The sequence below is a fragment of the Luteibacter sp. genome, from assembly GCF_036499525.1.
Taxonomy (GTDB): Bacteria; Pseudomonadota; Gammaproteobacteria; order Xanthomonadales; family Rhodanobacteraceae; genus Luteibacter.
This window is the reverse complement of the sequence record NZ_DASYDO010000021.1, coordinates 1-57,671: the sequence shown is the minus strand read 5'-3', so window position 1 is coordinate 57,671 and position 57,671 is coordinate 1. Positions and strand designations below refer to the sequence as shown.

Annotated in this window: 51 protein-coding genes and 1 tRNA gene (1 of these 52 running past the window's edge); 20 read left to right on the top strand and 32 right to left on the bottom strand. The window is 65.2% G+C overall.

Features of this window, described 5'->3' with window-relative positions; translation table 11 throughout:
• Positions 1-64, bottom strand: the 5' end (the start) of a protein-coding gene (locus VGM71_RS04310; RefSeq protein ID WP_331542584.1) for an adenine phosphoribosyltransferase. 455 nt of this gene lie to the left of the window's left edge; only the first 64 of its 519 coding nucleotides appear in the window; it begins with the start codon at positions 62-64; the stop codon falls past the left edge of the window.
• 27 nt (positions 65-91) lie between these two features.
• Positions 92-364: a DUF2007 domain-containing protein gene (locus VGM71_RS04305; RefSeq protein ID WP_331542583.1), complete on the bottom strand. Its 273-nt coding sequence runs from the start codon at positions 362-364 to the stop codon at positions 92-94.
• Between the two features lie 100 nt (positions 365-464).
• Between VGM71_RS04305 and VGM71_RS04300 the strand changes: the two genes are divergently transcribed.
• The 10 genes from VGM71_RS04300 (at position 465) to VGM71_RS04255 (ending at position 10,653) form a co-directional block, all read left to right on the top strand.
• Positions 465-2,192: a glutamine--tRNA ligase/YqeY domain fusion protein gene (locus VGM71_RS04300; RefSeq protein WP_331542582.1), complete on the top strand. Its 1,728-nt coding sequence runs from the start codon at positions 465-467 to the stop codon at positions 2,190-2,192.
• Positions 2,192-2,749 carry a nucleoside deaminase gene (locus tag VGM71_RS04295; RefSeq protein WP_331542581.1) on the top strand — a complete coding sequence of 186 codons (558 nt, stop codon included), beginning with the start codon at positions 2,192-2,194 and terminating at the stop codon, positions 2,747-2,749. The genes VGM71_RS04300 and VGM71_RS04295 overlap by 1 nt, the downstream gene beginning before the upstream one ends.
• A gap of 16 nt (positions 2,750-2,765) precedes the next feature.
• Positions 2,766-3,473 carry a TVP38/TMEM64 family protein gene (locus VGM71_RS04290; RefSeq protein WP_331542580.1) on the top strand — a complete coding sequence of 236 codons (708 nt, stop codon included), beginning with the start codon at positions 2,766-2,768 and terminating at the stop codon, positions 3,471-3,473.
• 77 nt (positions 3,474-3,550) lie between these two features.
• Entirely contained in the window at positions 3,551-5,464 is a 1,914-nt protein-coding gene (locus VGM71_RS04285) for a hybrid sensor histidine kinase/response regulator (protein ID WP_331542579.1), read from the top strand.
• Between the two features lie 88 nt (positions 5,465-5,552).
• Positions 5,553-6,242 (top strand): response regulator transcription factor, encoded by a 690-nt coding sequence (locus VGM71_RS04280; protein ID WP_331542578.1) that lies wholly within the window; start codon positions 5,553-5,555, stop codon positions 6,240-6,242.
• The gene (locus tag VGM71_RS04275; protein WP_331542577.1) at positions 6,181-6,723 is read left to right on the top strand and encodes a PhnD/SsuA/transferrin family substrate-binding protein; all 543 of its coding nucleotides are present in this window, start codon (positions 6,181-6,183) and stop codon (positions 6,721-6,723) included. Before VGM71_RS04280 ends, VGM71_RS04275 begins: the two co-directional genes overlap by 62 nt.
• Positions 6,724-6,877: 154 nt before the next feature.
• Complete coding sequence (locus VGM71_RS04270; protein WP_331542576.1) at positions 6,878-8,212, top strand: HAMP domain-containing sensor histidine kinase; 1,335 nt, start codon at positions 6,878-6,880, stop codon at positions 8,210-8,212.
• 76 nt (positions 8,213-8,288) lie between these two features.
• Entirely contained in the window at positions 8,289-9,233 is a 945-nt protein-coding gene (locus VGM71_RS04265) for a VTT domain-containing protein (protein WP_331542575.1), read from the top strand.
• 65 nt (positions 9,234-9,298) lie between these two features.
• Positions 9,299-9,374 (top strand) — tRNA-Lys (locus tag VGM71_RS04260).
• A 235-nt stretch (positions 9,375-9,609) separates the two neighbouring features.
• Positions 9,610-10,653 carry an RHS repeat-associated core domain-containing protein gene (locus tag VGM71_RS04255; RefSeq protein ID WP_331542574.1) on the top strand — a complete coding sequence of 348 codons (1,044 nt, stop codon included), beginning with the start codon at positions 9,610-9,612 and terminating at the stop codon, positions 10,651-10,653.
• Positions 10,654-10,659: 6 nt separating this feature from the next.
• On the opposite strand, the gene queC is transcribed toward VGM71_RS04255, so the two are convergent.
• The 19 genes from queC to clpB all read right to left on the bottom strand — a co-directional run bounded on the left by queC (position 10,660) and on the right by clpB (position 28,712).
• On the bottom strand, positions 10,660-11,343 hold the full coding sequence (gene queC, locus VGM71_RS04250) for a 7-cyano-7-deazaguanine synthase QueC (protein WP_331542573.1): 684 nt from the start codon (positions 11,341-11,343) through the stop codon (positions 10,660-10,662).
• A gap of 15 nt (positions 11,344-11,358) precedes the next feature.
• Positions 11,359-12,051 (bottom strand): 7-carboxy-7-deazaguanine synthase QueE, encoded by a 693-nt coding sequence (gene queE / locus VGM71_RS04245; protein ID WP_331542572.1) that lies wholly within the window; start codon positions 12,049-12,051, stop codon positions 11,359-11,361.
• A 4-nt stretch (positions 12,052-12,055) separates the two neighbouring features.
• Positions 12,056-12,913 (bottom strand): tol-pal system protein YbgF, encoded by an 858-nt coding sequence (gene ybgF / locus VGM71_RS04240; protein WP_331542571.1) that lies wholly within the window; start codon positions 12,911-12,913, stop codon positions 12,056-12,058.
• Between the two features lie 3 nt (positions 12,914-12,916).
• Complete coding sequence (gene pal, locus VGM71_RS04235) at positions 12,917-13,426, bottom strand: peptidoglycan-associated lipoprotein Pal (RefSeq protein WP_331542570.1); 510 nt, start codon at positions 13,424-13,426, stop codon at positions 12,917-12,919.
• 244 nt (positions 13,427-13,670) lie between these two features.
• Entirely contained in the window at positions 13,671-14,987 is a 1,317-nt protein-coding gene (tolB, locus tag VGM71_RS04230) for a Tol-Pal system beta propeller repeat protein TolB (protein ID WP_331542569.1), read from the bottom strand.
• Positions 14,988-15,109: 122 nt separating this feature from the next.
• Entirely contained in the window at positions 15,110-16,054 is a 945-nt protein-coding gene (locus VGM71_RS04225) for a cell envelope integrity protein TolA (protein ID WP_331542568.1), read from the bottom strand.
• Positions 16,041-16,484: a protein TolR gene (gene tolR / locus VGM71_RS04220; protein WP_331542567.1), complete on the bottom strand. Its 444-nt coding sequence runs from the start codon at positions 16,482-16,484 to the stop codon at positions 16,041-16,043. Before tolR ends, VGM71_RS04225 begins: the two co-directional genes overlap by 14 nt.
• Before the next feature lie 14 nt (positions 16,485-16,498).
• Positions 16,499-17,182 (bottom strand): protein TolQ, encoded by a 684-nt coding sequence (gene tolQ / locus VGM71_RS04215; protein ID WP_331542566.1) that lies wholly within the window; start codon positions 17,180-17,182, stop codon positions 16,499-16,501.
• A gap of 31 nt (positions 17,183-17,213) precedes the next feature.
• Positions 17,214-17,618, bottom strand: a complete 405-nt coding sequence (gene ybgC / locus VGM71_RS04210) for a tol-pal system-associated acyl-CoA thioesterase (RefSeq protein ID WP_331542565.1) — start codon at positions 17,616-17,618, stop codon at positions 17,214-17,216.
• A complete protein-coding gene (gene ruvB, locus VGM71_RS04205) occupies positions 17,615-18,655 on the bottom strand; it encodes a Holliday junction branch migration DNA helicase RuvB (RefSeq protein ID WP_331542564.1) in 1,041 nt (346 codons plus the stop codon). Before ruvB ends, ybgC begins: the two co-directional genes overlap by 4 nt.
• 32 nt (positions 18,656-18,687) lie before the next feature.
• A complete protein-coding gene (locus tag VGM71_RS04200) occupies positions 18,688-20,589 on the bottom strand; it encodes a potassium transporter Kup (RefSeq protein ID WP_331542563.1) in 1,902 nt (633 codons plus the stop codon).
• 2 nt (positions 20,590-20,591) lie between these two features.
• On the bottom strand, positions 20,592-21,188 hold the full coding sequence (gene ruvA / locus VGM71_RS04195; protein WP_331542592.1) for a Holliday junction branch migration protein RuvA: 597 nt from the start codon (positions 21,186-21,188) through the stop codon (positions 20,592-20,594).
• On the bottom strand, positions 21,185-21,706 hold the full coding sequence (ruvC, locus tag VGM71_RS04190) for a crossover junction endodeoxyribonuclease RuvC (RefSeq protein WP_331542562.1): 522 nt from the start codon (positions 21,704-21,706) through the stop codon (positions 21,185-21,187). The genes ruvA and ruvC overlap by 4 nt, the downstream gene beginning before the upstream one ends.
• Before the next feature lie 14 nt (positions 21,707-21,720).
• Complete coding sequence (locus VGM71_RS04185; RefSeq protein WP_331542561.1) at positions 21,721-22,464, bottom strand: YebC/PmpR family DNA-binding transcriptional regulator; 744 nt, start codon at positions 22,462-22,464, stop codon at positions 21,721-21,723.
• A gap of 148 nt (positions 22,465-22,612) precedes the next feature.
• A complete protein-coding gene (locus VGM71_RS04180) occupies positions 22,613-23,248 on the bottom strand; it encodes an alpha/beta hydrolase (RefSeq protein ID WP_331542560.1) in 636 nt (211 codons plus the stop codon).
• 13 nt (positions 23,249-23,261) lie between these two features.
• A complete protein-coding gene (gene aspS, locus VGM71_RS04175) occupies positions 23,262-25,034 on the bottom strand; it encodes an aspartate--tRNA ligase (protein WP_331542559.1) in 1,773 nt (590 codons plus the stop codon).
• A 74-nt stretch (positions 25,035-25,108) separates the two neighbouring features.
• Positions 25,109-25,642, bottom strand: coding sequence for a DUF3011 domain-containing protein (locus VGM71_RS04170; RefSeq protein ID WP_331542558.1), 534 nt, complete (start codon positions 25,640-25,642; stop codon positions 25,109-25,111).
• 106 nt (positions 25,643-25,748) lie between these two features.
• Entirely contained in the window at positions 25,749-26,057 is a 309-nt protein-coding gene (locus VGM71_RS04165) for a zinc ribbon domain-containing protein (protein WP_331542557.1), read from the bottom strand.
• Between the two features lie 72 nt (positions 26,058-26,129).
• Complete coding sequence (gene clpB / locus VGM71_RS04160; RefSeq protein ID WP_331542556.1) at positions 26,130-28,712, bottom strand: ATP-dependent chaperone ClpB; 2,583 nt, start codon at positions 28,710-28,712, stop codon at positions 26,130-26,132.
• 170 nt (positions 28,713-28,882) lie between these two features.
• Between clpB and otsB the strand changes: the two genes are divergently transcribed.
• Both otsB and otsA read left to right on the top strand, forming a co-directional pair.
• Positions 28,883-29,668: a trehalose-phosphatase gene (otsB, locus tag VGM71_RS04155; RefSeq protein ID WP_331542555.1), complete on the top strand. Its 786-nt coding sequence runs from the start codon at positions 28,883-28,885 to the stop codon at positions 29,666-29,668.
• Positions 29,665-31,077 (top strand): alpha,alpha-trehalose-phosphate synthase (UDP-forming), encoded by a 1,413-nt coding sequence (gene otsA / locus VGM71_RS04150; RefSeq protein ID WP_331542554.1) that lies wholly within the window; start codon positions 29,665-29,667, stop codon positions 31,075-31,077. The genes otsB and otsA overlap by 4 nt, the downstream gene beginning before the upstream one ends.
• Positions 31,078-31,197: 120 nt before the next feature.
• Here otsA and pgeF read toward each other — a convergent pair whose 3' ends face one another.
• Together pgeF and rluD are read right to left on the bottom strand one after the other, a co-directional pair.
• Entirely contained in the window at positions 31,198-31,944 is a 747-nt protein-coding gene (gene pgeF, locus VGM71_RS04145) for a peptidoglycan editing factor PgeF (protein ID WP_331542553.1), read from the bottom strand.
• 1 nt (position 31,945) lies between these two features.
• Complete coding sequence (rluD, locus tag VGM71_RS04140) at positions 31,946-32,920, bottom strand: 23S rRNA pseudouridine(1911/1915/1917) synthase RluD (RefSeq protein ID WP_331542552.1); 975 nt, start codon at positions 32,918-32,920, stop codon at positions 31,946-31,948.
• Positions 32,921-32,989: 69 nt separating this feature from the next.
• On the opposite strand from rluD, the gene VGM71_RS04135 reads away from it, so the two are divergent.
• Entirely contained in the window at positions 32,990-33,817 is an 828-nt protein-coding gene (locus VGM71_RS04135) for an outer membrane protein assembly factor BamD (RefSeq protein WP_331542551.1), read from the top strand.
• 116 nt (positions 33,818-33,933) lie between these two features.
• Here VGM71_RS04135 and VGM71_RS04130 read toward each other — a convergent pair whose 3' ends face one another.
• The 6 genes from VGM71_RS04130 to VGM71_RS04105 all read right to left on the bottom strand — a co-directional run bounded on the left by VGM71_RS04130 (position 33,934) and on the right by VGM71_RS04105 (position 44,591).
• Entirely contained in the window at positions 33,934-35,550 is a 1,617-nt protein-coding gene (locus VGM71_RS04130; RefSeq protein ID WP_331542550.1) for an NAD+ synthase, read from the bottom strand.
• Positions 35,551-35,598: 48 nt separating this feature from the next.
• Entirely contained in the window at positions 35,599-36,636 is a 1,038-nt protein-coding gene (locus VGM71_RS04125) for a serine hydrolase domain-containing protein (RefSeq protein ID WP_331542549.1), read from the bottom strand.
• A 2-nt stretch (positions 36,637-36,638) separates the two neighbouring features.
• Positions 36,639-37,238 (bottom strand): M15 family metallopeptidase, encoded by a 600-nt coding sequence (locus tag VGM71_RS04120; protein WP_331542548.1) that lies wholly within the window; start codon positions 37,236-37,238, stop codon positions 36,639-36,641.
• 61 nt (positions 37,239-37,299) lie between these two features.
• Positions 37,300-39,939: a membrane dipeptidase gene (locus VGM71_RS04115; protein WP_331542547.1), complete on the bottom strand. Its 2,640-nt coding sequence runs from the start codon at positions 39,937-39,939 to the stop codon at positions 37,300-37,302.
• 116 nt (positions 39,940-40,055) lie between these two features.
• Positions 40,056-43,001 (bottom strand): TonB-dependent receptor, encoded by a 2,946-nt coding sequence (locus tag VGM71_RS04110; protein WP_331542546.1) that lies wholly within the window; start codon positions 42,999-43,001, stop codon positions 40,056-40,058.
• Between the two features lie 96 nt (positions 43,002-43,097).
• Complete coding sequence (locus VGM71_RS04105) at positions 43,098-44,591, bottom strand: transglutaminase-like domain-containing protein (protein ID WP_414675086.1); 1,494 nt, start codon at positions 44,589-44,591, stop codon at positions 43,098-43,100.
• A 208-nt stretch (positions 44,592-44,799) separates the two neighbouring features.
• Here VGM71_RS04105 and VGM71_RS04100 point away from each other — a divergent pair, with 208 nt between their 5' ends.
• From VGM71_RS04100 to VGM71_RS04070, 7 genes are read left to right on the top strand one after another with little or no spacing between them, the layout of a single operon-like run.
• The gene (locus tag VGM71_RS04100; RefSeq protein ID WP_331542545.1) at positions 44,800-45,948 is read left to right on the top strand and encodes a DUF819 domain-containing protein; all 1,149 of its coding nucleotides are present in this window, start codon (positions 44,800-44,802) and stop codon (positions 45,946-45,948) included.
• Positions 45,949-45,962: 14 nt separating this feature from the next.
• Positions 45,963-47,357 carry an SH3 domain-containing protein gene (locus VGM71_RS04095; RefSeq protein ID WP_331542544.1) on the top strand — a complete coding sequence of 465 codons (1,395 nt, stop codon included), beginning with the start codon at positions 45,963-45,965 and terminating at the stop codon, positions 47,355-47,357.
• A 19-nt stretch (positions 47,358-47,376) separates the two neighbouring features.
• On the top strand, positions 47,377-48,468 hold the full coding sequence (locus VGM71_RS04090) for a dipeptide epimerase (RefSeq protein WP_331542543.1): 1,092 nt from the start codon (positions 47,377-47,379) through the stop codon (positions 48,466-48,468).
• Between the two features lie 10 nt (positions 48,469-48,478).
• A complete protein-coding gene (locus tag VGM71_RS04085) occupies positions 48,479-49,324 on the top strand; it encodes a MurR/RpiR family transcriptional regulator (protein ID WP_331542542.1) in 846 nt (281 codons plus the stop codon).
• Positions 49,325-49,337: 13 nt separating this feature from the next.
• A complete protein-coding gene (locus VGM71_RS04080; RefSeq protein WP_414675085.1) occupies positions 49,338-50,099 on the top strand; it encodes a L,D-transpeptidase family protein in 762 nt (253 codons plus the stop codon).
• Entirely contained in the window at positions 50,096-51,331 is a 1,236-nt protein-coding gene (locus VGM71_RS04075) for a dicarboxylate/amino acid:cation symporter (RefSeq protein ID WP_331542541.1), read from the top strand. Before VGM71_RS04080 ends, VGM71_RS04075 begins: the two co-directional genes overlap by 4 nt.
• Positions 51,328-52,452 carry an FAD-dependent oxidoreductase gene (locus tag VGM71_RS04070; RefSeq protein WP_331542540.1) on the top strand — a complete coding sequence of 375 codons (1,125 nt, stop codon included), beginning with the start codon at positions 51,328-51,330 and terminating at the stop codon, positions 52,450-52,452. Before VGM71_RS04075 ends, VGM71_RS04070 begins: the two co-directional genes overlap by 4 nt.
• A gap of 124 nt (positions 52,453-52,576) precedes the next feature.
• Here the strand turns inward: VGM71_RS04070 and VGM71_RS04065 are convergent, their stop codons facing one another.
• The 3 genes from VGM71_RS04065 to VGM71_RS17635 form a co-directional block, all read right to left on the bottom strand.
• Positions 52,577-55,585, bottom strand: coding sequence for a TonB-dependent receptor (locus VGM71_RS04065; RefSeq protein WP_331542539.1), 3,009 nt, complete (start codon positions 55,583-55,585; stop codon positions 52,577-52,579).
• A gap of 576 nt (positions 55,586-56,161) precedes the next feature.
• Entirely contained in the window at positions 56,162-56,734 is a 573-nt protein-coding gene (locus VGM71_RS04060; protein ID WP_331542538.1) for a hypothetical protein, read from the bottom strand.
• Positions 56,731-57,024, bottom strand: coding sequence for a DUF2778 domain-containing protein (locus VGM71_RS17635; protein ID WP_414675087.1), 294 nt, complete (start codon positions 57,022-57,024; stop codon positions 56,731-56,733). Before VGM71_RS17635 ends, VGM71_RS04060 begins: the two co-directional genes overlap by 4 nt.
• Between the last annotated feature and the right edge of the window lie 647 nt (positions 57,025-57,671).

The following is a 57,671-nucleotide window of genomic DNA, read 5'->3' as shown; positions in this document are numbered from 1 at the left end:
TGAACATGATGCCGGGGCGCGGAAAGTCCGGCACATCGCGGACGAGGTCGAGAATGGCCTGCATGAGGATCCTGGAAGGTGGAGCGGGCGATCAGGCCGGGATGGTAACCGCGCCGAAGTCGTCGTCGGAGGCCGCGGCCTCGCGAGCCTCGGCAAGCTGGGCGTCGACCTGGCGGACGATGCCCTCTGCTGCCTCGGCGGCGCCATCCGGAACCATCACGGCCAGGAAGTCGCGGGCGGGCAGCTGGCCCACCGCGCCGGTAAGGAACTCGCCGGCGATGAACGCCGGAATCTCCGCCTGCTCGAGCGCATCCTTCACAAGATGGGCGTCGATCAGGGATTCGGCGTGGTAGGCGATGCGCATCCGTGCACGCTACCCCGCCTGAGGGCGGCTCGGCAAGCGCCACGACGTCAAGGAAGGTAAACTCAGACGTTTGCCGCGCCCTACCTCCGAGTCTTTCGCGATGTCGACCGAAACGCCCCTCCTGCAGCAGCACTTCATCCGCCAGATCGTCCGCGACGACCTTGCTTCCGGAAAGCATGCGCAGATCCGCACCCGGTTCCCGCCGGAGCCGAACGGCTACCTGCACCTGGGTCATGCCAAGTCGATCTGCCTCAACTACGGCCTGGCCGTTGAATTCGGTGGCATCTGCAACCTGCGTTTCGACGACACCAACCCGTCGAAGGAAGATCTCGAGTTCGTCGAGGCCATCCAGCGCGACGTGAAGTGGCTGGGTTTCGAGTGGGCGGAACTGCGCCATGCCTCCGATTATTTCGAGGTGTTCTACCGGTCGGCCCTGAAGCTGATCCGCCTGGGCGTCGCTTATGTGGACGACCTCAGCCAGGACGAAGTCCGCGAGTACCGCGGCACGCTCACTGCGCCGGGCCGGAATTCGCCGTACCGCGACCGTTCGGTCGAGGAAAGCCTCGACCTGTTCCAGCGCATGCGCGCCGGCGAGTTCGCCGACGGCAGCAAGACGCTGCGCGCGAAGATCGACATGACCTCGGGCAACATGAACCTGCGCGACCCCGCGCTGTACCGGGTGCGCAAGGTGCATCACCAGAACACCGGCGACGCCTGGCCGATCTATCCGATGTACGACTTCGCGCATTCCCTGTCCGATGCACTGGAAGGCATCACGCATTCGTTGTGCACGCTGGAGTTCGAAGACCATCGTCCGCTGTACGACTGGATCGTGGACAAGGTCGACCTCGCCCACGATCCGGAGCTTTGGAAACCGCTGCTCGCGGCCGGCCTGCCCACGGCGCCGAGCAAGCCGCGCCAGATCGAGTTCTCGCGCGGGAACATCAACTACACGGTGATGAGCAAGCGCAAGCTGATCACGCTGGTGTCCGAGAACCTCGTGGACGGCTGGGACGATCCGCGCATGCCCACGCTCGCCGGTATGCGCCGCCGTGGTTTCACGCCCGCGGGCATCCGCCTGTTCTGGGAGCGCATCGGCGTCAGCAAGCAGAACAGCACGATCGACGTGGGCGTGCTCGAAGGTGCCGTGCGCGAGGACCTCGACGGCACGGCGCCGCGCCGCCTCGCCGTGATCGATCCGCTGAAACTGGTCATCACCAACCTCGACGAAACACACGCCGAATCGCTGACTTTCCCGAACCATCCCAAGGACGAATCGTTCGGTACGCGCACCGTGCCGTTCTCGCGCGAACTGTGGATCGAGCGCGAAGACTTCGCCGAAGTGCCGCCGAAGGGCTTCCATCGCCTGAAGCCCGAAGGCGAAGTGCGTCTGCGCGGCGTCGGCATCGTCCGTTGCGACACCGTGGTGAAGGATGCGGAAGGCCAGGTCGTCGAACTGCGCTGCACACTCGACCTCGACACACGCAGCGGCATGCCGGGAGCCGATCGCAAGGTGAAGGGCACCATCCATTGGGTGAGCGCGCGCGATGCCGTGCCGGCCGTGGTCCGTCTCTACGATCGCCTGTTCGACGTGACCGACCCGGACGACGAGACCGACGGCAAGACCTACAAGGACCACATCAATCCGCATTCGCGCCGTATCGTGAACGGTTTTGTGGAACCCGCGGCGGCGGGCGCGATGCGCGAGGACCGCGTGCAGTTCGAGCGCCTGGGCTACTTCGTGGCGGACATACACGACCACACGCTCGCCGCGCCCGTTTTCAACCGCGTGGTAACCCTGCGCGATTCGTGGGCGAAGCAGGCCTGATGCTCTACGCACAGGTCCATCTCACCCTCCCCGCCTGGGTGCACGAGGCGGTGAACACGTCGGTGGACTACGTCGGCGACGAGGCCAAGCTCGGCCTCGCCATCGAACTGTCGGGGCTCAACGTCGACCTTGCCACGGGCGGCCCGTTCGGTGCCGCGGTGTTCGACGGGAACGATCGCATCGTCGCCGTGGGCGTGAACCGCGTGGTACCGCACAACTGCTCGGTGGCGCATGCGGAAATGATGGCGTACATGACGGCGCAACAGCGCCTGCAGCGCTTTCGCCTCAACGAGGACGGTAGCCGCTTCGTCCTCGCGACCAGTTCACAGCCCTGCTGCCAGTGCTTCGGCGCGACGGTATGGGCCGGCATCGATGAGCTTCTGATCGGCGCCCGCTCCGAGGATGTAGAAGAACTCACATCGTTCGACGAAGGTCCGCTTCCCGCGGACTGGATCGGCGAGCTGGAGCGCCGTGGCATTGCCGTGCGCCGTGACATTCGCCGTGAGGAGGCACGTGCCGTGCTGCGCCGCTACGGCGAATCGGGCACGGCGTATTGAACCGGGATCGCACCGGGTGACCAGCCGCTGGCGCGCCCTGCTGCCGTTAGGCCTGCTGCTGGTCGGCGGCGCCGCGCTGTTCGCCAGCGGCGCGCTGGACCGCTTCGAACCGCACCGTTTGCTCGCCGAGGAGGGTCACCTCCGCGCCGGCATCGTCGAGCATCCCGTCACTTCACGGCTTGCCTTCGCTGGCCTGCTGACCCTGGCGATCGCCACCGGCGTGCCCGGTACGATCGTGCTCGTGCTCGCCGGAGGCCTGCTGTTCGGGGCGGTGGAAGGCACGGCGCTTTCGTCGGTAGCGCTGGTACTCGGCTCGCTGGCCCTCTACCTGGCCAGCCGCTATGCCTTTGGTGCGGGCCGCCGCGAACCGCCTGCCCTGGCGCAGCGTCTGCGCAAGGGCTTCGCGGCGCACCCCATCACTTACATGCTGGCCCTGCGCTTCGTGCCCATCGTCCCGCTAGGCGCCATGACGGTGGCGCTGGCCTGGTTACGCTGCCCTCTATGGCTTTTCGTCGGTACCACCTGGCTCGGCGGCACGGTGTCGCTGTTCGTGGAAACCTCGGTGGGCGCGGGCCTTGGCGAAACACTGGGCAGCGGTGGACAGGTGAACGCCACCAGCCTGCTCGATGGCCGGATCCTCGTCCCCCTGGCCGCCTTCGCGATCCTGACGATCCTTCCCCTGGCTGCGCGTACCCTGTTCACACGCGTGCGCCGCAGGCGCTGACGCCGCGTCCACTTCATTCTGCGTTAGGCTTACGCCCTCGCGCAGCCCTGGATAGGTAGCGCCGGGGGAATCGATGCATGCGTGACGTGTCCGCTCCATGGTTGGAAAAAGTCTGGCGACGCACCTCGCTCGTGCAGCGCCTGACCTGTGTCGCCCTCGTGCCCACCGCTATCAGCGCGATCCTGCTGGTCACCCTGCTTACCCGCAACCAGATGGACACCTTGCGCGAGATGGGGCGGTCCACCGCGGACGCCATCGCGCAACAGACCGCCACCGTGTCCGGAGACGCCCTGCGCAACGGAGAACGCCGCGAGCTGGGCAGGATTGCGCAATCCATCGTGCAGCTTCCGCAGGTCTCGCGCGTGCGCATCAGCGACCGTGACGGCGAGATCGTAGCCGACCGCGTGAACGGCTCCATCGTCAGCGGCGACGACGACAGCCTCACAGTATCCCGGGAGATCCTCGATCCGTTGTCCCGCCGCGTGGTCGGATCGGTCACCGTGGACGTGAGCGTGGAGGATGCCGTGGCCGCGCAGCGCGCCAGCGTGCACAACGCGCTGGTCTGGCTGGCGCTGAGCCTGCTGATCGCGGCGATGATCGGCTGGTCCACGGCACGCTGGCTGAGCGCGCCGTTGCGCAACCTCGCCATCGCGGTGCGCCAGCTGGGTCTGGGCGACCGCACAGTGGTGGTGCCGGTCACCGACGATACGGAGATAGGCGACCTTCAACGCGGCTTCAATGGCGCAGCCTCCAAGCTGCTTCACGCACAGATCGGCATGGAACGCGAGATTGCCACGGCGACCGACGAACTGGCCCGCAAGAACGCGGCACTGGAAGCGGCCAGCGTCGCCAAGGCGCGCTTCCTTGCCGCCGCTTCCCACGACCTGCGCCAGCCGCTCTACGCGCTCACGCTGTTCTCCTCCGGCCTCGCGGTGGACGAATTCGATCCCGTTCGGCTGAACCGCATCGCGCATATCCAGGAATGCGTCGAATCGCTGGACCACCTCTTCGGCGAACTGCTCGACCTTTCCCGCCTGGAGACCGGCGCGATGCCCGCGGTAATCCGCGACGTGCCGCTGGACGAGGTGTTCGAGGACGTCAGCGTGAACTTCCGCATGGTGGCCGAGCAGCACGACCTCCGCCTGGTGGTGCGCACCACCCGCCTGTGGGTGAGGTCCGACCGCACGATGCTGGCCCGCATCCTGAATAACCTGGTGAGCAATGCGCTGCGCTACACGCGCACCGGTGGCGTGCTCGTGGGCGCGCGGCGCCGGCTGGACGGCACGGTCCGCGTGGACGTCTGGGATACCGGCCTGGGCATCGGCAAGGAACACCTGCAGCACATCTTCGACGAGTTCTACCGGGTGGAAGGCGGCCCTGAAACCGGCCGGCCGGAAGGCACGCGGCGTGGCCTCGGGCTTGGCCTGTCGACGGTGCAGAAGCTCGCCGGCCTGCTGGGTACGCGCGCCTCGGTCCGTTCCCGCCCGGGCAAGGGCACCTTGTTCTCCATCGTTCTGCCCGAGGTGCAGCCGGGCATGATGGAGGCCCCGCCCGCGCCGGCCGTCGACCCGGGCATTCCCCGCGACATCGTGGGCATGCGCGTGCTCGTGATCGACGACGAGCCGACCATCCTCGCCGGCATCAGCTACCTTCTCGGCAGCTGGGGCTGCGAGGTGATGACGGCAGAGGACGCCCAGCAGGCCATGGAGGCTGTTCACCAGTGGATGCAGCCGCCAGATATCGTCATCTCCGACCTCCGCCTGCGCGAGGGCACGGGCATGGACGTGATCGCCCTGCTCGACCGCTACTACCGCCGACGGCCCGGCGACCCCCCGCCGTTCGCTCGCGTGCTGATCACGGGAGAGACCCGCGGCGAGTTCCTGCACCACATAGACCAGACGGCCACGCAGGTGCTGTTCAAGCCGGTGTCGCCAGAGCGTCTCCATGAGGTAATGGTTTCGGCGTGGACTGTCCATCGTGCAGCCGTCTGAGCCGGATGGCCTGCTTGCCGACGGGGGCCCGTAGGACTATGGTCCGCTCAACGGGGTGGCTCGCAAGCCTGGCGGGCGGAGGAAAGGCATGCGTGTTCTGATCGCGGACGATCATCGGCTCATTATTGAAGCCGTGAAGCAGAAGCTTCACGAGTTGGGTGACGATATCCATTTCGTCGAAGCCGAGACCGTAAGCGCGCTTCGCGAGAGGCTGGGCGAGTCCCCCCTGCCGGACGTGGCACTCATCGACATGGCCATGCCGGGCTCGGAAGGTGGCGTCGAGCACATCAAGGAAGCCGTGAAGGCCCTTGGTGGCTCCGCCGACGACGGCGCCTCGCGAGGCCGCCCGGTCATCGTGCTGTCCGGTACGGAAGATCCCTCGTCGATTCGCCAGGTCCTCGACCTTGGCGTGCAGGGCTATATTCCCAAGTCCTCCCATCCCGACGTGATCCTCAATGCCGTCCGCCTCGTGGTGGGCGGCGGTATCTACGTGCCGCCGGAGGCCATGCGCTCCGCTGCCGCCACCGTGGCACCCGTGTTCGCGCTGTCCCATGGCAACGACGGGCTGACCACCAAGGAACGCCTGGCCACCGTCCTCACCGACCGCCAGATCGATGTGCTGAAACTTCTCGCGAAGGGCCGCCCGAACAAGCTGATCGCGCGCGAATTGCAGATCAGCGAGGGCACCGTGAAGATCCACCTGGCCGCGATCTTCCGTGCGCTGCACGTGCGCAATCGTCTCGAGGCCCTGGTCGCCGCCCAGCACCTGGGCGACTGACGATGCGGGGCTGGCTGGCCGCCTGGCTGGTCTGCCTGCTTGCCGCCCTGCCGGCCGGCGCCGCACCGTCTGGCGAGATCGATCCGCAGGCGCCGACCTCAAGCGCTTCCAGCAGCACTTCCCCGAGCAGTACGCGCGCCTGCGCATCCTGTGGAAGTCCTCGCTGATCCCGCACGCGGTCATCGTGATCCGAAACGACTTGCCTGCATCCCTGAGGGCACAGGTCGCGGCATTCATCACCGGCTACGGCAAGGGCAAGAATGCCGCGCGCGAGGAAGCTAACCTCAAGCGGATCCACGACATCAGCGGGTTCGCGCCCGCGGGCAACGCCGAACTCGTACCGTTCGCCGACATCGAGTACACGCTGGAGCAGCGCCGCGCGAATAGCGCGCAATGGATAAGCGACGGCGCGCGCGCAGCGAGGTTCCGCAAGATCCGCAGCGATCACGATGGGCTGGTCGCCCGCTTGCGCGGAAAGTGATAGGCCGGACGACATAGGCCGCCGGGTTAGCTCCCCTTGTCTATCGCGCTGTCCTTCCGCGTTTCATAGATTCGTCACGAGACTCCGCGCCATAAGGCCCCCCATGACCGTGTCGCCGCGATCGCCAGGAAGGCCTGCGTCCCTCAGAAGGCAGTTGATCCTCAAGGGTTTGCTGCCGATGACGGTGGTCGCCCTGCTGTTGGCTGCCACGCTCGGGGTGCTGCACATGCGCGCGGCGGATGCCGACGCACATGCAGTAGCGCGCATCCAGGCGATACGTATCGCCGCGTCGATCGCGGAAACGTCGAACGACGACGCCACGCGCGATGCGCTCACCCGTGCGCTCCTGCGCAGTGCGCCCACCCAGCAAGCCATTCTTCACCGTGACGATGCGAGCGACCTCGTCGTGGACAGCGGACGGCGGCTCGTCCCTGGACGACAGTTGCACACCTGGACGAACACCGAGGCGGGTGAGTTGGAAACCATCGCCGATGCCTCCGCGTTGCATGAACGCCATGTGGCAGGCTTACTGATGACGTTGCTTCTTTGCACCGGTGTGGTCTGGCTGTTCGCGATTGCTCGGCGCAACCTGGAACACGACGTCATGGCACCCGTGGAGCACATGCGCGCACGCATCGATCGCTTCCTGCATCCACGTCATGCGCAGGCACCAGGCGAAGACGCCGACTTGCATGCCATCGACGCGCTGCTCGACGAACTCCTGGAACTGCGTGCGCGCCACGACGCGGCCATGGCGGAAGCGCTGCGCCAGCGTCTGCAGGATATCGCCCGGCATACCCGCTTCGTGGAACAGGTGGGCGACCATTTCCGCCAGCCGCTGCAGGCACTGGCGCTCTTCGTCGCCGGCATGCAGCCTGGCGAAGACCTTCGCCAGCGCGCCGTGCTCGGACAGATGCGCAGCAGCCTCACCCGGCTCAACGAACTGCTCGACGGGTTGCTTGAGATGGCCCGCTTCGACGCGGGCGCCGTGGAACCCGCGGCGGTGGACATCATCGCCTCGGACCTGTTTGTGCGAGGTCGGGCGACGATCGAGGCGGACGCCGCGCGCCTGGGCGTCGATGTCCGCTGGCGCGGCGGGCGCGTGCCGCTGCACGTCGATCCCGCGCTGTTCGGCGAACTGCTGCACCGGCTCGTGTCCAACGCGGTGCTCAGCACGCCACACGGACGCGTGCTGGTCGCGATCCGCCGCCGCGGCGATGCCATCCGCCTTGAGGTACGCGACAACGGCATGGGCCTGGAACCCGGCATGCAGACCCACATCTTCGAGGAGTTCACCCGCCTGCCGGGACATCCGGGTTATGGACTCGCCCTGGCCGTGGCCCGCCGCATCGCGGACACGCTTGGGGGCCGAATCGGCGTGCGCTCCAGCCCAGGTCGCGGAAGCCTCTTCTGGGCGCAATTCGAGGGCGCCGCCGTGGGCCCGGCCTCGCACCCGGCCGCCGCACTGCACTGGCACTCCGCCTGGTAGCCCAGCCCCCTGTCGCACGTCCGGCGACCGGCGTATCGTTGCAGCGAGCACAGGACCCTCTTCGAGGAACACGGGCGTGGCAAGCATCAACTGGTCGGACACGGCGCCTATCGTGGCGTTCCTCGGCGTGTTCGCCGGTGCCATCGGATTGCCCGTTCCGGCGATGCCCACCCTCATCGTGGTCGGCAGCACGCTCGTGGCGGGGCACGATCCGCTGCTCATCATCGGCACCTTCCTCGCCGCGCTCACGGGCGCGTTTCTGGGCGATGCCGCCTGGTTCCTCACAGGCCGCCGTTTCGGTTACCGCGTGCTGGACGGACTCTGCCGTGTCTCGCTTTCGCCCGACACCTGCGTGCGCCGTGCGAGTGGTTTCTTCGAGAAGCGCGGCGTAAAGCTGCTGCTTGTCTCGCGCTTCGTTCCCGGGCTCTCCCTGGTGGCGATTCCCATCGCCGGTGCGGGCGATACACGCTTCTCGCGCTTCACCGTGTACGACCTGCTGGGCGCCGCCTTGTGGGTGGCCGTGGGACTATCCGCGGGCATGCTGTTCTACCGGCAGATCGACGCGGTGCTGGGCGTGCTTCGCGAGTTCGGCATCGGCATGGCCGCGGTCGCGGCGATCGGGCTGGTGCTGTGGATCGCCTTCCGCTACATGCGCCGCTCGCTGCTGATCGTGCGCCTGCGCAAGAGCCGGATCTCGGCCGACGAACTGTCTCTGCTCCTTTCCAGCGAGCCCGGCGCGCTGATTGTCGACGTGCGCTCGTCCATAAGCCGCCGCGACGATCCCTTCGTGATCCCCGGGTCGCGCCTGTTCGACCTTACGACTGCCGACCGGGAACTGGCTACCCTGCCCCGGCACAGCGTCCTGGTGATCTACTGCTCGTGCCCGAACGAGGTTTCGGCCGCCAAGGTCGCGGAGCGCCTGAGCAAACTCGGCTTCTCCAACGTCAGGCCGCTGACCGGCGGACTGGGCGCGTGGCGCGACGCGGGCGGCGACGTCGAAGCCATCATCCTCACCACCTGAACCGGAATGCCTCTTCGGGTTGTGTCGCCCGCCTCCGCCTCGTAAACTTGCCGGTTCTCGCGTGTGGGTCGTTAGCTCAGTTGGTAGAGCAGCGGACTTTTAATCCGTAGGTCGCCGGTTCGAATCCGGCACGACCCACCATTCGCTCTCGCCGGACGCGTCATTTCCTGATCGTAGCCGTACGTGTCGCCATTGTTGCGGGCAGCCGGCTGAACCAGGCAGGATGGGTGCGCCGATCGGCCACACCGGCCACTGCAAATCACCTTTCGACAGCGCCATTGCATCGCATCCACCGAAGATGCGTAGCGGTCATTCGTGACTGGAGGCGTTCGGAGCGTACACTGCAAGTCCCAGGACGGGATGGCTTCGAACGATTATGGACAAGATTTACGGCGCGTACGGCGCCCATCTGCAAGGTGGCCGCACTCATTCGAGTTACGCGGGCGAACGCATCGAAACAGCTACCCGCTGGTACCTGCTCGGCAAACGGCCCTACAGCCCTCTGCTGCGCCGGCTGCTGTCACCCGACACGATGAGCCCCTTCGGTGCTGGCGGTCTCAATCGCTATGCCTACTGCAGCGGCGATCCGATCAATCGGGTGGACCCGTCGGGGCATATGTGGAAACGCTTGCACGGGGGCCTTCTCCGCACAGCCGGCGAGGAAGTCCCGCCGTCGGTAGCGTTCGCCGTCATCGATCAACCGGGCGGCTCTTCCACGCCCGCGATAATTGCCAATGCCATCGCCGCTTCCATGGACGCCGCAAGCGTTTCATCCGGTATTCCGCAAGGTTCCCTGGCTCCCCCCGCGATTCCCGGAGCTGTGGTGCTCGGGCGGCTCGCGAGCGGTTCGGAGGCACCCGCGGACGGGCCCTCGCCCGCGAAGCAAGCGCGAACCAGTTTCCCCCGAACGGAAGACATTCCGTCCACCAGGGTGCCACAACGCAAGGGGGAAACCCAGGGAGATCCCGCACGCGGGAGTCGTCACAAGCAAGTGGGAAACTGGCAAATGAGAACCCATCCAGGGAACCCCAAGAGCCGTATCTGGACATCCGACACATCGCTGACCGCCGAAAGCGCTGGCCTGCTGGTCCAGGAATTGCAGAAACTGAAGACCGGGAGACTCGCGCTATACACAGGCTATATGGGCATGAGGGATGGCGATAACTGGAATCCCGAAACAGGCTTACCGAGGCTCAGTGACGACGAGTACATCAAGTTCGATCAGACGCACCTGGGTTCCATCGCGGAAGCGGCCGGCATCAACGTCCAGGTCGTCGACGCGGGAAGATTGACCAAGGAGCAGATGATGAGCCAGTTGAACCACGTAGGCGTTCATGTCGTCTCTTGTTGCTTCGGTTCCTCAGACAAGGTCATCGTGGATGCGTTGAATGCGAACCGAGCCACCGAGCCCTCGCCCTGACCGAAGTCAGACGTACCGCGTGGGATCCGGCACGCCGGCCTTCGCGAAGCCTTCCGCGCGTAGACGGCAGGCATCGCAATGGCCGCAGGCTCGGCCGTCGGCATCGGCCTGGTAGCAGCTGACCGTCGCCGCGAAATCCACGCCCAGGCGCATGCCTTCGCGCACGATGTCGCCCTTGCCCATCTGCATCAGCGGCGCATGGATGTGGATGCCCGCGCCTTCCACGCCTGCTTTCGTCGCGACGTTCGCCAGCGTCTGGAAGGCCTCGATAAAGGCGGGACGGCAGTCCGGATAGCCGGAGTAATCGACCGCGTTGACGCCGCAGAAGATGTCGTTCGAACCGAGTACTTCCGCCCAGCCCAGCGCGATCGACAGCATGATGGTGTTGCGCGCCGGCACATAGGTCACGGGAATGCCTTCGCCGCCCTCTTCCGGCACGTCGATATCGGCGGTGAGCGCTGAGCCGCCGATGCTGCGCAGGTCGACATTCACGGTCTTGTGCACCACGGCGCCCAGCATGGTCGCCACGCGCTCGGAGGCTTCGAGTTCGGAGCTGTGGCGCTGGCCATAAGCGACGCTCAGCGCGTACACCTCGAAGCCCTGTTCACGCGCCATGGCGATCGTGACCGCGGAGTCCATGCCGCCGGACACGAGGATGACGGCCTTGGGGGAAGTGTTCGAATCGTTCATGCGATAACCCTGGAATCAATGACCTGCGGCGTCGTTCCAGAGCAGCTTGTGCAACTGCATCTGGAAGCGCACGGGGAGGCGTTCGGCAAGGATCCACTCGGCCAGTTCGCGCGGCTCGACCTTCGACCACACGGGCGAGAACAGGACCATGGCCTTGCGATCGAGCGCATGCTCGCGGACGGTGTCGCGCGACCATTCGAAGTCGGCGCGGCTCGCGATCACGAACTTGACCTGGTCGTGCGGCAGGAGGTGGTCGAGGTTGGACCACAGGTTACGTGCGCACTCGCCGGAGTCCGGCGCCTTGAGGTCCATCACCTTGCGCACGCGGGGGTCGACCTGGGACACGTCGAGCGCGCCGGAGGTTTCCAGCGACACCTCGTAGCCGGCATCGCAGAGCTTGTGCAGCAGGATCAGGCAACGCTTCTGCGCCAGCGGCTCACCTCCGGTCACGCAGACGTGATGCGCGCCATGACTGGCGACCTCGTCGAGAATCGCGTCGATGTCGTGCCACTGGCCTCCGTGGAAGGAGTACTCGGTGTCGCACCAGACGCAACGCAACGGACAGCCGGTGAGGCGCACGAACACCGTGGGCCAGCCGATGGCATCGGCCTCGCCCTGCACGGAATGGAAGATCTCGGTGATCCGCAGCCGCTCCCGGACGGGCCTGGCCGGCGAGACGTCCGCCGGCGTTGCGGTGCTGCCGTTCATGGAATCAGTTGGCCGTCTGGCGCTGCAGCCGGCGCAGGCGTTCCTGTGCGAGGCCAGCGGCCTTCGTGCCCGGATACTTGGCGGAGACCTGCTTCAGCGTGGCGATGGCGGCGTCCGGCTGCTTCAGCTCGATCTGGCAATAGCCGACCTTGAGCAGGCCATCTGACACCTTGTCGCTCTGCGGATACTGCTTCACGAGGCGCTGGAAGGCCTCGATGGCGACGGGGTAGTTCATCGTCACGTAGTACGACTCGCCCAGCCAGTAGTAGGCATTCGGTGCGAGCGGGCTGTCCGGGTACTTCACCAGGAAGTCGCGGAAGCCGCGGGAAGCGGTGACGTAATCGCCAGCGCGCAATGACTTGAAGGCGGCATCGTAAGCGGCCTGCTGGTCGGTGCTGGCCGGTTGGCCCTGCGCGCTGGCAGGCGCGGCCGCCGCACTGGCCGCGGCGGCTTGCGCCACTGCCGGCGCGGCGGCGGATGGTGCGGAAGGGGCCGGCGGCGCGGTGGCCGAGGCGGCGGGCTGCTGGCCCTGCGGCGCCCCACCCTTCTCAATACGGCCCAGTCGCGAATCGATGTCCGCGTACTGCGCCTTCTGGGAATCCTGGAGTTGCTGGTTCTGGTGTTGCAGCTCTTCGATCTGGCCCTGCAGCTGGGACAGCTGCTGCTGCAGATCGTTGACCTGGTTCACCAGGGACGTGGTACCGGCCTGCGCCTGCGACTGCTGCTCGAGCCGCGATACGCGGTCGGCGAGGCTGAGGCGGGTGTCCTGGGCGGCGGCCGGGAAAGCGAATAGCGTGGCGGACGCGATAGCGCCCGCCACGCCAAGCCTGGCCGTGAAGCTGTTAGCCAGAGTCTTCTTCATTACTTACTTCGCGGTGTACACGATCTCGACGCGACGGTTCTTGCCCCAGCAGTCTTCGTTGTGCTCGCGGCAGGTCGGCTTCTCTTTGCCGTAGCTGGTCACGTTGACCTGGCCAGCCGAACCACCGGCAGCCTGGAGGGCGCTGGAGACGGCATTGCCGCGACGCTCGCCGAGGCCCAGGTTGTACTCGCGCGTTCCGCGCTCGTCGGTGTTGCCCTCGAGGGTCATGGCCGACTGCGGACGGTCCTGCAGGTACTTGGCGTGGCAAGCGATGATCTGCTGGAACTCCGGCTTGACATCGTTCTTGTCGAAGTCGAAGTAGACGACGCGCTGACGGAGGCAGGCATCGGTGTCGAGATCGGACGGCTGGTACTTACCGTCGCTGGTCGGCTGCGGTGCCGTGGCGACCGGCTGCTGTTCCGGCATCGGAGCCGGCTTGGTGTTCTTCTTGGAGCAGGCGGCCGCGCCAACGCAGAGCAGGGCAGCCAGGGTGACGGTAACGGTCTTATTCATGGGACGTTCCTTCAACAGTTGAGTTCCGACAGTCGGTTTTCGGTTTCGGGACAGGCACCGCCGGTTGTCCGGCTGTTTTTCTACTTACATCTACTCCGACGGGGCGCTGTCCCGCACCCGGCGTCTTCGCTCCGGCAACCGCCCGAAGGCGGCTGCTGGAAAACCTTTCGTCCGCCGAAAAGGCGCGGCCATGCCGCGCCCTTCCCTGGACGTTGCCAATGTCGCCGCCCGGAAGGGCGCGCCATCAGCGCTGTCGATAGGGTCCCCAGGACGGCTCACGCACGTCGCCGTCCGACAGAACGAGACGCTGGCGTACGAGGCCATCGGCTGAAACCGCATATAGGACTCCGCGCGTACCCTGCGATGCCGCATACAGCAACATGCTGGCATTGGGCGCGAAGCTGGGCGAATCGTCCACGTTACCCGGGGAAACGAAACGCACCTGCCCACCCAGACTACGGTCCATGATGGCGATACGATACACGTTCCCGTTACCCTGCACCATCGCAATCTGCTTGCCGTCGTAGCTCACCGAGGCGCTGGCGTTGAAGCCGCCCTGGAAGGTGAGCCGCTGGGCAGAGCCGCCCGAGGCTGGCATCTGGTAGAGCTGCGGCTTGCCTGAGCGGTCGGACGTGAAAATGATGCTCTGGCCGTCCGGGGTGAAGGTGGGCTCGGTGTCGATGGCGAAGTTGTTGGTGACCCGGGTTTCGGTCCGGCTGCCCACGTCGATGACGAAGATCTCCGGGTTACCGACGTAGGACAGGCTCACTGCCAGCTTGCTGCCGTCCGGCGACCAGGACGGGGCACTGTTGATACCCCGCGGGTGCGAAGCGATGAGGCTGCGCGAGCCCGTGGAAATGTTTTGCACGTAGACCTGCGAGTTACCGCTTTCGAAGGACACGTAGGCGATCTTGCTGCCGTCCGGTGACCAGGCCGGGCCGAGCAGGGACTCGCGCGAACGCGCCACGACTTGCGGGTTGTAGCCGTCCGAATCGGCCACGATCAGCGAGTAGGTGGTGTTGTTACCGGTACCCACGGCCGTGATGTAGGCGATGCGGGTCCAGAACGCGCCACGTACGCCGGTGATCTTTTCGTAGATCTGGTCGGCGATCTGGTGGGCCACGCCGCGGAGGTCGCCCGCCGGAGCGGTAAACGACTGGGCGAGCAGGCTCTGCTGACGATTCACGTCCCACAGTTCGTACTCGACCTTGAGCATGCCGCCGCCGGCGTCGCTGATGCGACCGATGGTCAGGTAGTCCTGCTTGAGCAGGCGCCACGTGGCGAACTTGATGTCCGCGCCCTGGGACGGGGTCTCGACGAGGTCGTTCTTGTCCAGGGAACGGAACTTGCCGGAACGGTTGAAATCCGCCCGGATGACGTCGGCGACATCGGTCTGCAGCGGCGCTCCGCCTGCCTGGGCGAAGGGGACGACGGCGACGGGAATCGCCGTTTTCAGCCCGCCGACGATTTCCACATTGAGCGACTGGGCGGTAGCCGGGCCGGCCACGAGGGCGGCCAGCGCGGCCAGGAGGATGACGAGTCGGGAAAACGTTCTGCGCATGGGCGGGTTCATTGCGGCCTGAGTATGTGGGACTGCGAAATGTTAACGCGATGGTCACTTCATGCGTGACCCGAATCTGAACCGCCCTGCCCCGGCGCTTGGCCGGGGCGGGGCGCGCTACATCATTGCGGCCTGAACGTGAACGTTAGGTTGCGCTGGAAAACATCCTCGAAGCCTTGGTAGGGCAAGGGCTGGGCGCGCAGCACGGCGTTCTCCACCGAGGCGCGGCCGGCGGCGTCGTAAGGGCAGCTCGAGTCCACCTTCGCACTGAGCACCTGGCCACCCGGCACCTGGACGATGTGCACCATGCAAGGGGTCGGGGGCATGCTTTCCGGCCTGAGCCAGTTCTGGGTCACCGAGTTCTGGATGGCCGCCAGGTACTGGCCAAGCTTCCCCGTGTCGCGCCCGTTAGTGCCCGACTGTTTCTGGTCAGCCGGTGGAAGGTCCGGCAGGCCGTCGTCCTTGGCGTTCTGGAGGTCCTTCAGCTGCTGCTCCGCCTGCTTCTTCGTGGTGTCGGCCTTCTTCGTCTGGGCCTTCGCCACGTCGAGTTGCTTGAAGATGTCGTCGATTTCCTTTTGCTTCTCTTTCTTCTTCTGCTCCTGCTCGGCATCCAGCTCGGCCTGGCGCTGGCGCTGCTTCTCTTCCTGCAGGCGCTTGGCGTCCTCAGCCTTCTGCACGGCGTCGTCGACGACGTGCTCCTGGTCCTTGAGGTCCGGCTGCTTCGGTGGCGGCGGAAGCGTCTCGACCTTGGGTTTCTCCGGCTGCGGAGGAGGTGGCGTCGGCACCGCGGGTGGTGGCGGCGTGGTGTCCGGGGTCGGCTTGACCTTGGTGGCCTTCGGCGGCGGGCTGCCGGTGGGGCCGACGAGGGTCGCCTCGATGATCTGGCCGGGGAGTTCGAGGGGCGCCGGGCACTTCAGCGGATTCCACTCCGCCGGCAGGCCGACGGCCTCCGCCCATTTCTCGTAATCCGAGCACGGAATGATCGCGAAGCCCAGGAAGGCCACGATGCCGATGTGCAGGAGCGCGGCGAGGAAGACCGCGCGGGGCGTGCCGTTACGGTTTTCCATTCTGCGCCGACTGCGGCTGGCTCATCAGGCCGATCTTGGAGACGCCAGCCTCCTGGAGGATCGGGAGGATGGAATAAACCTTGCCGTAGCCCACGCGCTGGTCGCCCGCGACCAGGACCTGGAGCTCAGGATTCGCGTTGTGGAAGGCGGTGACCTTCTTCCGGAATTCATCCTCGCTCACCGGCTCGCGCTTGGCGCCGTTGGCGGTGAGGTAGATCTGGCCGTTCTCGTCCACGGAAACGACGATCGGGTCCTTCTTGTCCTGCAGCGACTTGGCATTGGTCTGTGGCAACTGGATGTCGACGCCGAGGTTCATCATCGGCGTGGTGACCATGAAGATGATAAGCAGCACGAGCATCACGTCGATGTAAGGCACGACGTTGATCTCGGATTTCAGTTTCCGCTTCTGCCGGCGGTAATTAGTGCGCATTGCGTACGCTCCGCTCAGGCCACGTCGTCGGTGTGGATCTGGCGCTGCAGCACGGAGGAGAACTCTTCCTGGAAGACCTCGTAGCGCGACGCGAGTCGCTCCACCTTGTTGGCGTAGCGGTTGTACGCCCAGACGGCCGGGATGGCGGCGAACAGCCCCATCGCGGTAGCGATCAGCGCTTCGGAAATGTGCGGGGCGACCACGGAGATGGTCACGTCCTTCATTTCGCCCAGGCCCTGGAAGGCGCCCATGATGCCCCAGACGGTGCCGAAGAGGCCCACGTACGGGCTGATCGAGCCGACGTTGGCGAGGAACTCCAGGTTTTGCTCCAGCTTGCCGATCTCGCGGGTACCGGCCACGCGCATGGCGCGCTCGGAGCCCTCGAGGACGCGATTGGCGTCGCTCACGCGGCGCTGGCGCTGGCGGGCGAATTCGCGAAAGCCGGCCTCGAAGACGTTCTCTATGCCGTGCTGGCCATCGCGATTACCTACCTCGCGGAACAGGGCGGCCAGGTCGCCACCGGACCAGAAACGGTCCTCGAAGGTCTCGGCGTTGTCGTGCGCCGTCTTCAGCTGGCTGTACTTGCGGATGATGATCACCCAGGACAGGAACGAGAACACCAGCAAGAGAAGCATGACCAGTTGCACGGGCAGGCTCGCTTCCGACACCAGCTTGAAAATGTTCAGTCCACCGTTCATCGCTTAAGGGCACTCCGCCGGGTATCTGGCTTCAGGTAATAGGGTTGTCGTTGGGAAACAGGTCTGCAGGGATCTGCGCCGGGCGCATCGTGTCCAGGTTGACGCACGCCACGCGCACCTTTGCGCGAACCAGTGCCGCCTCCCCTCGCACGATCTCCTGACCGAACAGCATACTGGCTGAACGCTGCTCTTTGACGCTCACCGTCACCCGGAGTTCATCATCCAGACGGGCCGGAAGGTGGAAATCCAGGTGCATGTCGCGGACCACGAAGCCGAGCGCCGTCGTCTCGCGCAGGGCCAGCTGGTCGATGCCCTGGGCACGTAACCATTCCGTCCGTGCCCGTTCCATGAAGCGGAGGTAGTTGGCGTGGTAGACGACGCCGCCTGCGTCGGTATCTTCCCAGTAGATCCGCACGGGCCAGCTGAAAACGCTCATGCCTCGTCCGGGAAAAGGTCTGGGGTAGCCGCCTGCCGGGGCGGCGGGGTGAGGCCCAGGTGCCGCCAGGCCTTGGCGGAGGCCATACGGCCCCGCGCTGTCCTGATCAGGTATCCCTGCTGGATCAGGTAGGGCTCGACCACGTCCTCGAGGGTGCCACGGTCCTCGCTGAGGGCCGCGGCCAGCGATTCCACGCCCACCGGGCCGCCGTCGAAATTCTCGATGATGATGCCGAGCAGGCGACGGTCCAGGTCGTCGAAGCCCTCGGCATCCACCTTGAGCATGTCGGTGGCCGCGCGGGCCAGCGCATGGGTGATCCGTCCGTCACCGCGTACTTCGGCGAAGTCGCGTACCCGGCGCAGCAGGCGGTTGGCAATACGCGGCGTGCCGCGGGCGCGCCGCGCGATCTCCACGGCACCCTCGACCTCGCACTCGATGCCGAAGATCCGTGCCGCGCGACGGACGATCGCCGTGAGCTCGTCGACGCTGTAGAACTCCAGCCGTTGGATGATGCCGAAGCGGTCGCGCAGGGGCCCGGTAAGCAGGCCCGCGCGGGTGGTCGCACCGATCAGTGTGAAGGGAGGCAGGTCGAGCTTGATCGAACGGGCCGCGGGACCTTCGCCGATCATGATGTCGATCTGGAAATCCTCCATCGCCGGATACAGAACTTCCTCGACGACCGGGGACAGCCGGTGGATCTCGTCCACGAAGAGGACGTCGTTCGCTTCGAGATTGGTGAGCAGCGCGGCAAGATCCCCTGCGCGTTCGAGCACCGGCCCCGAGGTCGACCGCACGTTCACCCCCAGTTCGTTGGCGATCACGTGCGACAGAGTGGTCTTGCCCAATCCGGGCGGCCCGAAGATGAGGACGTGGTCCAGCGCCCCGCCGCGCCGCCGCGCCGCCTCGATATAGATGGCCATCTGCTCACGCACCGTCCGCTGGCCAAGGTATTCGGCCAGTCGCTTGGGACGGATGCTGGCCTCCAGCGACTCGTCGTCCATGGCGGCAGCGGAGGAAATGATGCGGTGTTCGGACATGCCGGCATTATGGCATCCAGCCCGCACCCCCGTCAGATCTCGACCTGCGCTCCAAGCTCGATCAGGCGGTTGCCCGGGATCTGGAAGAAGGCCGTGGCAGGCATGGCGTTGCGGGCAAGGAAGGCGAAGAGCTTGTCGCGCCACAGGGCCATGCCGGGGCGGCGAATGTCGGCGACGATGGTTTCGCGGGACAGGAAGAACGTGGTGTCCATCATGTCGAAATCGAGGCCGAGGGCGCCGGCACGGGAGAGCGACACCGGGATATTCGGGTCCTCGGCGAAGCCGTAGCGCAACTGCAGGCCGTAGAAGCCGCCGCCGTATTCGATCACCTCCATGCGCTCGTCAGGCTCCGCCACCGGCGTCTCGAGCATTTCCACGGTCAGCAGCACGTTGCGCTCGTGCAGCACCTTGTTGTGCTTCAGGTTGTGCAGCATCGCATGCGGCACGGCGTTCTGGTTGGCGGTAAGGAACACGGCCGTGCCGGGGACGATCAGCGGCGGGTGGTCGGCAATGTTCGCCACGAACGGCTCCAGCGCCAGGCCGGATTGCTTGATCTCGCGAACCACGAGGTCCCTGCCGCGACGCCAGGTGGTCATCACGGTAAAGATGATCACGCCCAGCACCAGCGGGAACCAGCCGCCGTGGGCGATCTTGAGCGCGTTCGCGCCGAAGAACGAAAGATCGGTGATGAGGAAGATGACGCCCACCGTGATAACCGCGGACCAATGCCAGTGCCAGCGCCGGCGCGCGACGACCAGCGCCAGCAGCGTGGTCATCGTCATGGTGCCGGTCACGGCGATGCCGTAGGCCGCGCCCAGGTTGTTCGACGAGCGGAAACCGAGCACCGCGAGGAACACCAGCACCAGCAGCAGCCGGTTCACCCAGGGCACGAATATCTGCCCCGACATTTCGTGCGAGGTGTGCACCACGGCCATGCGCGGCGAATAGCCGAGCGACATCGCTTCGCGCGTCATCGAGAACGCGCCGGAAATGACCGCCTGCGAAGCGATGATCGCCGCCATCGTGGCCAGCGCCACCATCGGATAGAGCCACTCTTCCGGCACCATCCGGTAGAACGGGTTTTCGATGGCGCTGCGGTCGTGCAGCAGCAGCGCGCCCTGGCCGAAATAATTGATCAGCAGCGCAGGCAGGACGAAGCAGAACCACGCCAGCCTGATCGGCCGCTTGCCGAAATGGCCCATGTCCGCGTACAGCGCTTCGGCACCGGTGAGCGCCAGGACCACGCCACCGAGGGCGATGAACGAAAGCTTGCCGTATTCCTGGAAGAATGTGACCGCATACCACGGATTCAGGGCGACCAGCACCTGCGGATGCGCCACGATCTGGCGAAGCCCGAGGAAAGCCAGGACCAGGAACCAGGCCACCATCACCGGCGCAAAGGCCTTGCCGACGATGTTGGTGCCGTGCCGCTGCACGGCGAAAAGGATGAAGATGATGACGAGGCAGATGGGTAGCACGTAGGTATCGAGCTGCGGCGCGGCGATCTCCAGGCCTTCCACGGCCGAAAGCACCGAAATGGCCGGCGTGATGACGCCGTCGCCGTAGAACAGCGAGGCACCGAAGATACCGATCGCCGCGAGCACCCAGCGTGCCTGCGGCGAGCCGCTGACACTGCGCTGCGCCAGCGCCATCAGCGCCATGATGCCGCCCTCGCCCTTGTTGTCCGCGCGCATGACGAAGGTGACGTACTTCAGCGACACCACCATGATCAGCGACCAGAAGATAAGCGAGAGCACGCCCAGCACGGCCGCCGGGTGCGGTGTCATGCCATGCGTGCCCAGCGTTTCCTTCATCGTGTACAGGGGGCTGGTGCCGATATCGCCGAAGACGACGCCGATGGCGCCCAGCGCCAGGGCGCCCAGTCGCCGGCTATGCGCGTTCTGGACGTCGCCGGCCTCGTTTTCCGTCTTCACTTTCAACCTCCGAGCGCCGCGCGAAGCGCTTTGCGGATAATGGCCTCGGCGGAATCGCCTTCCGCCGCGGCCTTCTGTACCAACCGCGAGGCTTCCACCGGCTTGTAGCCAAGTTGCTGCAAGGCGACAGTGGCCTCGCCCACGGGGTCCACGGGCGCGGCCTCGCCCAGGGTGCTGACCGGCAGGCGAACACCCGCGGCGTCCACCCGGTCGCGCAATTCCACCACCATGCGCTCGGCGGTTTTCTTGCCGATGCCGGGGATCTTGGTCAGCGCCACGACGTCCCCCGCATGCACCAGGCGCGCAAGTTCATCGGTGGAGACACCTGAAAGCACGGCCAGCGCGATCTTCGCGCCGATGCCGCTCACCTTGATCAGGTTGCGAAACATCGCCCGCTCGGCCTCACGCATGAAGCCATAAAGCGCCACGCCGTCTTCCTTCACCGCGTAATGGGTGAGCAGGATCACTTCCTTACCCGTGGCGGGAAGGTCGTAGATGGTCGACATGGGCGCGTCGACCTCGTAGCCCACGCCGCCCACCTCGACGAGGAGGGACGGTGGCTGCTTGCTGATCAGGGTGCCACGCAAGCGGCCGATCATCGGCGACGTCTCCATGCCGTGCGCGGGATGCCCACGCGTTCGATGCTGGAACGGGTATGCGCATGGGCGATCGCGATCGCCAGCGCATCGGCGGCATCCGCCTGCAGCGGGCCCTTGATGCCGAGGATCATCCCGATCATGTGCTGGACCTGGGCCTTGTCGGCACGACCGGTACCGACTACTGCCTGCTTCACCTCGGTCGCTGCGTACTCGTGCACGACGATTCCCTGGCTGACCACGGCACACACGGCCGCGCCACGCGCCTGGCCCAGTTTCAGGGCCGAGTCCGCGTTGCGCGCCATGAACACGCGCTCGATCGCGGCTTCCGCCGGACCGTGCTCGCCGATGATGCCGCAGAGTTCGTCAAATATGCGTTTCAGGCGCAGCGGAAAACTCGCCTCCCCCGACACCAGCAGCGCGCCGTGCCATACGTGGGTCACCGTGCCGTTGTCCGTCACGTCGATGACGCCGACGCCGGTGCGCTGGCTGCCCGGATCGATACCGAGGATGCGGATCATGAGGCGACGGGGCTTCAGCCCTCGTCGTGGGCCGGCAGGACGGCGTTGTGGTAGACCTCATCCACGTCGTCGAGCGAATTCAGGCGCTCCAGCAGCTTTTCGAACTGCTCCAGCGCTTCGCCGGCCGGGGTGACCAGCGGGCCGTTCGGACGCATGATCACATCGGAGCTATCCACGTCGAAACCGGCTGCCGCCAGCACTTTGCGCATGACTTCCACGGCGATCGGATCGGGCGCGACCAGCACGGTGCCCACGCCATTCCCGATCGCGATGTCTTCGGCATTGTTCTCGATGGCGGCTTCTTCCAGCTTCGCCTCGACACCGGCGTCGCCGCCGGTGTGAACCACCACTTGGCCCACGCGGGTGAACTGGAACGCCACCGAGTTGGTGGTGCCCATGTTCCCGCCGAGCTTGTTGAGCGCGGCGCGAACGTCGGCCACGGTGCGGGTCTGGTTGTCGGTGACGCAGTCGATGATCAGCGCGGTGCCCGCAGGGCCGTAACCCTCGTAGCGGATCTCGTGCATGTCCGCGCCGCCCTCGGCACCCGAACCGCGCTTGATCGCACGCTCGATGGTGTCCTTGGTCATGTTGGCGGCCAACGCCTTGTCGACGGCGGCGCGCAGGCGCGGATTGCCGTTCGGATCGGGCACACCGCCGCGCGTGGCGATGGTGATTTCGCGGATCAGCTTGGTGAACACCTTGGCGCGCTTGGCGTCTTCGGCGTTCTTGCGACCTTCGATGGACGGGCCTCTACCCATGTTCGATTCCTGGACATACCGGACGGACAGGGCCGCGATTCTAGCGTAGGAGCGCGCCCTGCGCGCGACATGTTTTGGGGCCGGGCCCTGGAACTGGCGCGTAATCCTGGAGACTGAGGCGAAAGGCTGTCGCGCGCAGGGCGCTCTCCTACGGGGCCTGCGGCGTGTCGAAGCGGCCTTCCTTGAGGAAAAGCGCCGCCTGGCGTGCAACGTCCGCGGAAACAAGCATGCCCGTATGGCTCGTTTCCAGGACGCAGTGGGCAGTGAGACCTGGCAAACGGGTTTCCTCCACCCCCACGGTACCGTCGTGTTCGATACCCACGTCGCCCACCAGCGAACCCAGCCCCATCGGCTGGCGACCAGCGATGACGCCTACCTCGCGGAGGCCATCCCAGCGGTCCAGGCCGTGCTCGAGCAGTTCCTTCGACCGCCCGAGCAGCACGTCGCCCCAGCGATGGGTGAGACCGCGAGCGGCCCCGCTGCCGTTGAGCGGCGAGCCCAGGCAGACGATGCGCCCGTCCGGCAGGTCGTCTTCGCGGCAGGCCAGCAAGGCCAGGACGCCACCAAGGCTATGCCCGACCACGTGGACGGGGCCCGGTGCCAGTGCGCGGATGCGCTTGCGCAGCCGCGCGATCGCCTTTTCGGGCGGCGCGGCCACGCTCATGTACTCGAACTGATGGACCTGGAAACCTTCCTCGCGGAGGCGCCGGTGCAGCATGGCCATGGCAAAGCCGCGCATCCACAGCCCATGCAACAGCAGGACGTGGACCTGGGAGGCGGTCATAGAGGCATCCGGGTCAGGCTTTCGCCGGCTCCGCCGCGGCCACGCGCACGTGCAGTTCCTTCAGCTGTGGCTCCGAAACCTGCGACGGCGCGTCGGTCATGAGATCCTGCGCGCTGGTGGTCTTCGGGAAGGCGATCACGTCGCGGATGGACTCGGTACCTGCCATCAGTGCGGCGATGCGATCGATGCCGAAGGCGAGGCCGCCATGCGGCGGCGCGCCCATGCGCAGCGCCTTCAGCAGGAAGCCGAACTTGGCCTCTGCCTCGGCCTCGCCGATGCCGAGCAGGTCGAACACGGCGCTCTGCATTTCCGGACGATGGATACGGATGGACCCGCCGCCGATCTCGTTGCCGTTGAGCACCATGTCGTAGCCGCGGCTTACCGCCACGGCGGCGTTGGCGCGCAGTTCCGCGATGTCGTCGACGTTCGGCGCGGTGAATGGATGGTGGAGCGCGACGAAGCGCTTTTCTTCCTCGTCGTATTCGAACATCGGGAAGTCGGTGACCCACAGTGGCTTCCAGCTGTCCTCCACCATGCCGCGATCGCGACCCAGCTTGATGCGCAATGCGCCCATGAAATCGGTGACCGTCTTCCATGCGCCCGCACCAAAGAACACGATGTCGCCCGTGCCGGCGCCGGTGAGCTTCAGCACCTGCTCGAGGGCGGCGTCGTCGAGGAACTTCGCCACCGGCGAGTTGATGCCGTCGCGGCCCTTGGCCAGGTCTTCCACCTTCAGCCAGGCGAGGCCTTTCGCACCGTACCTGGCGGCATATTCGGCGAGCCCGTCGATGTCCTTGCGCGAGAGGTCCGCGGCGCCCGGCACGCGCAATGCGGCGACGCGGCCGGCGGGATCGTTGGCAGGGCCGGAGAACACCTTGAACTCCACGTGCTTCACCGCTTCCGCGATGTCGGCCAGTTCCAGCGGGATACGCAGGTCGGGCTTGTCCGAGCCGAAGCGGCGCATGGCCTCTTCGTAGGTCATGCGTGGGAAGACGGCATCCAGTTCCACATGACGCACTTCGCGGAACACGTGGCGAATCAGGTTCTCGACGAAATCCTGGACGTCGCGCTCTTCGACAAACGCGAACTCAAGGTCGAGCTGGGTGAATTCCGGCTGCCGGTCGGCACGCAGGTCTTCGTCGCGGAAGCAGCGGGCGATCTGGTAGTAGCGGTCGAAGCCGGCCATCATCAGGATCTGCTTGAACAACTGCGGCGACTGCGGCAGGGCGTAGAACTGACCTGGATGCACGCGGCTCGGCACGAGGTAATCGCGCGCGCCCTCGGGCGTCGCCTTCGTCAGGATCGGGGTTTCGATGTCCTGGAAGCCGGCCGCATCGAGGTAGCGGCGCAGCTCGCGCACCAGCGCGGTACGGGTGCGCATCATCTTCTGCATTTCCGGACGGCGCATGTCGAGGTAGCGGTAAGTCATCCGCAAGTCCTCGTTGGGCGTTTCGTGCAGGGCGAACGGCAGGTCGCGCGCGGCGTTGAGGATTTCGACCTTGTCCGCCAGCAGTTCCACCGTGCCGGTCTTGAGCTTGTCGTTGGCCGACAGGCGCTTGCGGACCTGGCCGGTGACCTTCACCACGAATTCATAACCCAGCTCGCCGGCGACGGCGAAGGCGGCCTCGTTTTCGCGCTCGATCACCACCTGGGCGAGACCCTCATGATCGCGGAGGTCGACGAAGGCCACATGGCTCTGGAGGCGAAGGGTGTTGACCCACCCGCAGAGAGTGACGTCCTGGCCGATCAGCGACTCGTCGATGAGTCCGCAAAGGTGGGTGCGCATGCGCTGGGAACTCTGGGGAAAAGACCTCGGATCGTACCACGAGCCGGGGATTCCCATGCGCTGCGACAGGCCGCTCAGCGGCCCGTGGAGAACTTGCCGCGACAGCCCCGATCGACCCAGATACCGTCGCGGTTGAAGCCGTAGGTGGACCCCTCGCGGCACGTGTTCTTCGACTCCTGTTCCACGAGGCGGGCACCGCGCCCGATGCGGGCGCTGCAGAACGCGCGCCTGTTGTCGACGCTGCCGCACGACACGATGCGGTCGCCGCCGGAACCGCCGCCCCAGCCCGGCCGGTGGTCGTCCCACCCCGAACCCGGGCGATTGCCGCCGCCCCAGCCACCCGTCTCCTGGAAAATGCCGCGGCAACCGTTGTCGACCCAGAGGCCACCCCGATCGATGCCCCAGGTGCGATTGCGGACGCAGGCGGTATCGGAGTCCTGACGGACGAGACGGGCATCGCGCCAAGGCACCCGGCAGACGGATCGGCGGCCCTGGTCGCTGTAGCAGTTGACGGTGTCGCCGCCGCGCTGGGCGTGTGCCACGTGCGGGAGCGCCAACGCCGCCGCGCCGAGCGCGATCGTGCCAGCCAGTCCCAGGATGCTTTTCATGTCCCTGCCCTCCGATGTGAGTGATCGCAAATTATCGGAGGTAACCGCAACCCTGTTTAAACGGATCGCAAGAACCGGCGGGCCACTCGCCGGCCGGCGTCGAATGTCACGTAGAGGAGGAGCCGCCCGACGAAGGGGTGGCCGCCGGCGCTGGGGCCGGCGCGGGAGCCGGTGCAGGGGCTGCCGCTGGCCCGCCGGACGAGCCCTCCACGAGGTTCCGTTTCTTGTCGCCGTCCTTCTTGAAATCCGTTTCGTACCAGCCGCTGCCGGCAAGCCGGAACTGCGGCGCGCTCAATAGCCGGCCCACGCGCGGCTCGCCACAGGTGGGGCAATCGGTGGGATCCGGGTCGGACATCTTCTGCAGACGGTCGAAGCGGTGGCCGCAGGCCTGGCACTGGAATTCGTAGATGGGCATGGCAGGTGGGTCCTGGATGTTTCAGCCGGGCATTATCGGACGGGACGGCCTATTTGCAATGTACAAGTCGCTTCAGTCTGCCGTGAAAGTCAGATGGTTTCCGTCCGAATCCACGTGCACCGTCTGGCCGGGCGAGAACGCGCCCTGAAGGATGCGCTGCGCCAGCGGGTTCTCCAGTTGCTGCTGGATCGCCCGCTTCAGCGGCCGCGCGCCGTACACCGGATCGAAGCCCGCGCTGCCGAGCAGGTCCAGCGCCTTCTCGGTGAGGTCCAGCGACAGCTGGCGCTCGGCAAGGCGCCGGGCCAGGTAATCGAGCTGGATGCGCGCGATCAGGCGTATCTGCTTCTTGTCCAGCGGACGGAATACGACGAGGTCGTCCAGGCGGTTGATGAACTCCGGCCGGAAATGCGTCTGCACCACCCCGAGCACCGAGGCCTTCATCTGCAGGTAGTCGGCCTCGCTGTCGCCGGCCTGCTCCTGGATGAGGTTCGAGCCGAGGTTCGAGGTCATCACGATCACGGTGTTGCGGAAATCCACGGTGCGGCCCTGGCCGTCCGTGAGACGCCCGTCGTCGAGCACCTGAAGCAGGATGTTGAACACGTCCGGATGCGCCTTTTCCACCTCGTCGAGGAGGATCACGCTATATGGCCGGCGGCGTATGGCTTCCGTCAGGTAACCGCCCTCTTCGTAACCCACGTACCCCGGAGGTGCGCCGACGAGGCGGCTCACGGAGTGCTTCTCCATGAACTCGCTCATGTCGATGCGGACCATCGCGTCCTGCGTGTCGAAGAGGAAATCGGCAAGCGCCTTGCACAGTTCCGTCTTGCCCACGCCGGTAGGGCCGAGGAACAGGAACGAACCGTAAGGACGATTCGGATCGGAAAGACCCGCGCGGGCGCGCCGGATCGCATCCGATACCGCGCGTACCGCCTCGTCCTGGCCGACGACACGCCCATGCAGCGCGTCTTCCATGTGCAGCAGCTTCTCGCGCTCGCCTTCGAGCATCTTCGCCACGGGAATACCCGTCCAGCGCGCCACGACCTCGGCGATCTCGTCGGCGGTGACCCGATCCTGCAGCAGGGTGAAGTCCTGCTTCTCCGCCTTCTGCGCGGCGGCGAGCTGGGTTTCCAGGGCGGGCAGGCGGCCGTACTGGATTTCGCTCATCGCACCGTAGTCCTGGCGGCGCTGCGCGGCTTCAAGTTCGAGACGCGCCTGCTCGATCTGTTCCTTGATCTTCGTGGCGCCCTGCAGCATGGCCTTTTCCGACTTCCAGACCTCGTTGAGATCGGAAAACTCGCGGTCGAGCTTGTCGATGTCGGCTTCGAGGTTGGCAAGGCGCTGCTTCGATTCCTCGTCCTGTTCCTTCTTCAGCATCTCGCGCTGGATTTTCAGCTGGATGAGGCGACGCTCCAGGCGGTCGAGCTCCTCCGGTTTGGAATCGATTTCCATGCGGATGCGCGAGGCCGCCTCGTCCATCAGGTCGATGGCCTTGTCGGGCAGCTGGCGGTCAGGGATGTAGCGCGCGGACAAGGTTGCCGCGGCGACAATCGCGGGATCGGTGATCTCCACGCCGTGGTGCACCGCGTAGCGCTCTTTCAATCCACGCAGGATGGCGATGGTGTCCTCGACACTGGGTTCGCCGACAAACACTTTCTGGAAACGGCGCTCGAGTGCGGCGTCCTTTTCAACGTACTTGCGGTACTCGTCGAGCGTGGTCGCGCCGATGCAGTGCAATTCACCACGCGCCAGCGCGGGCTTCAGCATGTTACCGGCATCCATGGCGCCATCGGCCTTGCCCGCGCCGACCATCGTGTGCAGCTCGTCGATGAACAGGATCACGCGCCCTTCCTGCTTGGAAAGGTCGCTCAACACGCCCTTCAGGCGCTCCTCGAACTCACCACGGAACTTCGCGCCCGCGATCAGCGAGCCCAGGTCGAGCGAGAGCACGCGCTTGTCGCGCAAGCCTTCAGGTACCTCGCCATTGACGATGCGCTGGGCCAGGCCTTCGACGATGGCCGTCTTGCCGACGCCGGGCTCGCCGATGAGCACGGGATTGTTCTTGGTACGGCGCTGCAGGACCTGGATGGTGCGGCGAATTTCCTCATCGCGGCCGATGACCGGGTCCAGCTTGCCGCTTTCAGCGCGCTCGGTGAGGTCGATGGTGTACTTCTCCAGCGCCTGGCGCTGGTCTTCGGCATTCTCCGATTGCACTTTCTCGCCGCCGCGCAGCTTCTCGATGGCGGCTTCCAGGCGCTCCTTCGTGGCGCCAGCGGCCTTCAATGCGCCTCCGGCCTCGCCGCGATCCTCCAGCGCCGCGAGCAGGAACAGCTCGCTGGCGATGAACTGGTCGCCGCGCTGCTGCGCCAGCTTGTCGGTGAGGTTGAGCAGGCGATTCAGGTCGTTGCCGAGGCTGATGTTGCCTTCCTGGCCGCTGACCCGTGGCATGCGCTCGAGGATTTCACCCAGGCGCTGGCGCAGCGCCGGTACGTTCACCTGAGCCTGGGTGAGCAACGGCGCGGTGGATCCGCCCTGCTGGTCCAGCAGGGCGGCAAGCAGGTGCGCCGGCTCGAGAATGTTGTGGTCGCGGCCGACGGCCAGCGACTGCGCGTCGGCCAGTGCCTGCTGGAATCGCGACGTGAGTCTGTCCATTCGCATCGTGGTGGTCTCCGAAGTTCATTGCGCGCCCGGGCACTCCCCGCGACCGCCTGTGGCGACACAGATGCGGGTTCCCACCCGTTCCTTCAACGGTAACGCATGGGCTGGGCAGCAGTATTTTCACGGTGGGACGTGCATCCTGCGGGAGATCACCGACCCATGGACCCGCCGTGACCGCTTCCATCACCAGCCTGCCCCGTCCGCCAGCCGACCTGGTCACGCCCGCCACAGCCCTGTTCCTCGACGCGGACGGCACCCTGCTCGCCTTCGCCGACGATCCGGACGGCGTGGTGGTGCCGCAAGGGATGCTCGACACGCTGGATGCCATCCACGAAGCGCTCGGCGGCGCGCTGGCCCTGGTCAGCGGACGCGCCATCGCCAGCCTCGACGGCATCTTCGGCCGCCCGCGCTGGGCGGCCGCCGGCCAGCATGGCCTCGAACGCCGCGATGCGGACGGCAGGTCGACCACGGTTCCTATCGATGCGGGCGAACTCGCCCGCCTGCGCGAAACGGTCCATGCCGCCGCCGCCCGGATGCCGGGGGTGCGCGTGGAGGACAAGAGCTGGTCGGTCGCGTTGCATTGTCGCGAGCATCCCGGGTACTCGGCCGAACTGGAGCGCATCGCTCCGGCCATCGCCGCTCGTTTCGAGGGCTTCGAACTGCAACCGGGCAGCTACGTCTACGAGTTCAAGCCGCGCGGCATGGACAAGGGCGTCGCGGTGGCGGCTTTCCTCGAGACGGCGCCGTTCATCGGCCGGCATCCGGTGTATCTCGGCGACGACCTCACCGACGAACATGCCTTCGCGATGGTGAACGAGCGCGGCGGTGCGGCGGTGCGTATCGGTGCAAGAACGCCTTCATGCGCCGTGTTCACATTGTCTAGCCCAGCCGATGTCCATGCTTGGCTGAATTCCGTGAAAGTCGCGTTGACGCGAGGAGCCGCAAGGAGACAATGAGTCGATTAGTCGTCATATCGAACCGCGTCGCGCTGCCGAAGCAGACGCAAACGGGGGGATTGGCCTCCGCGATGAACGCGGCGCTGCAGGAAATGGGCGGACTGTGGTTCGGGTGGAGTGGCAACATCGCCGCGGAAACCGGCAAGGAATTGCACGAAGTCCAGGATGGGAACATCAGCTACGCCACGATCGACATGTCCAAGACGGACCATGACGACTATTACAGCGGGTTTGCCAATCGCGCGCTGTGGCCGCTGTTCCATTACCGCGGCGATCTCGTGGACTATCGCCGGGACCATCTGGAAGGCTATCTGCGGGTCAACCGTATTTTCGCGAAACGTGTGGCGAAGCTCCTGCAGAAGGACGATATCGTCTGGGTGCACGATTACCACCTCATTCCGCTGGCCGCGATGCTGCGCGAACTGGGCGTGGACAACCGGATCGGGTTCTTCCTGCACACGCCGCTACCCGCGGCCGGGCTGCTGATCACCCTGCCGCGCCATCGCGAGATACTGGAGCCGCTGGCTTCGTACGATCTTGTCGGCGTGCACACGCAGCGCGACCTGCGCGCGCTGGAGGACTACTTCCTGCACGAACTGGGCGCCGCGATGCGCACGGGCGGCCGCATCCGCGCCGCGAACGGCAGGATCTTCCGGGCCGGCGTCTTCCCCATCAGCATCGACACCGCCGAAGCGGTGGAACTGGCCCATCGCGCCGAGGACAGCGGCGCCGTGGAGAAGCTGAAAGCGTCCATCGACGATCGCGCGCTGATCATCGGCGTGGATCGCCTCGACTATTCCAAAGGATTGCCCGAGCGGTTCGAAGGCTTCGCCCGGCTGCTGCGCGACCACAAGGAGATGCGCGGCCGCGTTTCACTGCTGCAGATCGCGCCTCCTTCGCGCTCGGACGTGCCGGAATATCGTTCGCTGCGGCGTGAACTGGAACGCAGCGCGGGCCATATCAACGGACAGTACGCCGAACCCGATTGGGTCCCGATCCGTTACGTGAACAAATCCTTCGCGCATAAGGTGCTGGCGGGATATTTCCGCGTGTCGAAAGTGGGACTGGTCACACCGCTGCGCGATGGCATGAACCTCGTCGCGAAGGAGTACGTGGCCTGCCAGGATCCTCAGGACCCCGGCGTCCTCGTGCTGTCCCGCTTCGCTGGCGCGGCGCAGGAGCTGGATGCCGCGCTGCTGGTGAATCCGTCTGACCTGGACGAGGTGTCCGAGGCGCTGAAGCGTGCGCTTGCGATGCCACTGAAGGAGCGGCGCATGCGCTGGCAATCGATGATGGACGTGCTGGAACGCAACGACATCACCACCTGGCGCAACGCGTTCCTGCACGCGCTGACGGAGCCACCGCGCGTGAAGCCGGAGATTTACATTCCGTCGCCGATGACGGTGTAGGAGCGCGCCCTGCGCGCGGCATGTTTTGAGGCCATGACCTGGAGCTGGCGCGCCAGCTTCGAGACTGGCGCGAAAAGAGGTCGCGCGCAGGGCGCGCTCCTACGGCACGGCACGGTTCGGTCAGCGGGTCCAGACCAGCGACGCGAAGCGGCCGCTGGATACGCCGTCGCGGCGGTATGAGTACAACCGCTCGTCGCGGAAGGTGTCGAAGCCGCCCCCGGATATCTGCGTGACGCCGGCTGCCGCCAGCCTTCGGCGCGCAAGTACGTAGAGATCGCAGGTCCAATGTCCCGGCCGCGTTGGCATGAAGGCTTCGTCCGCTGCCGAATCCCGCTCGACGAAGGCCGCACGCACTTCGGCTCCTACCTCGTACGAGACTCCGCCAATGGCGGGGCCGAGCCATGCGAGGAGGGAGCCGGGCGGCATGCCCATCCGCGTGATCGTGTTCTCCAGCACGCCGGCCGCGAGCCCGCGCCAGCCAGCGTGGGCTGCGCCGATCGTGCCGCCGTCGGCGCTGGCGAACAGCACCGGCAGGCAGTCCGCGGTGAGGATGGCCAGCGCTTTGCCCGGTCCCCGGGCCACCGCCGCGTCGGCGACCGGTTCCTCACCGGAACCCGTCACGCGGTCCGCATCGGCCACGTCGGTGCCATGCACCTGGTGGAGCCACAGCGGCGGCACCGGCAGGTCCAGGGCGAGCGACAGCGCGGCGCGGTTCGCCGTGACGGCTACAGGGTCGTCACCGGAACGCAGGCCAAGGTTCAACCGGTCGTACGGAGGGACGGACACGCCCGGCCCCAGACGCGTCGACACGGCCGCACCCACGTTCGCTGGCGCACCCCAGTCCGGAACGATCCACGCCTCGCCCATCTCAATCCTCGATAGGATGCAGGACGGTATCTGCCCGCAATGCCTCGATCAGCGCGTCCTGGTCGGCCGGCCGCGGCGAGTCGAACTCAAGGTAATCCCCCGTGATCGGGTGCTCGAAGGCCAGTTTCTCGGCATGCAGGGCCTGGCGACGGAAGCCGCGCAGGGCATCGATCAGTTCCTGGCTCGCACCGCGCGGAAGGCGCAGGCCGTTGCCGTAGAGCTGGTCGCCGACCAGGGGATGGCCGAGGTGGGCCATATGCACGCGAATCTGGTGGGTGCGGCCCGTCTCGAGGTTGCACTGGATGACGCTATGGGCGCGGAAGCGCTCACGTACGCGGTAGTGGGTGACCGCCTCCTTGCCGCCGTCCTCCACGTCGCGCGCACCCTGCTTCAGGCGGTCGTGCTGATGGCGGCCGATGGGCTGGTCCACGGTGCCGCCGGCCACCATCGTGCCCAGCACCACCGCCTCGTATTGCCTGCGCACGTCGTGCCGGGCCAGCATGGCCACCAGGGCCGTATGCGCCGCCATGCTCTTCGCCACGACCATCAGGCCGGCCGTGTCCTTGTCCAGGCGGTGCACGATGCCACCGCGCGGCAGCTCGGCCAGCGCCCGGCTGTGGTGCAGCAGGGCGTTCAGCAGGGTGCCCGCCGGATTGCCGGCGCCCGGGTGGACGACCAGCCCCACGGGCTTCTCGATCACCATCAGGTCGTCGTCCTCGAAGCGGATGACCAGCGCGATGTCCTCGGGCTGGGCGTCGACCTCGGTCTCCAGTTCAGCCTCAAGCACCACCTGTTCGCCACCCCGGACGAGGTGTCGCGGGGCCATCCGCGTGCCGTCCAGCAATACCTTGCCCTCCTTGATCCAGCCCGTGAGGCGGGATCGGGAGTATTCGGGGAACATCTCGGCCAGGGACTGGTCGAACCGCCGACCCGCCGCCGCCACCGGCACGGTGGCCTCGTGTCTTACCGTCGTCATAGCGCCTCGCCCGGCCCACGGCCGGTTTCGGCTATCATGCCTTTTCGCTCAAGCATCCGAACTCTCTCAATGCGTGCAACCAAGATCACCATTCTGCTCGTCCTCGCCTTGTCGATGAGCGCCTGCTCGATGTTCCGCAGCAAAAAGGAGACGATCGACACGATGCCGGTCGGCCGGCTTTATACCAATGCCCACGAGTCGCTGGAGCATTCGGACTTTGCCGCGGCGGAGAAGGCCTATGAGCGCCTCATCGCGCGCTTCCCGTCGGGGGACATCAACGAGCAGTCGCAGATCGAACTGGCTTACGCGCAGTACAAAGACAACAAGCCGGACGACGCATACTCGACGATCAACCGCTTCATCAAGACGTTTCCGACCCACAAGCATGCAGATTATGCCTATTACCTGCGCGGTCTGATCAATTTCGACCGTACGGGCGGCCTGATCGAGCGTTACCTGTCGCGCGGGAACAGCGCTTCCACCCGTCGCGACCAGGGATTCAACCTTACGGCATTCGACGATTTCAGCCAGCTGACCCGGCGCTATCCGAACAGCGCGTACGCCACGGACGCCCGCCAGCGCATGATCTTCCTGCGCAACCAGTTGGCCCAGTTCGAAATCAACGTGGCCGAGTACTACCTGCGCACAAAATCCTACATCGCCGCCGCCGACCGCGCCCAGTACGTGGTGGAGCACTACCAGCAGTCGCCGCAGACCGCCGACGCCCTGGCTATCCTCACCCGCAGTTATATCGCGCTGGACCGCAAGCCGCTGGCCGACCAGAGCCGCCAGGTGCTGGCACTGAACTACCCGGACCACCCGTACCTCACGGACCCGGAGTGGCCGCACCACCCGTCGATCTGGCGCAAGGCGATCCCGTTCTCCGGGCATCACTAAGACGAAGCCGGCGTAGGAGCGCGCCCTGCGCGCGACATCTTTTGAGGCGGTGAGCAACAGGTTCTGCAGCTCCTCGCAAAAACATGTCGCGCGCAGGGCGCGCTCCTACATCGCCGTTATCGCCAGCTGGACGTGATGGGGTAGCGCCGCTCGCGGCCGAAGGCCTTCGTGGTCACGCGGGGCCCCGGCGCAGCCTGGCGGCGCTTGAACTCGTTGACATAGACCATGCGGATCACGCGGCGCACGGTAGCGTCGTCGTGGCCGGCGGCGATGATGTCTTCCGCCGAGGCCTCGCCCTCGATGAACAGCTCCAGGATCGCGTCAAGGTCGTCGTAGGGCGGCAGCGAGTCCTGGTCGGTCTGCTCGTGACGCAATTCGGCCGAGGGCGGGCGGTCGATCACCGCGAGAGGGATCGCGCCGTCGATCGACGCGCGCCAGCGCGACAAGGCGTACACCGTGGTCTTGTAGACGTCCTTCAGCGGAGCATAGGCGCCGCACATGTCGCCATAGAGCGTGGCGTAACCCACGGCCATCTCGCTCTTGTTGCCGGTGGACAGCAGCAGCTTGCCCGTCTTGTTCGACATCGCCATCAGAAGCACGCCTCGCGTGCGCGACTGCAGGTTCTCTTCCGTGATGTCCGGCTCACGCCCCGCGAAAACGGGCTCCAGCGTGCCGTTGAACGACTCGAAGATCCAGTCGATCGGCAGCAGGTGGTATTCGACGCCCAGATGTTCCGCCTGCGCCTTGGCTTCGCGCAGCGACAGGTCGGAGGTGTATATGGTGGGCATCATCACCGCGGTGACCTTGTCCTTGCCCAGCGCATCGACGGCGATGGCGAGGGTAAGCGCGGAGTCGATGCCGCCGGAGAGACCCAGCAAAACGCCGGAGAATCCGTTCTTGCCGATGTAATCGCGCACGCCACGAACGAGGCCGGCGTACATGATGGCCTCCGGCGAACGCGTATCCGACGCCGGCCAGTCGATGGCCGAGAGACGCCGCGTCGCCGTGTCGTATTCCACGGTGAGCAGCATCTCCTCGAACGACGGCGCGCGGGCGACGATCTCGCCATCCGCCTGCACCAGCAGCGAGTGGCCGTCGAAAAGCAGGTCGTCCTGGCCGCCGACGAGGTTCACGTACGCGATGGGAACACCGTTTTCAGTGGCCCGGCGGCGCAGGAGCTCTTCGCGGGTGGCGGCCTGGCGGCGGTCATAGGGTGAGGCGTTGATCACGAAGATCAGCTCCGCGCCAGCCTGCGCGGCATGGGCGGCCGGCTCGGCTTCCCATATGTCTTCGCAGATCAGCATGCCCACGCGCACGCCTTCGATCATGAAGACGCGCGTGGTTTCACCGTGCTGGAAATAGCGTTTCTCGTCGAACACCGTGTAGTTCGGCAAGGCCTGCTTGTGGTACGTCCACTCCGCCCTGCCCTCGCGGATCAGCGTGGCGGCGTTGAACACTTCGCCACGCGTATCCGGGTGGCCCACAACGGCGGAAATACCTTCGATACGCGGCGCCAGTGCCGCCAGTTCCTTCGCGCAGGCTTCGAGGAAGCCGGGGCGCTGCAGAAGGTCTTCCGGCGGATACCCCGAAAGGGTGAGTTCGGGAAAGGCGATCAGCGAGGCGCCCAGGCGGTCGCGGGCTTCCTCGGCCAGGGCCTGCGCGCGCCGGGCGTTGGCGGCGATGGCCCCCACGGGAAAGTCGAACTGGGCCAGGGCGAAGCGAAACGTGGACATGGGGGGATCCGTGCAGTCGCGGGGAATCCCTATGATAAGCCAAGGGCCCTAGAGGTAGAGATGCGCGATAGCCAGGGCGGTTTTGTAAGGTTCGGGATCATTGCGGTTGGTCAGCAGGATCACTGTCAGGTGGCGGCCCGGATAGCGGACGATCACGTTGCGGAAGCCGATGGTCTCGCCGGAATGCCACACGGAATCGCCGGTGATGCGCCAGCCGTAGCCATACTCCACCGTCGGATCGTCCGTGCGGGTGTGCGGCGTGAACGCGGCAGCGCGGGACGATTCGCTTAGCAGACGGTCGTCGTAAAGCGCGGCGTCCCAGCGGACCATGTCGTCGATGGAGGAATAGATGCCGCCATCGCCGAGCACCGAACTGGTGGTGCTCTGGTCGGTGCGCACCCAGTGGCCGCCGTCCTCGCTGTAGCCATAGGCGCGGTTCGGAACGGGCGGGCCCTCCTTCACGTAGGCAAGCGTGCCGGTCATACCCAGTGGCAGGAAAATGCGTTCGCGCAGGAAGTCCTGGAACGTCTTGCCCGATGCCTTCTGCACGATCAGCGCAAGCATCGCGTAGCCGCCATTGCTGTATCGGTACGACGTGCCCGGCGCGAAGTAGAGGCGATCCGTCTTCGCCATCAGGTCGAGCACGTCCTTGTCGCGCAGTGGAACGGTCGTATCCGCCGGCATGACGTCCTCATAATCGACGAGCCCGCCCTGATGGCTGAGCAACTCCTTGATCGTGATGGCGTCGGCCACGGCCGGAAGTTCCGGAAGCCACTTCCGCGCCCGGTCGTCGAGGGACAGCTTCCCATCCTGCGCCAGCAGCAGGATCGCGGCGGCGGTGAACTGTTTGCTGACCGACGCGAGCCGGTAGTCGGTCTGCGGCGATGCGGGCACGCGTTTCTCGAGATCGGCGAAGCCGTAGCCGCGGCGCACCAGCGGGACGCCATCGCGGACCACCAGCAGGGAAGCACCCGGGCCGTGGCCGTCGTAACGGGCCATCAAGGTATCCACCGTGGCATTCGGCGATGGCCTGGCGGCGCAGGCGGCCAACAGCACGCAAGAGGCAAGGATGGCGGCGAGTCGCATGCTCACTCCACGGGTACGTCGTAGATGGTGTCGGCGGCCGCGGCGGACGGTAGCGAGTAATGCCACCACTCCTGCGGGTAATTGACGAAGCCTTCCTCCGCCATCGCACGCAACAGGTGCTGGCGGTTCGCGCGTTGCGTGGCGTCGATGCCGGGATCGCCGGTATGCGCGCGAGGGTCGAAGAAATCGAAGGCCGTACCCATGTCGAGCGGCGTGCACTGCTTGCCCTCACAGCGCATGAGCGTGAGATCGACGGTGGCGCCGCGGCTGTGGCCGGAGATAGGGGCGATGTATTCGCCCAGCAGCTTGTCCTTGCCCAGGTTCGGATAGTGCGCGGCCTGGGTCCGCGTATCGGACAAGTCGCGTGCCCAGCGAACGAAGCTCGCCACGGCGCGCGCGGGGCGATAACAGTCCCAGAGCCGCAGGCGATAGCCATCCTTGCGCAGGTCGCGTTCCACGCGGGCCAACGCTTCCGCGGCAGCGGTACGCAGGAAACACTTCGACGCGCGGTAACCGTCCACGGGGCCGCCTGTGAAGTTGTCGCTGCCCGCGTAGTGGATGGTTTCGGCAATGTCCGGCACCAGCGAGCGGATATCGGTCAACCCCGCTTCCGCCGGTGTACGCGCAGGCGAGACGCGAGGTGGCGCATCTGCGGCATGAGCGCTAAGGACAAGCGCCCACGCGAGTGAAATCCAGGTCTTCATAGTCGTTGCTGAAGTCGGCATCGGGATCGACCTTGGTGAGGAGCAGATGGCCGGGCGTGGCAAGGTCGAGCCAGGGCTCGGCGTCCATCCCCTCTCCCTTCCACTGTACGAGGTAACGCGCGCCCAGGCGCTCGAGAGTGCCTGTCATCACGGGCGACTTCGCCGCGGCGAAACCCACGCCGCCTTTCGCCGGGCAGATGCTCACCTCGCCGAACCACGGATCGCGCCACACGCCGAGCATCGCCTTCGCCTCGTCCGCCGAAGCCGCGACACGCGATGACGTGTCGGGTGCCCGCGAGGCGCCGGGAGCGGAGGCTTCCGCCGTCATGAGACCGGCATACTCGCCCACCGTATGTTTTTCACCGGAGACCGTGAAACGCTTCAGGATGGCTTCGGCGAGCGCATCGCGCGCGTCCTCGCCACCGCCATTCATCATGATCACGAATCCGCTGTGCTTCTCTGGCAGCAGGCTCAGCGTGGAATACATGCCCGAGAGCGTGCCGGTATGCGAAACGCTCCACTGCCCGTCTACATCGGCGAGACGCCAGCCGTACCCATAGCCGTACAGGTGGGTGTCGTTCCATGTCCTGCGGCGCTCGCCCACCGGCATGGGATTCTGGATCGACCACAATGGCTCGCGCTGCTTCGCGTCCAGCCAGCCCAGCTGGGACGCATCGGGCGTCAGCCAGTTGCCGGCCCAGCGCAGCATGTCGTCGAGGTCGCAGCGCACGCCACCGGCCGCCGCGGAGGTAATGGCAGGGATCGTCGGCGGATCGGCGTTCACCACCTCGTTGCCGTGGTTGCCATGGCGATGCGGCTGGGCGACGTTACCGACGCCGTCGCGAGACCAGCTGCCGATCTGGCAGCGGGACAGGCCCAGCGGCTCGAACACCTCGCGGCGAAGCAGGGTCTCGTAAGGCGCCCCACCCGCCGCCGCAGCCACCTCGCCTGCGACGACGTACAGCAGGTTGTCGTAGGCATAGCGCGAACGGAAACTGTGCTCCTGCTTCAGGTAGGCAAGCCCCGCGAGGATATCCTTGCGGGTGAAGCGGTTCGGTTCCGGCCAAAGCATCAGGTCGCCCGCGCCCTCGCGCAGGCCGCTGTTGTGGATCAACAGGTCACGCACCTGCATCTCGCGCGTGACCCACGGGTCGTTCATGCGGAAATCCGGAAGGTATTTGACCACCGGATCGTCCCAGCGCAGCTTGCCCGCGGCCACGAGGCGCGCCAGCAAGGCCGTGGTCATCGCCTTGCTGTTGGAGGCGATCTTGAACAGTGTGCGGGTGTCGACCTTGCGCCCTTTCGTTTCGGCCAGCACACCGGCCGTGCGCGTGTAGACGACCTTCCCGTCTTCGATCACGCCCACGGCGATACCCGGGATGTCGTAACGGGCGACGGCTTCGTCAACCAGCGTATCGAGCGACGCCGAGGACGCCGCCTCGTCGGCTGCCCAGACGCGCAGCAGGTTCCCGCTCCAGATCTTCGCGATGTCGGCGTCGGAGAAGCCGCGACTCTTCAGGCCCGCGGTAACGTTGCGGGTTTCAGAAGCATCCATCCACCCGGTGATCTCACCCCCGCCGTCGAAGTCGGACGCGATACCCACGTGGTCGATACCGGCGACCTTCACCATGTGCTGGATGTGGTCCAGGAAATCGCCCAGCGTCGCCAACGGGTGTTCGCGCTCGATCGCCTTCATGCCTTCGACGTACGAGGGCAGGTAATCGTGCTTCTCGCTGTCGTATTCCCTGTCGCCGGCTTCGCGCACCACACGCTTCTGCAAGGCTTTCTCGGCTACTTCGCGCGCGGGGTCCTTCTTCAGGAATTCCTTGTATGCCACCGCCTGGATCACGCCGCCCTTGCCCGCGATCGCCTTCAACAGGTCGTCGGGGAGGTTGCGCGGATGATCGGTGACGGCACGCGCGGAAGAATGCGACGCGATGATCGGCGCGGTCGAAAGCGCCAGCACATCGCGCACGCAGGCGTCCGAGGCATGCGAGACGTCCACCATCATGCCCAGGGCGTTCGCCCGCTGGACCACTTGGCGGCCGAAATCGCTCAGGCCAAGGTTGCTATCGGGCTTGTCGCCCAGTTCCTTGCTCGGCAGGGAACTGCCGCAGAGGTCATTATTGCCCACATGTGCCAGGCCGACGTAGCGGGCGCCACGTGCGTAGGCGGCATCCAGGCGTTTGAGATCGTGGCCGAGCGAATAGCTGTTTTCGATACCGATCATCGCCGACAGGCGGCCCGCCGTCCTGTTCGCGCGAACCTCGTCGGGCGTGCGCGCCAGCCGGATCTGGTCCGGGTACCGCTTCAGCATGAGGTCGATGTCGTCGTACTTGCGCGCGGCCTGGGCCACGGCCTTCGCATAGCCTGCCGGCGTCAGCGGGCCCTGCTCCACGTAGATGACGAAGAACGCCGCATCGAGGCCGCCGCGCCGCATCTTCGGCAGGTCGACCTTGAGCGGACCGTCCTTGCCGGCGTCGAACTTCGCGTCGTGCATGTACGACAAGGGGATGTCGACATGCGTGTCCAGGGTGAGGGGATGGTCCTGCGCCTGCGCGGACGCGCAGAACAAGGCGAACACGAGGACTTTTTTCATTCGGTATCCTTCCGTAGGAGCGCGCCCTGCGCGCGACAGCTTTTCGCGGCGAGCATCAGGGCCTGTTGCTCTCTCGCGAAAAGCCGTCGCGCGCAAGGCGCGCTCCTACATGGTCTTCAGAAGTCCAGGGACACGGTCAACTGCCCGAAGCGAGGCGGCTGGAAGCGGATGGGTTGCAGGTATGTGTCGCTGAAGCTGCCGATGGACGTCTGCAGGTCCTGGTCGACGCCGGTCGTGCGCTGCTGGTTCAGCAGGTTGTAAACGGCGAACTTCACGCGCAGGTTGTTCTTCTCGTCCAGCGGCAGCAGGTAGGTGATGCTGGCGTTGACGTTGAAGGTCCAGGCCGTGCGCTTCGCACCACGCGACGATTCCTCGTACACGCGATTCTCGGAGACCGGATCCGCACAGTTCTCCACGCAGATGAAGTAGCTGTGGTACGACGTGCCGTCATAAGGGTTGCCCACGCCATAGGCAGTGATCGGGCTTCCCGAAAGCGCCGTGACGTCCGCGCCAACCTGCCACTGCTTGCTGATGGCATAAGTACCGCGCAGCTTGAACTGGTGGCGATGGTCGTTCGGCAGGTAGCCGCCCGACAGGTTCACCCAGGGATCGTCGAAGTTCTCGGTACGGCCGGTATCGTCGAAATTGGTGTCCGAGTTGACCGGACCCTCGGCATTGCCGCGACTCCACGAAAGCACATACGACGCGTTGAACATCCATTTCTCGTCCCACGCGCGGTCCACCTGGAATTCCAGGGATCCGAACGTGCGCCGTGGCTTCTTCCAGCCGCGCTGGCCGAGGTAGTTGCCCTCGGCGTCCTTCAGTGCGAAGCCTTCCTTCGATGTGTCTATGGTGAGGTAGCCGTCCGGCGTGCCGTCGCAATTGGTGTCGCCGTAGACCGTGACGTTGCGACCCGGATTGCCCATCACGTAGCCGATGTAGCCATCGCCACCGCACTGCGGCGTGGCGCTGATTTCCATGTCGTCGATGGCGTCGTGCAGCTTGCGATAGGTACCGCTCACACCCCATGACCACTTGTCCGTGATCATCTGCTGGAAGCCCAGGATCGCCTCGTCCTGATAGACCGGGTCCATGTGCTTGTCCACTTCGGCACGCAGGTCGCCTACCGTGCCGTTACCTTGCGAGGTATCGACCGCGCCGATCTGCTGGCCAAGAATGGGCACGGCGTACTGAGACCCGTTGCGATCCCGGATATCGTAGCCCTCGAAAGTATAGAAGGTACGCTCGTCGAGCAGACCGCCGGCCTGCTTGATGTTGATCACGTTGGCCACCGGCAGGTAATACCTGCCGAGGTTGCCGAAGATCTTCGTCCTGCCGTCGCCGTTGAGGTCCCAGGAGAACCCCAGGCGCGGGGCGATCATGTTGTCGACTTTGATGTAGCTCTTGCCTTCGCCGGTCTTGTTGTCGAAGGAGTCGCTGCGCAGGCCTACGTTCAGCAGGAAGTCCGGCGTGATGTTCCAGTTGTCCTCGACGTAATAGGCGTTATTCGTCGTCTCGAACGTGCCACCGATGTTGTACCGGCGCTGGCGCACGTACATGTCGTAACCCGGCGGCACGACGCCACCGTTCTCGATGGTCGCGCCGGGATCGGCGTGGACGATGCCGTAGAAATACTCGCCAGGGCCCGGGTAGTGCCGGTCGTAGTCCGAGGTATCCACCTCATGGTCGTAACCGAAGCGGATGAGGTGGTCGCCGAGGGTCCATTCGAAGTCGGCCCGGCCTTGCTTGCGGATGTCGTTGCGCTTCTCCACCGCCGTGCTGGTGCTGCAGCCCAGAGGCACGTCCGGGGCATCCTGATTGTCGTCGATCGACACCGGGTTGCATTCGGCGTCGGCCAGGCCATGCGTATAGGACTCACGCTCGTTGCGGCCGTACATCAGCTTCATCGAGAAGTTGTCGACGAGGTAACTGGTGAAGGTGCCGTTCCAGTTCTTGCCGCCGGTGTCGCTGGTGATGACGTCGCTTTTCGAGCCCTTCGTGTGGGTGGGATAGTCGTAGGCGTAGACCGAGCCCTCGTTCGTGTCCTTGTCCGAGAAGGCCATGAATTCGAGCAGGTTCTTGTCGTTGATGTGCCAGTCGATCTTCGCGCCCCAGAAACCCGAATCGGTGTCGTTCTGGGTGAGCACCGTTCCCTGGTTGTCGGTGTTCTGCGGTGTATAGCCGCGCGCCTCGTACATGGCGAAGAAGAACAGCTTGTCCTTTACGATCGGACCGGACGCGTACACGTTCATCTTCGTGCGCGAGTAGTGATCCTCGGAGGAAGTGATGTAACGGTCGCCGTTCCAGTAACGGTTCTTCGTGGTGGCCTGCCAGGCGCTGGGCTCGAAGGTCATCTCCGCGCCGGCCTTGAACTCGTTCGTACCGGAGCGGGTCACGGCGTTCACCACGCCACCGGTGGTGCGGCCGAACTCCACCGAGTAGCCGCCGGTCTTCACCTGGAACTCCTGGTAGAAGGCGAACGGCGCTTCGGAGAAGCCGTTGCGGTTGTAGAAGTCGGTGACGTTGAGGCCGTTCACGTAGAACGAGTTCTCGGCAACCGACGAGCCGCCGAAGGAGATGCCGCCGAAGCCGGCGTTACCCTTGTTCACGCCGGGTGCCAGCAGGGCCACGGACTGCACGTTCTGGTCCACGGGCAGACGGCGGATTTCCTCTCGGCTGACGTTTGTCGCGATTTCCGTGGAACTGACGTCCACCGCGTTGATGACCACCGGCGCACTGACCTGCACGCCCTCGAGCTCGGTGGTACCGGTCGAGCCACGCTCCACCAGGTTCACCGTGGTGGCATTGCCCAGGCTTACGTTCACTTCGGTGGTCGTGCTTACCGGCTTGCCGTTCTTACTGCTGTCGAGCCGGTAATGGCCGACTGGAAGGAACGGAAAGCGGAAATTGCCGTCGGCATCGGCTGTAACCGTACGGGTCAGGCCTGTGCCCGGATCGCGCACGGTCACCGTGGCGCCCGCCTTGGTGCGGCCTATGATCGAACCGTCCGTGTTCGCGCCCCAGGCCACGCTGGACACGGCAAGCCCCAGGCCGATCGCCATACATAAGGCCCCACGGCGCAACGCACGCCGGTTCGTCTTGATATACCCCATCTCCCCACTCCCATAAGATGATGTTTCGGGTTGTCTATTGCCCCGTCAGTGCTTCGCGTCGCCGGCCCCTTCCGGCGTGTCGACGCGATGCCAACGGAAGTCGTAATCCCACTGGTCGAAATACAGGTTGCCGCCTTTCCATTCGACTTCCCCGCGTTGCGAGTCGACCGTCTCCGAGCGGAAGAAGGTCTTCGTCGGCACGAATGGCCGCGAGTAGTCGTCATTGAAGGCGATGCGATAGGCGTCCAGGCCGCCGAGATAGAACCACTCGAGCTTGTCGTCGCCCGGCTTTGCGTTCGCCCCGGCCGCCAGGCGGCCGAAGGTCACGTCCATCGGTACCCATCCGTACGGGGCGAGATACATCTGGCCCCAGTCGTGGATGTTGTTGTACTTGCCATCGGAGAAGATCCAGCCGGACTGCCAGCGCGCAGGAATCCCGTTGAGACGCAGCAGCGTCATCAGCAGCAGGGTCTGCTCGCCGCAGTCGCCATGGCCGGCGTGCAGCGTGTAATCGCCGATATTGGAGATGGTGGAGTATTCGCGCGCGCCCGCCCAGGGAATGGTATCCACGGCGGCGAAAAGCTTCTGCGCGATGCGGTACGGACTGGTCTCATTGCCTACCACGCGCTTCGAATACTCGCGCATGGCATCGGTGAACACGATGTGCGGCCCGCGCTCGGCGACGAAGGGAGCCAACTCGGGCGTGATCGGAGCGCGGGTGACTCTCGCGGGATCGATGTCGACGTAGCGGGCGTACAGGGTCAGTTCGTAGGTGATCGAGAACTCCGTGGGCTTACCCGCGACAGCTTTCTTTTCCAGATAGGCGGTGCGTTGCAGGGTCGATTCGGAAGCGATCTTCGCGTCGGCCGGCTCGCTGGAAAGCAGATGGATGTTTTCCTGCTGTCCCTTGATCGCCCGCGGGTACGGAATCCATGCGCGGATGGTCTCGCCCGCAGGAACCGCGTCCGCCTTGACGGTGAGGATCTGGGTCACGCTTTCGCGACGCGGCAGCACGCTGCTGGTGTGCGTCGCCAGGGCGGCCTCGCGCACGGCGCGATGGTGATCGTTGAGGATCTCGTTCGGGCCATCGTCGAAGGGCGTCTGGTCCTCGCGCCGCGCCCGGGCCTCCGTGCTGATGCGGAAGAGATTGCCCGGCGACCGCTTGAAGTAAAGCGTCCTGCCATCGATCACCTGCTTTTCGAGCAGGCCCGCCGCGTCCCACTTTGTGAATTCCGCATCGGTGAGATCAGGAATCGGCTTGCGCAGGCGCGTCTTTACCGCATCGGCATCGAGCGTGAAGTCGATGAGGATGCGGCGCATGCGCTCGCGCTGGAACTCAAGGGTGTTGCGTTGCGCCGGGGTCAGGCCAGGCTGGGCCAGGCCCTTCGCGATGGCGGCTTCCGCGTTTTTGAAGTGGCCGGCGTCGATCAGTTTCGACGGAGCATCGCCGACAGGATCGGTTCCCACCAGGCCTCCCGTCGGCTCGGCCGGCTTCGCATCCTGCGCGTGGGCGAGCGGAAGGAAGGGTAGCGATGCCAACAGGCACGCCACCAGCGCGGAGCGAATCGTCGCGTTTCGTAAAGCCGCTTTCACCGTTCGGTATCCCCGATGCAACCGTGGTGGGTGGACGTGCTGTGATGGCTGTGTAACATGCTTGCAAAGCGCGGTCAATAATTTATGCTTCGGGCTACTTCGTTAGGAATAGATATTCCTGACGACCGTTGAGACACCACCCGGGGAGGGACGCGTGATCCAGTCGGTTTGGCCTTATCTGGCCGTGATGTTGCTTGCGGCGGGGTTCTGGCCGGCGATCGAGCGCCGTTTTGCCTGGAAGGCCTTCGACATCCTTCCGCCCATCGTGCTTACCTATCTCACGGTCACGGCGTTATCCGTGGCTGGCTTCTGGAGCCACACGCCGGAGATCCACGAGGCGCAGCAGGTGCTCGTGGCCCGGATGGTGCCCGCCCTTCTCTTCCTGCTGATGATCAACTGCGACCTGCGGGCCATCCTGGCGCTGGGCCCGCGCGTCCTCGGCGTGTTCGTCTGCACCTCGATCAGCCTGTTCACCGCCTTCATCGTTACCTTCTTGCTTTATCGGCACTGGATGCCGGGCAATGGATGGATGCCAGTGGCGGCGCTGTCCGGAAGCTGGATGGGCGGAACGGCGAACATGATCGCTGTGAAGCAGGCGATCGGCATGTCGGATACGTCGCTGGCCACCACCTTGCTCACCGACGCCCTTTGCTACTCGATGTGGGTGGTGGTGCTGTTCGCGGTGGCGCGCCTGGCACCCGCGTTCAATCGGTGGACACGGGCGACATCCAGCGCGGACATGAGCGTGGCGGAGACGGCGGCTCGCTCACCCGCCACCGGCGACAGCGTGCTCCTCTGGCTGGGCCTGGCGGTGCTCGTTTCCACGCTGTCCGCCGCGCTAGGCGCGCAATTGCCCGTAGGCAACATGGTCTCACCGACCACGTGGACGATCCTGATCGCGACCGCGGCAGGCCTCATCGCAGCGCATACGCGCCTGGCACGACTGCCCGGCGCGCAATCCGTGTCCAGCGCCCTGCTGATCTCGGTCGTGGCGGTGCTTGCCTCGCAGAGCAGTTTCGCCGGTATTGCGGCCGCACCGCTCTACCTCCTCGCCGGCGTCACCGTCATCGCCATCCATGCGGTACTGCTCGGCATCGCCGCACGAATCTTTCATTTCGACCTGTACCTTTGTGGCATTTCCTCACTCGCCCATATCGGCGGTGTGGCAGCCACGCCGGTACTGGCCGCTACCTATTCGCGCTCGCTGGTGCCGGTAGGCATCCTGCTCGCGTTGCTCGGCTATATCCTGGGGACCGGCTTCGGTCTCGTTGTCGCCGCGGTGCTTTCGGCGCTGGCCTCCTGACCAAGGAACTCGCTATGAACACGCTTCGCCATACTTTGCTCGCGACCCTGCTCGCGTTCTCCATCGGGGCCACCCCTGCCCTCGCCGCGGACATGACGGTGCCGCCCTCGGGCATCCTGGGCGTTTCCGATGCGCAACTCACGCCCGAGTTCTGGGTCGCCCACCTGATCGATGGCGACAAGGTGGTGCTCGACCGCGTCGCCATCGCCGCGATAAATGAACGCGTCGCCAGGCTCGATCCATCCATGCACGACATCCGCCACCTGACGGCGGCACTTCCACGCGACCAGGTGAAGGGCTGGATCGAGAAGCTGACCAGCAAGCCAGGCAAGGCGCTGTTCGACGTGGCGGGCAAGCCGGTCACGACAGCGGCTATCGACGACGTCATGACGAATGCGGCGATCGACGCCATTCCGGCCCAGGTGACCCCACGCTATGGCATGGCCGTGCGGCGCAGCGCATTGCGCGGCTACCCGACCGACCTGCGCGTTTTCAGCCACGCCGACGACACGGACATCGACCGCTTCCAGGAGAGCACGCTGTTCCCGGGCGACCCGCTGGTGACCGTGCACACGAGCAAGGATGGCAAGTGGGTGTTCGTGGTGAGTCCGCGCTATGCAGCGTGGATGCACGCCGATGACGTCGCCTATGGCGATGCGGCCAAGGTGTTCGCGCATACTGACGCCACGCCGTACCGCGTGATCACCGGCGCGAAGCCGCTCACGGTTTACACGCCCGAAGCGCCCGCCGTCTCCGAGCTGCAGCTGGACATGGGCACGCGCGTGCCGCTGGATACCTCGCTGGCGCCGGACCAGCCGGTCAACGGACAGAGCCCTTATGCCTCATGGGTGCTTAGCCTGCCCGTACGCGACGAGAAGGGCGCCCTGTCGTTCCACCCCGCCCTGCTCCAGCGCAACCAGGACTCCTCGGCGGATTACCTGCCGCTGACCCACGCGAACATCGTGCGCCAGGCCTTCAAGTTCCTGGGCGAACGCTATGGCTGGGGCCACGCCTTTAACGGCCGCGACTGCAGCGGTTTCGTATCCGACGTCTATCGCAGCATGGGTGTGCAGATGCCGCGCAATACGCGCGACCAGAGCATCAGCCCTGGCCTGACCCACACCGTGTACACCGACAAGGACAGCCACGATGCGAGGGTGAAGGCTGCCATGGCGCTCGAAGTGGGCGACATGGTCTATATCCCCGGCCACGTGATGATGGTTATCGGCAAGATCGACGGCCAGCCCTATGTCATCCATGACGTGGGCGGCATGAGTTACCGCCAGGCGGACGGCAGCCTGCGCCGGGTCAAGCTCAACGAAGTATCGGTTACCCCACTCCTGCCGATGATGTCGAGTCACGACAAGACGTTCGTCGACATCATGACCAGCATCGCCCGCATTCGTTAATCCTGCCCAACGAGGCTCCATGAAGATCACCGACATACGCTTCGGCATGCTCCGCGTGCCGCTGAAGACCCCGTTCAAGACGGCGTTGCGCACCGTCGACAAGATCGAAGACATCGTGGTGATGGTGCATACCGACGACGGTCGCGTGGGTTACGGCGAGGCGCCGGCCACGGCGGTCATCACCGGCGACACCCACGGTTCCATCGTGGATGCCATCCGCCATTACATCGCGCCGCGCCTCATCGGCCAGGACATCGCCGACCTCAACCGGATCACCAAGCTGATCCAGGGCGCGATGGAGAAAAACACCAGCGCCAAGGCGGCGGTGGAAATCGCCGTCTACGACCTCTGGGGCCAGCTCTACAACGCCCCCCTGTACAAGCTGCTCGGCGGCGGCGATCCGGTGATCACCACCGATATCACCATCAGCGTCGATTACATCGACAAGATGGTCGCGGATTCGGTGGCGGCGGTGGAGCGCGGCTTCGAGTCGCTGAAAATAAAGGTGGGCAAGGACATCGGCGTAGACATCGAGCGGGTGCGCGCCATCTATGCCGCGGTGGAGGACCGCGCCCTGCTGCGACTCGATGCCAACCAGGGCTGGACCGCGAAGGAAGCCGTGTATGCCCTGAATGCGCTGGAAGACGCCGGCGTCCGCCTGGAACTGGTGGAGCAGCCGGTGAAGGCGCGCGACCTGGAAGGCATGCGCTATGTCACCGAGCGCGTGCACACGCCGATCATGGCCGACGAAAGCGTGTTCGGCCCGGCCGAGGTGATGGACCTCATCCGCATGCGGGCGGCGGACATCATCAACATCAAGCTGATGAAGACGGGCGGTATCTCCAATGCCATCCGCATCGCCGACATCGCCGGCCTGTACGGCATCGAGTGCATGATCGGCTGCATGCTGGAGTCCAGCATCAGCGTGGCCGCCGCGGTGCACGTGGCTGTGGCGAAGTCCGACGTGATCACCAAGGTGGATCTCGATGGCCCTTCGCTCAGCGCTTACGACCCGGTGGACGGCGGCGTCGACTTCAACGAATCGGAGATCTCGATCAGTGACGCACCTGGCCTTGGCATCCGCGAGATTCGCGGCCTAGAACCCCTCTGAAGGAACAGCCATGTCGCCGCTGGTGAAGATCCGCTCCGAGCGCGACCGCATGTCGGCGGTGGAACGGCGCATCGCCGACTTCATCCTCGAGAACGCCCAGCTGCTGCGCGACTATTCCTCGCAGCAGCTGGCCAGCGCGCTGGGCATTAGCCAGTCAAGCGTGGTGAAGTTCACCCAGAAGCTAGGGTTTCGCGGGTACCCGGATCTCAAATACTCGGTCGGGGAGTCCATCGGGCGGACCGAAGAAGCAGACGATGATTCCGCGCCGCATGCCGAGCGTCCGGGCGATGACACGCTGGGCGCCACGCTCTGGCAACGCAAGGCGCAGGCCGAAGAGGCCACCCGGCTCATCAACGAACCGGACACGATGCGCGAGCTGGTCGCCGCGCTCGATGCGGCGGGCAAGGTTTTCCTCATCGGGCTTGGCGAAGACGAGCTGCACGCGCGTGGTTTCGCGGCGCGCCTGTCGCTGTTGGGCATCGTCGCCATCCGCCACGTAGACATTGGCCGCATGGCCGCCCAGGTAGCCATGTCCGAGCCAGGCGATCTTCTCATCGTGTTCTCCGAACACGGCAAGCATCCCGCGCTGGCGAAGGTGGCCCGCTACTTTCGCGAGCACCGCGGCCGTGTGGTCACCGTTACACGGCATACTTCGAATCCGCTGCGGGCGCTTTCCGATATCGCACTTGCGGTTGCCGCCCATGACGATGCTTCCTATGTGCAATCCCTGATCTACCAGTCCACTGTGCAACAGCTGCTCGATACCGTCTTCGTGCACCTGTGCGAAGGCGATGAAGCCAGGCATGCCCGCCTCGTGGAAAACCTCGACCGCATCCACCAGATGCTCGAACCCTGACCGGAGCGCCACCATGCCGTCGCCCAGCCTCCTTCCCCGCCTGTTCGGCCTCCTGGCTTTCGCTGCGATGGTTCCCGTAGGAGCTTCCGAGACGCCCGCGGCCTGGTCGGTGTCGCGGCAGATGATCGTCGTGACCACCGATGGCTGGAACGTGGACCACGGCAGCCTGCGCGCCTATGTTCGCGAAGGCACGCACTGGAAACAGGACGGACCGGCCGCCGACGTGACCATCGGCAGGCATGGCAGCGCATGGGGCGTCGGTCTTAATCCGCCGGAACAAGGCGGACCGGTGAAGAAGGAAGGTGACGGGCGCAGCCCGGCCGGCGTGTTCCGGATCGGGGAAGCTTTCGGCTATGCGGACAGCAGCGCCACGGCACTGCCGTATCGTGGCCTGACCGCTTCCGACTACTGTGTCGACGTGAACAGTTCGCCGTACTACAACCAGATCGTCGATGAGAAGAAGGTCGGAGAGAAGGCCGTCGAAGGCGCCACCGAACCGATGCGCCGCGACCTGCATTTCGACGGCGACCACGCTTACCGCATCGGATTCGTCATCGAGCACAACCCGGACGGACGCAAGGGCGCGGGCAGCTGCATCTTCGCTCACCTGTGGAAATCGCCCACCTCGCCGACCGCCGGCTGCACCGCCATGACCGACACCACGATGGAGCGCCTGCTCGGCTGGCTCGATCCCGGCAAGAAGCCCGTCTTCGTGCTGCTACCCAAGACCGAATACGCGCGCCTGCGCGAAGCCTGGAACCTGCCGGCCCCATGACCTCGACCCAACGTATCCTCCTCGGCCTCGCCCTCGGCGCAGCGGCCGGCGTCGCCCTTGCCCATTGGACGCCCGACGCCGCGGTGCGCGTGGCCGACGCGGTGCAGCCGTTGGGCAAGCTCTGGCTCAGCGCCTTGCAGATGACGGTGGTGCCGCTGGTGCTCTCGCTGGTGGTCGTCGGCGCCAACACCGCCACCGATGCCGCCGCATCGGGGCGCATCGCCCGCCGCGCGATCGTCGTGTTCCTCATCCTGCTCGCCCTGGGCGCGGCCGTGGCCGCCATCGTCGCGCCCGAGTTGTTCCTGCTTTTCCCGCGCAGCGATTCCCTGCGCAATGCTCTCACCGCCGCTACGGGTCACCTGCCGGCCACCACGCCCATCGGCTGGTCCGACTGGCTCGCGGGCATCGTGCCCGCGAACGCGGTCATGGCCGCGGCGGAAAGCGCCATGCTGCCGCTGGTGGTATTCGCCATGTTCCTCGGCTTCGCGCTGACCCGCATCGCGACCGAGCGGCGCGCGCTCGTCGTGGAGTTCTTCCGGGCCATCGCCGACGCCATGATCGTCGTCGTGCGCTGGGTGCTGCTGCTCGCTCCGTTCGGCGTTTTCGCGCTCATCCTCTCCGTGTGCGCCCGTGCGGGCCTGCACATGCTCGGCGCACTGGGCGTCTACGTGCTGGTGGAATGCATCGTCTACCTGCTGGTCACGGCGCTGATGCTGGTGGTGGCCCGCGTATGGGGCCGGGAGTCCTTCGTCCGCTTCGCCTCGGCCATCGCGCCCGCGCAGGTCGTCGCGTTCAGCACGCAGTCCTCGCTGGCTTCGCTGCCGGCGATGATCGAGAGCGCGGACCGCCGTCTCGGGTATCCCACCGCCATCACCTCGCTGGTGCTGCCGATGGCCGTGTCACTGTTCCGTCTTACCAGCCCCGTGCAATACATCGTCTCGGCCAGCTTCATCGCCTGGGCCCTCGGCGTCGACCTCGGTGCCGCGCAACTGGCTGCGGGCGCCGCACTTGCGGTCGTGATCAGCCTTGGCTCCGTGGGCCTGCCCGGCCAGGTGACCTTCATCGCCACCAATGTGCCTGTCGCGCAAGCCATGGGGCTTCCGATCGGCCCGCTGGGCCTGATGCTCGCCGTGGACACGCTTCCCGACACCCTCGCCACCCTCGGCAACGTCACCGCGGACCTCGCGGCGACCAGCGTCGTGGCCGCCCAATCTTCCAAAGACAACGCATGAACACGAAACACCTGGATGTGATCGTCATCGGCGCCGGTATCGCGGGCGCTTCCCTGGCCTGGTTCCTTGCCCCGCACGTACGCGTGGCCGTGCTCGAACGGGAATCGTTCGCCGGCTTTCATACCACCGGCCGTTCCGCCGCGCACTTCAGCGAGAGCTATGGCTCGCCGCAGGTACGCGCGTTGAGTCGCGCCACCCGCCCCTTCCTCGAACGCGCGCCCGCCGGGTTCGCCGGGCATCCCATCCTGCATCCACGCAGCGCCCTCGTGATCGGAAGCGTGGAGCAGGCAGATCGCGTACGCGAGGAATACGAGGCGGTACGCCGGTTCACCGCGTCGCTGTCGTTACTCGACGGCTCGGCGGTCCTGGACCTGGTGCCGGTGCTCCGTCCGGAGGCGGCACGCATCGCCTTCTTTGAACCCGATTCCGCCGACATCGACGTCAACGAACTCCACCAGGGCTTCCTGCGTGGGGCGAAGGCCAATGGCGTGGCGCTGCATGTCGACACCGCCGTGGAGTCGATCCGTCGCGAGGGCGGAGGCTGGGTGGTGAATGACACATGGCGCGCACCCGTCGTCGTGAACGCAGCCGGCGCCTGGGCGGACGTGGTGGCGGGCATGGCAGGTGTGGAGCGCATCGGCCTCGAGCCGCGACGCCGTTCCGCATTCACCTTCGCCGCACCGGAAGGCATCGACGCGGCCGCGTGGCCTTTCGTCGTGGACATCGACGAGACCTTCTACTTCAAGCCCGACGCGGGCCTGCTGCTCGGCTCGGCGGCGAATGCCGATCCCACGTTCCCGCACGACGTGCAGCCTGAAGAACTCGACATCGCGATCGGCATCCATCGCATCGAGGAAGCCACCACGATGGAGATCCGTCGGCCAGCGCGTACCTGGGCAGGGCTGCGCAGCTTCGTCGCCGACGGCGACCTGGTGGGTGGGTTTGCGCCGGATGCGGAAGGCTTCTTCTGGCTGGCGGCACAGGGTGGCTACGGCATCCAGACCAGCGCGGCGATGGCGGAAGCATGCGCCTCGATGATCCTGGGCAGACCGATGCCATGGCACCTGCTGGACCAGGGCATTACAGCGGAATTGCTGAGCCCCGAGAGGCTGCGCCGGTAGGAGCGCGCCCTGCGCGCGACATCTTTTCGCCAAGCCCGCAAGCCGGCGCGCCAGCTCCGGGTTATGGACTCAAAAGATGTCGCGCGCAGGGCGCGCTCCTACAGTGGACGTATGTCGGGGTTCGTCAGAAGTCGTAGGAGACGCTCAAGCGTCCGTATCGCGGCTCCTGCCGTGCCGTGATCACGCCATACGCCGGTTCGGGCACGCCGGGACCCGCTTCCGAATACGGGTACTTCTGCAACGCCCGCCGCTCATTGAGCAGGTTGAACACGTTCGCATTGAACGCCAGCTTCCCATCGCCGAACGATGGCCGCCATGCGATACCGAGATCGATCTGGCGGATCCATGGCAAGCGGCCCTGCTCGCCCGGCGGAGAGGGTTGGCCATCGCAATAATGGTAGTTTCCTTCGTATCCTGCGGGGTCGGAATGATCGGGACCGTAGTAACCGAGGCAATGTCGCGGCGTGCCCGACACAAGGCTCACGTTGGCCGATGCCAGCCACTCCGGCGCAATCTGCCAGTAGCCGAACACCTTGAACTGATGCGTGTGATCGTTGCTTTGCGGGCCGTTGTTATGTTCCATCACTTCCGCGTTGTCCCAGTCCTCGCTGGTCGACGCCGCAGTCTGGTTGAGGTCGGAACGAAGCTGCCCTTCCGTATTGCCATAGCTTCGCGACAACACATAACTGGCTCGCGCGTACCACGTGCCGTCGAACGGATGCTCAAGCAACAGTTCCAGACTGTAGTACTTGCGCTCCAGTCCCTGGAAACCCAGTTCCTTGTTGCTGACCGGAACTTCGACGTGGTTGCCGGCCGTGTCGAGCAGGGTGAAGGTATTGGCCTGCCCCGGATTGAACAGGTAGCAGCTGTTGACCTGATTGGTATCGATATCCAGGCCGAGCGATTGCCCCTTCGCGACGATGCGGTCGATATCGCAATAGTCGTCAATCGCATTACGCAGCTTGCGGTAAGTCAACTTGGCGCCGTACACCCAATCGCTGCCGAAGGCCTTCGTGAAACCGAGGATGTACTCGTCCTGGTTCTCCGCCTTCATGCCCTTTGCGGCCACGGTCCTGGGGTCGGGTAACTGGCCGAAGTAGTTATTCGACGACACGGGCACGCCCGGCGCGATCGCCGTAAGTCCCGTGGGCTGGCCGTCCGCCGCGACTCCCGTGTATGTGAAGTACTGCGAAGTCGACAGCGCACCGCCTGCCGCGTTTAGCGCAGGGTTCAACGGCAGACCGAGGTAGTAGCGTCCGGCGTTGCCGTAGACCTTGAACGTGGAGTCTCCATTCACGTCCCAACTGAATCCAAGACGCGGCGCCCACTGCGGTGAGGTCTGCTTGATATAAACCCGGCTGTCGGCGTTGTAGTTGGTGAACTGGTCGTTGCGCAGGCCCAGCGTCAGCAACCAGCGATCGGTAACCTGCCACGCATCCTCGAGGTATTGCGCGCGCTGGCTCGAACGCACGGTGGCTAGGCTGGACGAGACGCCGCGCACCACGTAATAGCCTTCCTTACCACCGGGGTAGTTGCCCGGCGCATCCACGCCGAGACCGGTGGAGATAGGAAGATCCGGCGAACCTTGCCCGTAAGTCCATGTGTAACCCGGACCGGCACTCGACGTACCCTGGTCGCGCGCACGCGCCTGCTGGTTGTCGATGCCGGCGGTGATCGTGTGATCGCCGAGGGTGTAGTGGATATCGAACCGCGTATTCGTGGTCTCGTTGCCTCGGCCGGGATTCGCCAACGACGCAATCGTCTGCCCGTTCTCACGTGCTACGCCACCGGTATAAGCGGGATTCTGGAAGTCCTGTCCGGCGATGTACACGGCATCCGGGTTGTAGCCCGAAGGCACGACGTAATTCACGGTGCGCATCTTGCCGTACTGCGCGCTGATGGTGAGGTTGTCGGTGAGGTAGCCGGTGTATTTGGCGGTATACACGTCACCACCGAACTTCTCGTCGTTGGCGCCGGAAAGCCGCTCCCCACGCTGGCGGTTCACATAATCGTAGTCATAGATCGTGCCGGAACGTTCCGTCTTGTCCGAGGCACCGGTGACCTCGAGGATGTTGGCATCATCGATGTTCCAGTCGAGCTTGGCGTACCAACGCGGCAGCTTGTAGCGGTAGGAACGATCCGGCGACTGCGGCAGCGTCACGTTGCTCACGGCATCGCCCGTCTGCCGCTCCACCTCCGCCGCGGCGAACAGGAACAGCTTGTCCTTGATGAGTGGCCCGCCTGCGTAAAGGCTCGCCGTGGTCGAGGTGGCGCTGTTCGCGCGGTTCGGTGCGTACAGGTCACCCGCCTTCGGCTGCGGCGGCAGGCCGTTCGTGTAATGGCTGTCTTTCTCCCTGGCACGAAGACCGTTCGGCTCCCAGATCAGTTGCGCACCGCCATGCCATTCATTCGTGCCGCGCTTTCCGACGACGTTGATGACACCGCCGTCGGAGCGGCCATACTGTGCACTGTAGCCACCCGTGTACACCTCCTGCTGCTCGATGGCGCCGTAAGGCAGCGAAATGCCACCAAAGCCGCGCAGCGGATCGGTCGTATTGAAGCCATTGACGTAGTACGCGTTCTCGCTGGCTGCGGAGCCACCGAACGACACTAGCGAGTTGCCCGTGGCGCTGGTGTAGCTGCCGCTGTTGTTCACCGCACCGGGAGCCAGCAGCGCGATGGCTTCCGAACTGCGTCCCAACGGAAGTTTCGCCAGTTGCTGCGACGTGACGACCGTACGCGAGTCGACCGTGGACACATCGATGGCCGGCAGCGCGTTCGCGGAGACATTCACACCACCGAGGTCCTGCACCGCCTGCTGCACGAACGACACTTCCACTCCCGAGCCGACGCGCAGAACCACGTTCTCCCTGCTCTGCACCGAAGCGCCTGCATGGATAACCGAGACGGTGTATGTGCCAAGCGGCAATTGCGCCACCGAATAGCGACCTCGTGCGTCAATCGGCACGTCGCGGGTGAGGCCCATATCGTTCACGACACGAACGACATCGCCCTCGGTGGCCGGTACCTGCCCGTAGATGGAACCCGTCGTGGACTGCGCCAGCACGACCCCTGAGAACGCGGAAAACACCGCGACGGCCAGCAACGACCGTTGCAACGACAACTTGTTCATGAGAACCCTTGAACCAACGTATGGAGGCAAGCCCCGGCCACATCGCCTTCCCCTTGCGAGGGCGATGGGTCGATCGCAGCGGCTTGCCGGTGAACGGGCGCAAACACCCGTTACGCCTGCGAGGCGTCGATGGATCGGAACGGAATCGGGAGAAGCGTTTGCCGGTGTAGCCGGACAACGCTCAGCGCCGCTGGATCAGCGGCAACAACAACATCGCACGGCGCAGAGGCGCACGAGCGGAATAGGAGAATTAACGAGTTCAGGGTGATGCATGACAACCCCTCGTTTTTGCTGCGGTGCGCAACCGTAACACGAGACATTATGGTTGTGTCAAGAGTTTGGACGTCTAGATGGCTCGGAAAAACAAAAACCCGAGACACAACCTAAAATATCGTGTCGAGGTCCACGGCGCTTTCGGCGTAGATAGGTGGGCCCTATGATCAATCAAGGGTCAATTCCATCGTACTCTGACCGCTCAACGTCATCTTGAAGCGGGGTCAATGCGTGTCGGGTTGGAATCGGAAACCTCACCTTGCACGCGAGACTGCCATCTTAGGCCGCCTGCTCAACATGAGCTTACATATCCGCGCGAGGCTTTGCCTTGCTCCGCCAAGGTGATTGAGCCCACTTGGCAATCCTTACCTTCGCCGTTTCGGCAAGATGAGCCAGGCCTACGGCCGCCAGGTGAACCAAGACGACTAGAATGACGGCTGCTGCAAGTTCCTGATTGAGCACATCGGCGTCATTGGATAACTTGCCGCCCCGCGTTTCGTAAATGATTTCACCAATCAGGTTGGTCCCGATAACGGAGACCATCCACCAACATGTCCAGCCGACGGTGGAACATATCCGCGTCTTCCACAAACCCCATACTCTCGCGCAATGTTCGGACTTGGGCTTCAGACACACCATGCCTATCCATGCGACGGCATGCAAAACAAGCACTGCGTAGAGGGACGTGAACCATATAGCCAAATTTTCGCGTGAATCATGCGACGTCAAGCTCATCAGCGTATCTAGTCGCTCATACATGGCTGGAGGAAAAGCCAGAACGAAGTCCTCGTCGAGGCGAATCCACACGATACTGTAGACAAACGTGGCGACGGCCAGCCATGACGACCATCCGATCATTCGCTTCAAGGCAATCACGAGACTACCACTGTGCCGTAGGTCATAAGCTCGGTTCCGGGAATCGCTTCTCGTGTGGTGCAGCGAAGCAAATCACGAAGCCTCGCAAAGTCCTCTTGTCGTTCGAGGGTAATGCAGCCCTGACTCAGACCACGAGGACCCCTCGGATGCAACCGAAATTGCCCGCGCTGAACGCCCGCGCACCAACGCTCATCATCGATGACCTTGTCCTTCGCGTATAACGCTAGCCAGTCGTGCTTCAAGGCATCATTTATACCTCCCAAGCGTCCTCCACTCTGGCGATCGACGATTTTTTTCAGGGTTAACGCGCCACGCCAACGGTATGAGTTTTGGACGCATCCTCATATAGGGAAATTCTGAAAAACTCCCCCGACTACCCCGGAGCGCTTGCATATGCAGGGCGGGCATTTTGCTCATCAATCGCGGCACCTCGGTTATCGGAGAGGTGTCGGGCCTCCCACCAAACGACGCGGTGTGCGGACCGATGCGATGGCGAAGCCGAGCCTGCAAGATGCGGCGAAGCCGCTTGGATATGGGCTCGCGTCAGCGGGCCAACCGATTACCTGGGCGACGCTACGACGCGCAAAGCAACCCGCGCAGTGAATCCCGGTTGCGCCGGGACGACGAAAAAAAAAAAGGTTCTTCACGGAAGTCCGGGGACGCTGCATGGATACATCGGTTCATTCGCCAGGCGAATGCATGTTTCCAGCGGCTCGGACGGTGAGGCGCAGAGCCTTCGGCGCCCACCCTCGCTGCTCAGACAGGTCCTCCGCGTTCGATAGGGAGGGCCGCTTGCGCGGCCCGTGTGCTCATATGGCCTCCGGCCGCTCTCTTGTGCGGAACTCGCCTCGAGGGTGGGCACCGAAGACTCTCCCCATTCCTGAGGGCGGAGTGTCCGGAGAGCCGCCACGGCCGACGACGGCAGCCGCTGCTCGCG

Excerpts from the sequence above, each read along its gene's own strand:
- queE (WP_331542572.1), bottom strand. The coding sequence starts at position 12,051 with ATGAACGGCAGCACCGCAACGCCGGCGGACGTCTCGCCGGCCAGGCCC.
- pal (WP_331542570.1), bottom strand. The coding sequence starts at position 13,426 with ATGAATAAGACCGTTACCGTCACCCTGGCTGCCCTGCTCTGCGTTGGC.
- aspS (WP_331542559.1), bottom strand. The coding sequence starts at position 25,034 with ATGCGCACCCACCTTTGCGGACTCATCGACGAGTCGCTGATCGGCCAG.
- VGM71_RS04170 (WP_331542558.1), bottom strand. The coding sequence starts at position 25,642 with ATGAAAAGCATCCTGGGACTGGCTGGCACGATCGCGCTCGGCGCGGCG.
- VGM71_RS04080 (WP_414675085.1), top strand. The coding sequence starts at position 49,338 with ATGCCGTCGCCCAGCCTCCTTCCCCGCCTGTTCGGCCTCCTGGCTTTC.
- clpB (WP_331542556.1), bottom strand. The coding sequence starts at position 28,712 with ATGCGAATGGACAGACTCACGTCGCGATTCCAGCAGGCACTGGCCGAC.
- queC (WP_331542573.1), bottom strand. The coding sequence starts at position 11,343 with ATGAACGATTCGAACACTTCCCCCAAGGCCGTCATCCTCGTGTCCGGC.
- otsA (WP_331542554.1), top strand. The coding sequence starts at position 29,665 with ATGAGTCGATTAGTCGTCATATCGAACCGCGTCGCGCTGCCGAAGCAG.
- VGM71_RS04075 (WP_331542541.1), top strand. The coding sequence starts at position 50,096 with ATGACCTCGACCCAACGTATCCTCCTCGGCCTCGCCCTCGGCGCAGCG.
- VGM71_RS04110 (WP_331542546.1), bottom strand. The coding sequence starts at position 43,001 with ATGGCGATCGGCCTGGGGCTTGCCGTGTCCAGCGTGGCCTGGGGCGCG.
- VGM71_RS04070 (WP_331542540.1), top strand. The coding sequence starts at position 51,328 with ATGAACACGAAACACCTGGATGTGATCGTCATCGGCGCCGGTATCGCG.
- VGM71_RS04295 (WP_331542581.1), top strand. The coding sequence starts at position 2,192 with ATGCTCTACGCACAGGTCCATCTCACCCTCCCCGCCTGGGTGCACGAG.
- tolB (WP_331542569.1), bottom strand. The coding sequence starts at position 14,987 with ATGCGCAGAACGTTTTCCCGACTCGTCATCCTCCTGGCCGCGCTGGCC.
- VGM71_RS04085 (WP_331542542.1), top strand. The coding sequence starts at position 48,479 with ATGTCGCCGCTGGTGAAGATCCGCTCCGAGCGCGACCGCATGTCGGCG.
- VGM71_RS04255 (WP_331542574.1), top strand. The coding sequence starts at position 9,610 with ATGGACAAGATTTACGGCGCGTACGGCGCCCATCTGCAAGGTGGCCGC.
- VGM71_RS04095 (WP_331542544.1), top strand. The coding sequence starts at position 45,963 with ATGAACACGCTTCGCCATACTTTGCTCGCGACCCTGCTCGCGTTCTCC.
- VGM71_RS04305 (WP_331542583.1), bottom strand. The coding sequence starts at position 364 with ATGCGCATCGCCTACCACGCCGAATCCCTGATCGACGCCCATCTTGTG.
- VGM71_RS04165 (WP_331542557.1), bottom strand. The coding sequence starts at position 26,057 with ATGCCCATCTACGAATTCCAGTGCCAGGCCTGCGGCCACCGCTTCGAC.
- VGM71_RS04280 (WP_331542578.1), top strand. The coding sequence starts at position 5,553 with ATGCGTGTTCTGATCGCGGACGATCATCGGCTCATTATTGAAGCCGTG.
- ruvC (WP_331542562.1), bottom strand. The coding sequence starts at position 21,706 with ATGATCCGCATCCTCGGTATCGATCCGGGCAGCCAGCGCACCGGCGTC.
- ruvB (WP_331542564.1), bottom strand. The coding sequence starts at position 18,655 with ATGTCCGAACACCGCATCATTTCCTCCGCTGCCGCCATGGACGACGAG.
- VGM71_RS04130 (WP_331542550.1), bottom strand. The coding sequence starts at position 35,550 with ATGTCCACGTTTCGCTTCGCCCTGGCCCAGTTCGACTTTCCCGTGGGG.
- VGM71_RS04090 (WP_331542543.1), top strand. The coding sequence starts at position 47,377 with ATGAAGATCACCGACATACGCTTCGGCATGCTCCGCGTGCCGCTGAAG.
- VGM71_RS04300 (WP_331542582.1), top strand. The coding sequence starts at position 465 with ATGTCGACCGAAACGCCCCTCCTGCAGCAGCACTTCATCCGCCAGATC.
- VGM71_RS04285 (WP_331542579.1), top strand. The coding sequence starts at position 3,551 with ATGCGTGACGTGTCCGCTCCATGGTTGGAAAAAGTCTGGCGACGCACC.
- VGM71_RS04065 (WP_331542539.1), bottom strand. The coding sequence starts at position 55,585 with ATGAACAAGTTGTCGTTGCAACGGTCGTTGCTGGCCGTCGCGGTGTTT.
- tolQ (WP_331542566.1), bottom strand. The coding sequence starts at position 17,182 with ATGAACGGTGGACTGAACATTTTCAAGCTGGTGTCGGAAGCGAGCCTG.
- tolR (WP_331542567.1), bottom strand. The coding sequence starts at position 16,484 with ATGCGCACTAATTACCGCCGGCAGAAGCGGAAACTGAAATCCGAGATC.
- VGM71_RS04225 (WP_331542568.1), bottom strand. The coding sequence starts at position 16,054 with ATGGAAAACCGTAACGGCACGCCCCGCGCGGTCTTCCTCGCCGCGCTC.
- VGM71_RS04185 (WP_331542561.1), bottom strand. The coding sequence starts at position 22,464 with ATGGGTAGAGGCCCGTCCATCGAAGGTCGCAAGAACGCCGAAGACGCC.
- pgeF (WP_331542553.1), bottom strand. The coding sequence starts at position 31,944 with ATGGGCGAGGCGTGGATCGTTCCGGACTGGGGTGCGCCAGCGAACGTG.
- rluD (WP_331542552.1), bottom strand. The coding sequence starts at position 32,920 with ATGACGACGGTAAGACACGAGGCCACCGTGCCGGTGGCGGCGGCGGGT.
- ruvA (WP_331542592.1), bottom strand. The coding sequence starts at position 21,188 with ATGATCGGCCGCTTGCGTGGCACCCTGATCAGCAAGCAGCCACCGTCC.
- ybgF (WP_331542571.1), bottom strand. The coding sequence starts at position 12,913 with ATGAAGAAGACTCTGGCTAACAGCTTCACGGCCAGGCTTGGCGTGGCG.
- ybgC (WP_331542565.1), bottom strand. The coding sequence starts at position 17,618 with ATGAGCGTTTTCAGCTGGCCCGTGCGGATCTACTGGGAAGATACCGAC.
- VGM71_RS04180 (WP_331542560.1), bottom strand. The coding sequence starts at position 23,248 with ATGACCGCCTCCCAGGTCCACGTCCTGCTGTTGCATGGGCTGTGGATG.
- VGM71_RS04125 (WP_331542549.1), bottom strand. The coding sequence starts at position 36,636 with ATGCGACTCGCCGCCATCCTTGCCTCTTGCGTGCTGTTGGCCGCCTGC.
- VGM71_RS04135 (WP_331542551.1), top strand. The coding sequence starts at position 32,990 with ATGCGTGCAACCAAGATCACCATTCTGCTCGTCCTCGCCTTGTCGATG.
- VGM71_RS04115 (WP_331542547.1), bottom strand. The coding sequence starts at position 39,939 with ATGAAAAAAGTCCTCGTGTTCGCCTTGTTCTGCGCGTCCGCGCAGGCG.